Raw genomic sequence first — 55,095 nt, 5'->3', positions numbered from 1 at the left:
TCTGCTCGCCCGGCACCATGCCGTTTCGGATGTAATTGCGAATTGCCTGCGAGCAAGGCGGGGTGCCGTTTTCACCCCAGCGCCGACGTTGGAATTCGCTGATTTTTATGAGCTCTTTTCGCATGCCTACCTCCCTTCGTTTTGCGATCTCATGCTTACCCACGACCGGCACTCCGCATGAAGTGATCAGCCAGTACCCGGCGAGCGTCGATGCCGCACGATGCCGATATGGCGTATATCTGGCCGAAGGTGGTATCCCTGTGCTGCAGGGCGTTGAACAGTTCGATCAGGCGCTGGCCCACCGGCCCGTTGCTGCGGCTCATAGCTGGAACCCCTTTTTCTGCGGGGGCGGAGTGGTGGGCAATTGCCCTTTTCCCCCCTCGATGTTCGCTAGAGAAGCCCGTCCCGCCAGGCTTTCGTCGTTGGTGGTGCTGGTGGGCGTCTGTAGGAGCGAACTGTCTGGCAAGCAGCTGATGCCGGTATTGTTCAGTATCCAGCAAGTGACGCCGCGCACGCTGTCGTGCTGGACGTCGATCAGTTGCTCGCCGGCGCTGGCCAGGCCGGAGATCAGCATGAGGACCGTGGTGATTATTGGCTTCATGCGCGAGCCTCCGCTGCGATCATCGCCAGTTTTGCCAGCAGGTCGTCGGTGCGACCGTAGAAGCGGCCAGTGTCCTCATTGATGAACTGGCCCAGCACCTCGGCCACAGCTGGGCTGGCGGTCAGGCCGTGCAGATCTGCCTGGGCAGCAACTGGTGCGTCACTGGCCGGCGAATGCACAAAAGCTTCAGCCTTGATCTGCAGCACCTTCACCGGGCGGATGCCCTTGCACTGACTAACCCAGTTGCTGTCGGGATAGCTCCACGGGAGCATATGCATGCACCAGGCTGTGGCCGATCCTTCCTTCTGCGTGCTGGACCAGTAGGTGTGGGTGCACGCGAATGCGTTGGGAGCATCCTTGTCGTTGCCGAACCCGCCTTGACGGCCCCAGTCTTCAAGCTGGAGCAGGTTCGACCGGAGCAGGTTCAGCTCTTCAATGGCGGGAAGGTGCCAGCCCCAGGAGCCGCGCACGTTCATACCCAATACCTTGCGGGCAATGGCGCTGCCTTCCTCTGCCATAGCCTTGGTGTTGGCCATGCCGTCGTAACGGCTTTGGGTGCCGCGGATTCGAGGCTTAGGCCCTTCCTGATCCCACCAGTGAGCGGTGGTCTCAAACTTGCGACCGGAGTCGATTAGCGCGAACTCAGCGCCATCGAAGTAGATCCGGCCCGCGTAGAAGCCGCCAGCGAATGGTTGGCCGATGGCGGGCAAAGCGGCGGGGGATATTAGACGGCGCTTCATGCCTGCATATCCGCGCCGACGAAGAGCGATCTCATAACACGGTCAAGCTCGGTGTCGAGGTCGTCCTTAACGAGCAAATTGCCGTAGATATCTCGCACCGTGATCGGTAGCGCCAGATTGAATGCGACGTCGCGCAAGAACTCATAGCGACGGGCATTCGCTGCGAGCTCTACGCGCTCGTCGATGTGCATCGACTCGGCGACCGCAACAAAACCCTCGGCTGCTGAACTCTCCTTCGCGCTATCTGCAAGACCAAGCATCGCGAAGATGCCGTACATTCCTGCAGAAAGCGCAATCATCAAAAACGCAAACATAGCGTTTTCACCACATGAAGGGCTGACGATGTCAGGCGCAGTCTCAGTGAGCGCTGCGCTTATAACGGTGGCCACAGTTGCTCCAACGATGATGTTTCGGAGCAACCTCCAGATGTTGAGTTTTTTACGTTCCATGTCCAGCTCCTACTGTTGATTGAGGATTTAGGTTTGAGTTGAGAACCGGCAAGGCTGGCCTTTTTCAGGCCGAACGAATCCCTGCCGCGCTTTTGGCTTTCGCAAAATATGTTTGATTAACGTCTAGGTTGTTGCTGAATCAGGCCAGGAACACGCCATCGTGCTCGGTGCCGGATTGCTTCGGATCTGGAGGGCAGGATCGAATCAGGCCGCGCCGATAGGCCTCCATCACCAGTCCACGAATGCTGCGCACGCCCAGCTTGAACTTCGCGTCGTCCAAACGCTTTGAGACGGTCCCTGGAGTGATGCCCATCAGCCGTGCGATCTCTTTAGCGGTCAAGTCTGCTGCCGCGTAGAGAGTGGCTTCCAGCTCTCGGGGGGCAAGGCCTTGGCCCAGTGTTCCTTCCCATTTGCCGGCGGTGATGGTGATCATGATGGTTGCTCCATACGGGGTCTCGATGGGATTAACATTACTTGCGGTTTTATTTAGTGTCAACACCAGCGGTTTTATTTATTTTGCGGTGTTGCCCATCGCACGCACCTGCGGTTTTTTTTTGGCGAAAAAAAAGCCGCTCAGGGCGGCTTTGGTTTTGCGAAGACAACTACCTGGCGAACATTCCCCACCAGAATACGTGTCCTATGAGCGATATTTGCTGGTGCTGAATGTCCTGATAGGTGTAGTCCTCGTCGGGATACTCGTCGCGGTTGAAGCTGCGGAATCGCAGGCCGGTGGGTAGCCTATAAAGCTGCTTCACGCGCAGCTGCCCGTTGTGGTTAATTGCGTACAGATCGCCATCGACCACGTCTCCGAGGGATGTTTTGCCTGTGTTTACACCAACTGTTGCTCCGTCGCGAAGCACCGGAAACATGCTGTTTCCGCGCACAGTTACACAGCGTGCGTTGGAAAACTGCACGTTGTTATTTCGCAAATCACGTTTGGCGAATCTCAGAAGTGAGGAGTCATTATCCTCAATGGAGTATCGACCAGACCCGGCGTCAAGCTCGACCTCCCTGAGAAATGGGACGTAAACCTCATCGTCACTGAGGGGGGTGGCATCGTCCCAAACCTTGATAGGGCTTAGCGATACTCCCTCATCAATATTCTCCGGCGTTGCATCGGTCGCTACGTTGATTTTCGCCAAACGCTCGATGGTGCCGGCGATTCTCGGGCTAAAAGAAGACACCGGCTCTTTCAGCAGGCTGGAGAATCTGGCAGCGCTCATTACATTCAAGGCGTTCAAGCCATTTAAGTACATGCTGATCGCCGTTTGGGACATACCAAACGCCTCTGCGACTTTCTCCTGGCTCAGGCCAAGCTCTTTCTTCTTCGCGTTATAGATCCGCTTGAGTGCGTTGCACTCCGCGAGTTCGGTGTCTGTGAGCAGTCTTTTCTTCATCCCGCAAGCCTATAACCTTCGGTGTTGAAAAACAAAAAACCTGCGGTGTTTACAATAAAAACACCGCAGGTTATCTTTCGCGGCATGTGCCAATTCTAGGTGAGCCCATGATGCCCATCCTCCTCAGTGACTTTGTGTCTGATCGCGGTCAGGACGAAGCAGCAAGAATCTTAGGTTCCAGTCAGACCACGATCAGCAAGGCTCTCAAGTCCGGTCGTTTAATTTTGGTTTCTGAGCGCGCTCCGGGTGTTTTTTCTGCCCTGGAGTTCAAAGGGTTCCCATCCGGTGGGAGCCGGGAAAAAGCTCGCCTCGACCTTGAAGACATTGTGGGTCAAGTCAGTGCTGTTGGGCAGACTGCTATCGCTGCTGTGAATTCATCCAGTACTCAACCTGGTGTTTCTCAGTGACGGCTGCTCCCTCCGACATCCCTCCGGAGGCGTTTCCGAAGATGGCAGGTTTTCGCATGCGAAAACTTCATTTCCGCGCATGCGCGGGTGCCATATTCGCCAAAGTAAATGGCGTATCGGGCAAGTTTTATATTTTCAATCAATCGCTTAGCCGTTGCGGGGCAGTCGCCCAGCACTACTTAGATATGAGTTCCACTTTAGGAGGACGCGATATGCGCGCCCAGGCATCTATTTCCGCCGCCCAACCAGGGTAGGCAGCGAACCTCTCAGGGGAGGGGTCGCATATTTTTGTGTCGTGTAACGATGGGTTGGACCTGAAAGACACGCACAAAAAAGCCCGCTGTTGGAGGCGGGCTTCTTTACCAGCGCTTGGTTGGACAAGCGTTTAAGTACTTCTTCGTCTGTTGGAGGACGAGTTCATGCACCCGAAAAATAGCACTGCCCAACAAACTGCGCAAGAGAGCCTGACAACTGAAGTCGGTTTTTGCGAAACCCCTATTGATAACAAGGGGGAGTACATGCTCCAAGTCGTTCCCGGTATCTGCTCCCGTGACGCAATTCAGCAGGCGCGCACCCTCGCTTCTGGCCTCGGCCAGATCTGCCAGCACATGCACGAGAGCCTGAACTATGGCGAGATGGTTTATTGCGACGGTATGGCCACTTTGAAATTTGTGGCCGATAGCGTCAGCGCACTCCTATGGTCTGTTCAGCGCGGTCTCCCCTCGGAAATTGAGAGTTCAGGGGGTGGCCAATGAAGCCTCCAATGTGGAATCAGTTATTGGTCGACGTTGAGCGCGAGTTTCCAGCTTGCTCAGCAAGGGGCGCGAAACTCACGCCTGATCAGGTTGAGCGGCTTCAAGCCGTGGAAAACGCCAACGACAACTTCCAGATCAGCACGCTGCACGGTGTTGCGGCTATCGGCGAACTCATCGCGAACGCCGCGAACCGCAACGAATTGAGCGAAGAAGTCGCAATGAGTGCTGGCTGGCTCATCAACTCGCTTGCGCTGCTTTCGATGTCTATGGCCGAAGCCGGCGCTGCCGCTGCATACAAGCTGCAGAACCTCCCCCACCAGGGAGCTGCCAAATGACCGAGCAAATACCAACCCTGCAACAGGCGGCTCAAGAGGCCGAGTTCCAGCTGTGCGCGGCCAAAGATGTGCTCGAATGGCAGCACGCATTGATCAAGGCTATCCACCTAGACCACCTGCACGACGGCGGAAAAGGAATTGGCGTCTTGTTTGAGGTGGCGAAGTACTTCAACGATACCGGCTTTGGCGGAGTTTATAGCGCTATCGACCAATTCAAGGAGCTTGGCGAATCCGCGCCACAAAACACGCAACCCGAAAACGTGGCGCGGGAAAGTGGAGGTGATCAATGAGCACAATCACCATCCACCAGACCCAGCTGCCCATCGTTGAGTATCGCGGCCAGCGTGTCGTCACGCTCGCCATGATTGACCAGGTGCATGAGCGTCCAGAGGGAACCGCCAAGCGGAACTTCAACGAGCACCGCACCCGCTTAATTGATGGCCAGGACTTTCAGCTCATTACCGCAGGGCAAAAGGACGAATTTCGTTCCTTTGGTTTGGATGTGCCAAACCGCGGTTTGATCGTCCTGACCGAGCAAGGCTACCTGATGCTGGTCAAGTCGCTGACTGATGATCTGGCGTGGACCGTCCAGCGGCAGTTGGTGAACAGCTACTTCCGGCCTCAACCTTTCGCTGTGCCGCAAACCCGGGCAGAAGCGATGCGCCTAGCAGCTGACCTTGAGGAGCAGAACGAAGTTCTTTCGCTTGAGAACAAGCAGCAGGCCGACACGATCGCCAGCCTGGAAAGCCTGTTCATGACCGGTGAGACCCCGACGCAGTTCTGCAAACGGCTGAACGGCGTCAATTGCTCCCAGGTGAACAGCTCACTGTTGCGCCTGGGCTGGATCTATAACGCTGCGACAGATGAGAACAGCAAGCCCCGCTACAGGGTGGCCAGCCGCGTTCGTGACCGGTACCTGACGGAAAGGCCTCGGAAGATCAGCGCCGAAGGCGTTGACTCGTTCATCAAATACGACCTGATTCTGCTGCTCGACGGCGCTTGCCGCTTGCATCAGCTCTACATGAAAGGCGATCTCACCATGAAATCGAAATGGGATGGCCGGCACACCCTGGCCAAGTACGACGGGGGCGATGCTCAATGACCAAAACTACCGAATCTCCATCGACCCAGACCGTGGAAATTATCAACGAGGCCCACTTCGAAAAGTTCGAAGACGCGGCACTGTTGTTGATGTCTTTCGAAAAACTGGCTGATGCAGTCGAGGTTGTTTCTGAGGGGGGCGAAATCCACGAGCGAGACGACACCCATGTGGGAATGATGGAGGCCTGCATGGCGCTAGCTGTGATGTTCAGGCGCAGAACCGGGCATGACGTACAGACTGTCTCGACAGATCATCTGGATCAAGAAAGGCAGTGCTTGCTGGGCGGGTCTGAGATTAAGTCGTTGCCAATCCCACTTAGGCCAACCCCGTGCGCTCCTCTACCGAAAACGGCGTTCATGGGCATACCGGACCTCAGTTTGGCCTGGGCTGGCTTCAATTACGTCAGCAGAGTGCATGAGCATATCAAGCGCAACTCACCTCATCTGGTGGAGCTTGACCTCGCCCGCGCGCATTCGCTTGATGCCATGAACGCACTCAGCTTGCTGATCGAGAATCTGACTGGTGCAGCTCCGGGCAGCGCTGGAGACGACTTGACCAAGGCCAATGCCCCGGGTTCGGAGACTCTTCAATGAACACACTGAAACCAACTGACCTGCTGGAACTGGTCGACGTGAAACCAGAACCAGAGCTGCCGCCGAATTGGCTCAACGTGGTCGCTCGCGAGAAGCTTGGACAGCCGCCGGAATGGCGGTGGTGCAAGTTCGAGATGATCGGCGACACCCACGACTGTGTGGTCGAGGGCGGTGTTCCGCGACGGCTCAAGAGTGGCGAGCGCAAGGGTCAACTGACCTGGCGCGACTGCTCGATCACAAAGTGCGTGGTTACCCAAGCTGAGCACGATCAGGCCAAAGCCGATTACGAGGTCGAGACCGGTAAGTGCCACGATTGCGCGGGTTCCGGCATGTGGCTTTCGGGTTGGGTCTGCGACACCGGCAACCGGTTTAAGCCGTGTCCGCGCTGCAATGCCACCGGAAAGGCCAAGGAGGTACAGCTATGACCACTCCACTGGAATCAACCACTGCAATCGCATCAGTACAGCCAGGCACCAGCGAAGTAGTAGCCGGTCCCTGGCCCAACTATTCCAATTGCCGTCACCTGCCTGAGCGCGACCGCTGGGAGGTCTACGCCATGGCCAAGGCCTCACGAGGCGTGCTGGAGGATCGCGGCGTGGTCATGACCGAGAGCTATGACGCGTTCATTGCCCGGGTAACACGGGAGCTCGACATATGAGTATGGAATTGATGGTCAAGGCCATGAAAACCAAGGTGGGCAACCCGCTGCGCAAGCTGGTGCTGGTCAAGCTGGCCGACAACGCCAGTGATCAGGGCGAGTGCTGGCCGTCCTACCAGCACATTGCAGACCAGTGCGAGATTGGCCGCTCGACGGTGAAGCTGCATGTTCGCGAGCTGGAAAAGGCCGGGTTTCTCCGTCGTGAGTTTCGCCGTAAAGGTGAGCTGAATCAGTCAAATCTCTTTCACCTGACTCTCGACGGTGGGGCAGCATCTGCCCTAGTGGGTGGGGCAACAGATAACCCACCTGGGGCAGCACATAACCCAGGGGGTGGGGCAGCAGCTGCCCCCAGAACCAGTCACTCTTCTGAACCAGTCAAGGAACCTAAAACCTTGTGCACATCGGAAGTGGAATTGGCCGAAGCCTTCGAAGTGTTCTGGAAGCTGTACCCCAACAAGAAGTCGAAGAAGGATGCCCGCAAGGCCTGGGAAAAGCTCAAGCCGAGCGCCGAACTTCGCCAGGCGCTGATGACCGCGCTGGGCAACCATCGCGTTTCTCGCGACTGGACCAAGGATGACGGGCAATACGTCCCGATGGCGTCGACCTGGCTGAACGGAGAGCGCTGGACCGACGTACTCAAGCCGGCCGGTAACAGTCAGACCGCCTTCACCAACCTGCCAGCCCACACCGACGACATGTATTTGCAGGAGTCTCCCAATGGCCCAGCGTTCTAATTTCCGCCGCCAGCCTGAACTGCGCACGTTCTCTGGCAACTGCCCGCACCATCCTGAAGTTGAGTCTCGTACCGAGGTGGAACAGTTCGACGGATCGATGCAGGTCCGCCCATGCAAGAAATGCCAGTTCCACGGCCTGCGTGTTGCGGAGCCTGGCAGCGAAGCGCACACCCAGGCCGTGGCTCAGGTTGCGGCCGAACGCCTCAACAGCGCGCTCGTCGGCTCGGGTATCTCGCCTCGATTCTCGTATAGCACCTTCGCTACCTACCGCGCCACCGGCCCGGAGATGGTCGGAGCGCTTGAAAAGTGCAAGGGCTATGCCGATAACTTCGGCGAGCACTTCGCCGCCGGCCGCAATCTGCTCCTGACAGGGAATGTTGGTACAGGCAAGACGCATCTGGCCTGCAGTATTGTTCGTCAAGTGATCGGGCTGAACGCGATCGCGGTGATCACTACCGCCGCCGAGATTATCAGAGTGTTCAAGCGCTCCATGGCCCGCGACTCAGGCTACACCGAGGGCGATGTGATTGATGAGCTGGCGAGCTTCGACCTGCTGGTCATTGATGAGGTCGGCGCCCAGGCGGGCACCCAATACGAACTGGCGGTGCTACATGAGGTGATCGACAAACGCTACAACCTATTTCGCCCTACCGTGGTGGTCTCCAACCTGCATCCGACATCTAAGCCGGACGGGGAAGGGCGCTGCGCCCCCAGCCTAGAGCAATACATCGGTGCTCGGGCACTGGATCGGCTGCGCGAAAACGGCGCCTTGCTGGCCGGTTTCACCTGGGCTTCGGCACGGGGGCGCACATGAACGACTTTCGCGAGCTGTACAGCGACGAAGCGGAACACGCGCTGCTGGGCTCCCTGATGCTGAATGGTGACTTGTTTGATTCGATCACGGCCAGTGTGGGCACCGCCGACTTCCATGATCCGGAAAACGCAGCGCTGTTCCAGGTAATGCTCGACCTGCACGCAACTGGCGCACCGGTTGACCCGGTCACCCTTCACGACTTTAGGCCATATCTTCCCAGTGGCGGGGCGACTATTGCCTACGCCGGAGAACTGGCCAAAAACACGCCCAGCACGGCCAACTGGAAGGCTTACGCGCGGACAGTCACGGAGCGAGCAGTACTTCGTCGTCTGGTGCAGGCGGCCGATGCCGTGCGCGAATCGGCCAACGAGAACAGGCCAGTGGCTGAGATCATCGCAGGCGCCCAGCAGGCGATGGCAGATCTTCGCGACCTGGACACCGGCGAGCCGGATTACAAACGCATGGACGAAGTGGTGAAGCGAAACATTGACATCATCGACGCCAAGTTCAACGGCGCCGTTCAGTCGGGGCTCTCCACTGGCCTGGTAGATCTGGACAAGTTAATCCGCGGCCTGCGCAAAAAAACCGTGACCATCGTCGCCGGCCTACCCGGGAGCGGTAAGACCACGCTCGGCCTGCAGATCGCCCAGCACATCGCCTGCTCGGGTCTTGGCGTGGGCATGGTGTTCTCGCTGGAAATGCCCGAGGAGGAGCTGGCCAACCGCGCACTGGCTTCCCTCGGCAGCGTAGATCTGCAGGTTCTCGATAACGGCCAACTGCAGGATGAGGACTGGCCGCGCCTGACCTCGGCAGTCAACAAGATCATCGATAGGCCTCTGTACGTCAGCGATAAGTCGGGCCTTACCGTCGCGCGGATCAGGAGTATCTGCCGCCAGGTCAAGCGCAAACACGGCCTCGACGTGGTGGTGATCGACTACATCGGCCTGATCGGATCAGATGGCAAGGCGTTCAACCGCACCGCCGAGCTCGGCAAGATATCTACCGGGATCGTCAACATCGCCAAGGAGCTGGAGGTGCCGGTGATTTTGCTGGCCCAGCTAAACCGCGATTCGACCAAGCGCCCAGGGAAAAAGCCCATCGCTTCCGACCTGCGCGACTCTGGCCAGATCGAGGCTGACGCCCACTGCATCATTCTGGTCCACCGCGACATGGATGACGAGCAGGGCCAGAACGGCGTCACCGAGCTGATCATGCCCAAGTGCAGGCACGCGCCGGTCGGTTCGTGCGTTGTGCAGCAGCAGGGCAAGTTCGCCCGCTTCGTCAACTTTGCGGGCCGTGCGCCCACCCAGGAAGAGGTGGAGATCAACCGCCCCTTCGCCGATCAGTACAAGGGGAGAAAAAATCATGGGTAACGTGACGGCGGCGTTGCCGCGCAAAAGCATGAGCGACCTAGAACGCCGCTTTCTGAAGATTGCCGGCGAGGAGTTGGCTAAGGTCAAAGTCGGGGGGCCGAGTGCATTGGCCTACCTTCTGGATATGGTTGCGAGCTGGCATGGCAATCGTGCGCAGATTGGTTTCCATGATTTCGGGCAGCGCTGGCTGATTGATGGTAACGCAAAAAACAAACCTGCTGAGCGGTTGCTGCGTGACCTGTTTGGCCTGAGTGATCCAGATCCGAGGAAAGCCGCATGAAGAAGCGCACCTACACCAACAAGGCCCTGGGCGACACTGAATACCTGCTGGAGCAATGGGGCTGGTGGCGGATGGATGGGATGGGCGTGCCTCGGTACGTGTCACCGCTCTATGCGCTGATTCGCGACAACAACGCCACCGAGGGTGGCATCAAGAATTACTTTGTAACGGACGACGTGGCACTGGTGGTGGATCGGGCGGTGGCCAAGCTTTCCACGCGGGATGCGCAGATGGGCAACTTCATCTGGTTATACTTTGGCGCTAAGTGGCCGGCGTTGCGAATTGCCCGAGACAACGACATGAGCGAAGCTAAGGCCCGCGAACTAATCAAGGCTGGTGTAGCTTGGATTGACTGCGCAATCGAGGCTATTCGGGAAGCTGCATAAGCTTGAGTTGGTATCATCTGGGGTGGCACTGATTAAGTGCAACCCCTGCAATATGTGCGGACTAAAAATTTATGGCAAAGGATAGAGACCGAATTACTCATTCGATACCTGTTCTGTGTCTAGCGTATAGGTGGGAGAACTTTAAAGTTTGCAAGTAAGAAATCATCTACTCCCATTTGCATGCGGTGCCAGCTTCGATCTGTTGCCACTCGACACTGAATGTCTAACGACTGACCAACGTGACGGTCCAAAATTGTCACGATGAGCTTAGGGGAAAAGACGTCGCCATCTAGCCTTTTGGTTGACGACCACTGAATCGAATAATTTTCCGGCTCGTATGCCGGATCGACCTCTACCTCCAAGCTCAGTGTGTCTCCGGGGCGAAGATGATAATCAGGATTGTTCACGTACTCTAGTCCTATTCCGCCGTCGTGAACCTGGTTAAGCTGGCCGCGCGTAAAGGTCTGACCGAAAGAGTCAGTGACTCGTAATATTAAAGGAACATCATATTCTTGTTGCATATTTTGACTCTTATAATGTTCTCGAAGTGACTCAATTACATCATTGCTATAGCAAATTATTTGCTCTGCGCACCGTGCACTAATTGTGTTCGCATGAGCGAGATTATTTCGCGGGGCCTGTATCCTTCCAAGGAAGGTTTTAGCCTCCTCTCTACCATCTGGAAAAGCATGTGCGAGAGAAATTTTAAAATGATTCTTGAAAAGTTCAGGCTTGCAGATTATTTCTATCGCGTCGTCAAGTAAAACGGCATCAATCTTTCTGGGATATCTGGAGGGCTCCCGAAGTTGCCGATCTGCCACTTTGCTCACAAGCGAGCTTTTTATCAACCGGTCGCCATTCGAGTCTTCATGAGCAAAATAGTCCCCATAGTTGGGGGTGAGCGTGTCATCGATTAGACGTCGAAGCCAATGTTCGAGAGATTCGATTTTCTGCTTACAGATGGAACGTATCTCTGAGTCAGGGAGTGACGAAAGCAGTATTGTCATCGGTTATGTACCGGCTGTTGTTAGAGGCAAGACCAACGCATGGTTGGGGGGACGCTTCAAAATAAAGCTTTCCACGCGGATAAACACCTGTTTTCATGACACCGTGTTCAGCTTTTCAAGCGCGACACCACATCGAAAGCCCAGCGTAACCCGCTGGGCTTTTTCGTTGGTGCTATCCCTGAGATCATATTCCCACCCTCATTGGAGGGCGGGCACCAGCCGATCAAGAGGGATGTGAGATGGCCAGAGCAATCTATGTGGATAGTTGCGCGTTTGATGAGCTTTTTAAGCATGGCATTGAGCCGAGAGACATTGATCCCGCTGAATTCCAGCTATTGGTGACAGGAGCAGTGCTAAGGGAGCTCGCAGACATTCCTGAACGACCAGATGAGCCTGGAAAAAAAGCATATATCGAGCGAATCGCTACGAGTGGCGAGATACTTGAGCAAGGCTATTTTGGGTTTGGACCGGGGAACTATGGTTTTGGAGCCGGGGTTTTGGCAGACCTCTCGCAAACGGAGTATCTCGAATCGACCGTGGACCAGCTCGGCAAGAAAAGACCTTCTGGGAGCCCGAAGAACGCTACCGATCGGCAGCTCCTTTCTCACGCGATTGTGTTTGCGGTTCTGACAAATGAACCGACGCTTGGCAATAGAGTTCTGATGGATAAAGCAATTGAGCGTGGCGCAACAGTTATCCGGATGTTTGATTTTGATCCGACCATCGAAACATTCGCTGAGTTTCTGCGGAGGCATTTTCCCGCCAGCGGGGTGGTTTGAGCTTCGGAGCCCAGCCATCGTGCTGGGCTTTTTCGTTTCTGGAGGCTGCATGGAAAAGTTTGAGATGTAGGTGAGCGTAGAAGGTGTTGGATGCCTGGTGCGCCCACTCATTGAGGTTATGCAGTCACTTGAACATTTTCCCGAGCTGCCGCTTCAGGTCTTCCGTGACCTTGTTACCAACAGCCTTCATGACGTTACCGTAAGTTTCGACGGCGCCGCACTTGCCGCAGGTGATCTTCGAGGAGTTTGTCGGCCTGGCCGGCATCTCGAACTGGTCACTGCCGCACTTCTTGCACTTTACGCTTACCTTCATCGCTGATGCTCCATGGTTCGTTCGGTGTGGAAATTGAACGATAGCATGTGGCCGTTCATCGATCTGACAGGGTCGCCATCTGTATCAACCCACATTGAGCCAGTGTGCGCAGTTCTGCGCAGTCAGTGCGCACCTGCGCAGTTTGCGCAAAAGCAGACGCTGCGCGGGTTGTGTGAATGTTGCAGGGGGTTGGAATTGCGCATATTGCGCAGCTAATGCCCCATTGTTTTATGCAGGTTATCGCCCAGGCTTCCGAGCTAAGTCGGTAGAGGCGTCGTCTAATCCCGTGCGGACAATGGGCGGCTACGCGATGAGAGGGCGTGGTACGTGAGCCGGCGATCTGCCCCACCAGAGCTGGAGTTTTGCGCCAGCCACCTGCACCCATTCAAGAGCCCCGCCATTGTGCGGGGTTTTGCGTTTCTGGAAGGTGGCGCCAAGTGGTAGGCAAACCGGTTTGAACCCGGTGCAACTGGAAACGGTAGGGGTTCGACTCCTCCGCCTTCCGCCAATCAACGAGTTTATGTGGGTGAATGCTCAAGGATGAGCAAAGGCCGGATCAGCAGCATGGATCGCGTCCGTTTGCCCGCGCCTATTCGCTTTATTCGGGATAGTCCCCGTCAGCAAACTCAGTAGGTGAAACCATGCCATATGTAGTGATCCCTCAGCCTTTTCCCAATTCGCCGCTGCAGACCCAGTTCGCGACCGAGGATGAGGCGAACGCCCGTGCTGAACAGATGGTCCAGCAGGCGCCCAAGCAGCCCGTGTATGTCGCGGAGCTGAAAACGATGTACCAAGGCTCAGTGACCGTCACCACCGCGGCGGCAGTTGCTCAGCCACTGAATCCCGAACAGGGGTGATTGCACCGCCACGCCGTGAGGCGTTGCAGCGACGTGCCGTATCGTCGAGATGACGACACACAAGCACAAACCGCCAGGGTTCGCCCTGGCACCTATTCAGGCTGCCTCGACAGACACCGACAGGCGTTTACCGAGCGCGGCCAAGGCCTTTTCCACCTGTTCCATCTTCGATGTGTGCAGGAAGTCGACCAGGCGGTCCCCCTGGGCCTGGTGAACGCCCAGCAACCGGCACAAGTCGGCCTTGCGCATATCCCGATCCATCATCGAGTTCCACAGGGCGATCTTTGCCACGGTCACCGCTGGTAAGTGGATGACGTGTTCGCCCGCCTGGGGTGCTGATGCCGCTGGAATCGCTCGGCGCTCGTCGACGTAGATGGATAGCGCACTCTCAATCGCGTCCTGCGCTTCACGGATCGCGTGTTCTTTGTCGTCGCCATAGCTGTTCAGCTCTGGCAGGTCACGGCAGAACACGGCCAGGCCGGGAGCGCTGTCGTCCTGCTCAAAGCGGATTGCGTAGTTGTACATGGTCACTCCTTTGGAGGTGATCGCTCAGCGTGCAGATGTGGTGAAGGGGCTCATCAGAGCCCCAGTTGTTTAATGATCGCCTTGCGGGTCGGTTCGGGCATTTCCTTGCTTCCGTGATCCGCGAAGGTGGTCCTATTGCCGTTTGGGGCGATTACTTTGAAGTGGCTTCCCTTGCCAGCTTCGAAGGTCACCCCTTGGGCCTTCAACCATCGTCTGAACTCGCTGAACTTCATCACCTCGCCTCGTTGTTGGGGTGAGGCCATTATACAACACATTTGTAGTAGCACAACACTTTTGTTGTGAATTTATCCATTAAGGGCTTCCTCCCCCCCCACGAGGCCTTTCCGTTTTCGGTTCCACCACGCCCATTGCTCCGAGCTGGGAGTGCTGCTGGAGCCGGATCTATCACGCTCCCTTGTAGGGAGGACTACTGGATGTCCATGAACATGCCTGAGAAAAACCCCGACTTCTGGGCCCAGGTTTGGCTGGTCCTCTCCAATCCACTGTGGCAGGGCGCAATCATGGCCTTCACGATCACGCTGTTGCGCGTGCTGTACGACGCCAAAGAGCCGAATTACTGGCGCACCTTGTTCGAAGCGCTGCTGTGTGGGGCTTTGAGCCTGTCAGCAAGCAGCATCATCGAGTGGATGGCCTGGCCGCCCAGCTTGTCAGTCGCCGCCGGCGGTGCGATTGGCTTCATAGGAGTCACGGCGATCCGCGACCTGATCATCAGGTTTCTAGGAAAAAAGGCGGATTCACTATGAAGGCAGTTGCAGTGGCAATCATCGTCGCCTTGGTGGGCCTTTTGCTGGTCGGCATCCAGCAGCAGCGAGTCGTCGCCCTGCGCGGTGAGGTCGCTTTCGAGGCCAGCGAGAAGAAAAAGGCCGTCGACGCAAATACTGAAAGCCAGGCCACCATCACAACGCTACGTGCTGAGGCTCTCCGTAATGCCGCATATACAGCGGATCTGGCTAAGCGAATCAAGTCCAGCGAGAAGAAAGCCGAGAAGGCGAGGAAAGACTTTGAAGACCTCAAACGCAACAGTAAGCCTGTTCGTGACTGGGCTGCTCAGCCTCTGCCTGACGGCCTGCGCGGCAAAACCGGTAGTAGTCACAAAGACCCAGGCCGTAAGGCTGGAAGCCCCTGAGCTGATCCCGTGCGAACGAGTGGACCAGGACGAAGCCGACCTTCGCCTCAATGGCGACGTTTGGGAACTGAAGGATAAAGCCATCAAGTTGCTGGACACCTGCGCCGACCAGGTGGACGCACAGATCGTCCGCAGCCAGAGCAAGTAATCCGCGCCACGTTTTCGAAAGCGCCAAATCGTGGCGCAGGATTGGAGATGGCCAGAACAAGACAGCCGTATACGCCGTGCAAGCTCTATATCGACGGCGCCCAGGGGCTGGAGGCAGGCGATTACATCACTACATCAGGCGGATCTGCCTATCTCGTGCAATCCACCCGCACCAGTCCTACACGGCCAGAGCGGCTTTACATGCACTGCCTGCGATGGCCTATCGACCTCATCCCCGATGACGCCAAGTGCTACCGGTTGAACTGGTACCGGCGGTGATCGGCTTCCTGCTCACAGACTCACTTCACGGTAATTCAATGACGACAATTGCCTATAAAGACGGCGTCATCGCCTATGACGGCCGTCAGGTCCGTAATGACCGCATCGTCTCCGACAGCGCGTCGAAGTGCCTGGTTGTAGATGGTGTCAGCTTCTTTTTGGCAGGCGCCGTATGCGACGAAAAAGCTTTGATCGCTGCCTACTTCGGCACACCTTCGAAAGTACCTGTGGAGTGTTCCGGTTATGTCGTCGACGGCGGCAAGTTGATGATGATCGGTTATGACGACACGACCGGGATATGGAAACAGGATCTCGATCCAGCGAACCCGGACGCTATGGGGAGTGGCGCGCCATTCGCCTTGGCTGCAATGGACATGGGTGCAAGCGCGGAGGAGGCGGTGCGCGCAGCGATGAAGCGGGATATCTACACGGGCGGCACGGTCCGCACCTTCACCATAGCTCCAGTGGAGCCGAGGGTTACACCATGACCACCATCACTACGCCTCGCGGCGTGCGCAATAACAACCCCGGAAACATCGACTACAACCCGCGCAACGCCTGGCAAGGGCAGCTTGGCCTGGAAGTCGGCGTGCCATCCCCACGTTTTGCACGCTTTGACACACCCGAGAACGGTATCCGCGCCCTGGGCAAGCTGCTGATCAACTACCGCGGCAAAGACGGCATGCCTGGCGTGGGTGGCCCTGGCATCGACACGGTCCGCGAAACCATCACCAGGTGGGCGCCGGGCAACGAGAACAACACCGAGGCCTACATAGCGGCCGTGGCCCGCCGCTTGGGTGTGAATGCCAATGACGTGATCGACGTCCGGAAGCTTGCAACGCTGCGCGTGATGGTCTCCAGCATCATTTCTCACGAATGTGCAGGCTTCGCCTATCCAGAGGCGGTTTTAGCCGAAGGGCTCCGCCGGGCGCTGGCATAACACACACCATTTCAACAACCCGATCTGCAAGCAAAGGAAGCTCCCCCCATGGCTGCTAAATGTGATTGGGCAGCCGTCGAAAGGGATTATCGGACGGGCTGCTATACGAACCGCGAGCTCGGCCGCCGGCATAACGTGTCGGAAGGCAGTATCCGTAACCGCGCTACGAAGGAAGAGTGGCAGAAAGACTTATCGGAGATGATCCGGCAGCGCGTGCGTGAGAAAACCGGGCGCGCCGCCGCCGCTGAAGTTACTGAGGCAACGAACGACGCCGAGATTGTAGAGCAGGCAGCCGAGGCTGGTGCGCAGCTCGTGCGCGGCCACCAGGTGCTGATCGCTCGTGCGCGCGGCATTGCCCAGCAGTTCATTGAGCGTATATCCGAGCAGCTCGCGAACGAAAAAATCAAGGTGATGATCCAGGGCAACAAGGCTATCGAGATCGATATCCCACTGGACTACGTTGGTAAGAGCCTCGGCCACGCCACGCAGTCGATTGAGCGCCTGATCAAGCTGGAGCGTCAGGCCCACGGCCTGGATACCGACAAAGACCGAGAAAGCGCAGGCAAATCCCTTGAGGATCTGCTGGCTGAGGCTGCTGGTGATGGCGAATGAAACGGACCGTCAGCGCCTGGTGCGCGAGGGCGATGAGCTCATTGGGCTGCACCTCGCCAAGCAGCTGAAAGGCAAAGCCCTTCTGCTGAAAGCCCTGGGCAACAAGTGGTACAGGCTCAACGCCCTGTACAAAATCAAGGACAAAAACGGCAAGGTCCGGCGCTTCAAGCCGAATCAGCAGCAGCGCGAGCGGTTCCTCGATGAGCATAACCGCGACATCATCCTCAAGGCCCGGCAGTTGGGCTTCACCACCTTCGAGATGATCGACGCACTCGACGATTGCCTGTTCACCAGGAACTACAGCGCTGGCTGTATCTGCCACACGCTGCCGGACGCTAAGGAGATCTACCGAAACAAAATCAGGTTTGCCTACGAAAAGCTGTCAGGCGACCCGGCCTGGTCGGCAATCTTCAAGCTGATCGGTATGCGCCTGCCGGTACCGCGCAGCGACAAGGATCAGGGCTACATTTTCGACAATGGCTCAAGCATCCAGGTGTCGACGTCGTTTCGGGGTGGCACGCTCCAGCGCCTCCATGTTTCTGAGTTCGGCAAGATCTGCAAATTGAGCCCGGACAAGGCTCAGGAGATCGTCACCGGTGCGTTTGAGGCGGTGGGCCTGGGGAACCGGGTCACAATCGAAAGCACCGCCGAGGGTCGTGAAGGCTACTTCTTCACCTATTGTGAGTTGGCCAGGGCCATCAAAGACGCCGGCCGCACGCCGACGGTGATGGATTGGCAGTTCCACTTCTTCCCCTGGTTCAAAGACCCCACGTATCGCCTCGAGGCATACGACCAGGTGGTGGTGCCGCAGTGGCTGCAAGAGTACTTCGCCGAGCTGGCAACGAAATACGGCATCCGTTTGGATCGCGCGCAGCAAGCCTGGTACGCCAAAAAGGCCGAAGCGCTGCACGACGACATGAAACGTGAGTACCCGGCCACGCCTGACGAAGCGTTTGACCAGGGTATCAAGGGTGCCTACTACCTGACGCAGATGCGTTATCTGAGACAGCAGGGCCGGATCACCAAGGCGGTGACTCGCAACCCTACCTTGCCGGTGTTCACTGCCTGGGACTTGGGCATGGGTGACGCTATGTCCATCGTGCTGTTCCAGGTGGTGGGCCGCCAGGTGCACATCATCGATTACATCGAGCATTCCGGCGAGGGCATGGAGTACTACGGCGACCTGCTCAAAAAGCTGGGGTATTCCTACGGCGCGCACTACGCCCCGCACGACATCGTGGTGCGCGAGATCGGCACGGGAAAATCTCGAATCGACGTGGCAAAGCAGTACGGGATCACGTTCCAGATCGTCCCGCGCGTCTCCCGCAACAGCGAAGGCGTGCAGGCGGTGCGTAACTTCCTGCCGCTGTGCTGGTTCGCCGAGGATGAGCAGGACACCCGGGAATCAACCGGCGATGCGGACACCGGCAAGCCCAGAACCGCGGGCGTGTCACGGCTGATTGACTGCATCGATAACTACCGCAAGGAGTGGGATTTGAGGTTGGGCGTGTACAAAGATCAGCCGCGCCACGACTGGGCAAGCCACGGGGCCAAGGCATTTGAAACCCTAGCTCGCTGCGGAGTCTTCGAGGCTACGGCAGGGGCAATTCCCTCGACCCCAACAACATCAAACACAGATCGAGCCCGACGCAACTGGAGCGCGCACACATGACCACTATGTTTATTGAATGGAAGCAGGTCGCCGACGTCATAGCCCGCCTGGTTGCCCCGCTCACCGTCCAGAGCTTTCAGCTGCGTCGAGATATCGGTTTGGTCCAAGTCGACGCGGTAGAGATCAAGGAGCCGGATGGCGCGCACCCTGCAGTTCGGGTGCAGTTCGAGATGGCTCACGACCTGGGCGTGACACTCAACGTCAAGTTGGCCGAGTTTGCGGCCGACCCTGTCAACTACATGCAGGATCTGCTGGCCAACCTGCGGCAACTAGAGCACGGCGCGAAATTGCGCCGCTCCGGCCGGCAGGCTGAAATCAACAATGTTCATGAGGCAATGATCCATGGCTGAATTAGGTTTGCTGCAATTCAGGAGCGCCGCAGACCTGCATGCTGATGACGTCGCCGCTGAGGAGCAGGCGCTGCAAAGCCGGCGCGCTCTACAGGTGCAGTCGTCTTTGGCAGCGCACATCCGTCGGTGCTTCGAGTCTGCCAAAAACGCCAAGCGTGAAATCGATGATCGGCTGCTGGACTGCGCGCGGCGCCAGAAAGGAAAGCATGAGGAGACGAAGCTCCAGGCGATTCGGGAAGCTGGCGGCAGCGAGATTTATCCCAAGCTGACAACCACCAAGTGCCGAGCGGGTGCTTCATGGATTCGTGACATCCTGATCCCGGTCAATGGTCACCCGTGGGGACTTGATCCAACACCGGTGGCGGACATCCCGCCCGAGTTTCTTGCTGCATTTCAGCAGAAGCTCGCCCAGCAGATGATGCAGTCCCAGCAGTCCCAGCAGTCTCAGCAGGGTGAACAGGCCCAGCAGGGTGAGCCGGGAGGGCAGGGGCAAAAAACGCCGCCACAGACGATGCCTGACCCGACCGAACTGGAAGTGAAGCTGCGTGAACTCATCCAGGCCAAGGCCAAGGAGGCAAGCGAGGCCCATGAAACGCTTATCGCCGACCAGTTGGCCGAGGGCGGGTGGGAAACCGCGCTCGAGGAGTTCATCGACGACTTCACTATCTATCCGGCGGCATTCGTTAAAGGGCCATTGCTTCAACGTGTGCCGCAGATTGCCTGGGGCCAAAACTGGCAGATGATCGAAACAGAGGAGATTCAGCCCCTGTTTCACCGGGTCTCGCCCTTCGATATCTACCCGTCGCCAGACTCGACGAACACCGATGACGGCGCATTCATCATCGAGCGCGAACGCTATACACGGTCGCGCCTGAACGCACTCACGGGTGTTCCAGGCTACAGCGACAACGCGGTTCGTGCCGTGCTTACCGAACATGGCCAGGGTGGCCTGCGCGAATGGCTCGCAACGGATTCGCAGCGCGCACGGCTTGAGGATAAAGCCGGCGACTGGATGATCAACAACGGCGAAACCATCGAAGGCTTGCACTATTGGGGCGGCGCCCAAGGGCTGATGCTGCTGCAATGGGGAATTGATCCGTCCCAGGTGCCGGACGTGCTTGATGAGTACCAGGTAGATGCAATCCTGATCGGCAATCACGTTATCCGCTGTGTGTTCAACCGCAACCCTTTGGGCGGCCGGCCATATCACAAGGCGTCGTTTCAGATCGTGCCTGGCTCGTTCTGGGGCATGGCAATTCCTGAGCTGATGAGTGACGTGCAGGACTTCTGTGGCTCAACAGCTCGTGCCCAGGCCAATAACATGGCGTTTGCCAGTGGCCCGCAGGTGGAAGTGGATGAAGACCGCTTGCAGCCAGGTGAAAACCCGAACGAGATGTACCCGTTGAAACGCTGGCGGGTGAAAAGCGGCCAGACGCCAGGAATGCAGGGAGGGGCGACGTCACCGGTGATTCGTTTTTACCAGCCCGTCAGCATGGCTGGAGAGCTCCAGGCGGTCTATGACTCATGGGAGAAGCGCGCGGACGACGCGACGAACATCCCGCGTTACATCTACGGCGCGGAGAAGGTCGGCGGTGCAGGCAACACGGCCAGCGGCCTGTCGATGCTCATGGAGTCGGCCAACAAGGGGATCAAGGATGCGATCCGCCATATCGACCGTGGGGTGGTTCGCCGCGTCATCGAAGCGTTGTGGCTGTTCAACATGCGCTACTCCGATGACAACGCCATCAAGGGCGATTGCAAGGTCGTGGCCCGGGGCGCAAACGCGATGCTCCAGCGTGAGCAAACGCTGAACGCGCGCACGCAGTTCCTGAGCTTCACCAACAACCCGACCGACATGCAGATTCTCGGTCTTGAAGGCAGGGCAGCGATCCTGCGCAAAGTTGCTGAAAGCTTGGATATGCCCGGCCTGATTCCAACGAAAGCCGAGATGAAGGCACGGGAGGAGCAACAACAGGCGCAGCAGGCCCAACAGCAGCAACAGCAAGCCGCTGCCGTGGGACAGCAGGTCGAAGCGGAAACCGAGAAAACTGCCGCACAAACGGCTGAACTGACCGCGAAGGCCGAGAAAACCCGCGCTGAGGCCCAGCGCCTCGGCATGAGCAACGGCGCCGTGGTCGCCCAACTTCAACATGCAGGTGGCGGAGCCAATGAAACCCAGCAACCAACAGTGGCAAGCCCTGGTCAATCTGACCAACAGCCCGGAATGGAAGCACCTCAAGGAGATACTGAGCAGCCATTTGATGGAGGCCCAGCAGAGCCTGGAGGGGGTGAACAACCTGGAGAGTTTATTCAGGGCTCAGGGCCGGGCGAGCCTGGCCAGGGAGCTGATCAAGTCGTTTGAAGAATCCCGCGAGGCGCTTGAGCGAATCCAGGCAAGCACCTCGCGGTCATCCCAGTAGCTACAGAAAAGCCGCCCACTTGAGGCGTTTTTTTTGTGGCCACTCTCCGGACATTCGGCCAAGTGCCCGGAACCAGTAGCACATCCAGAAGCCCGGACCTGCCGGCTCTACCCAAGGAGAACACGATCAATGAGCACGCTACCCCGCAACGTACAGGCGCAAATCGATGAAGCAACGGCGATTCAGGAAGCACTGAACAAGCCGGCCGAGAACCCCGCACCAGATGCGGCTCCGGCAGCAAATCCCGACGCGCCGGTGATCTCAGATCCACAAGCTCCCACCAAAACGGACCTGGCCCCGGCCGCCCGCGACGATGGTGCTGATTACTGGCAGCAACGCTTCAAAGTCATGCAAGGGAAATACAACGCCGAAGTACCGGCGCTGCAACAGGAAGTGTCCCGGCTGACCGCAGAACTGGCAAAGGCGCAAAAGCCCGCAGGCAATGCCGTGCAGCGCGCAGTGTCGGATCTAACCCCTGAGGAGATCGAGAGCTACGGGCCGGACCTCGTTGCACTCATTCAGCGAGTGGCTGGTGGCCAGGCATCTGCCGCCAATCCCGCAGAGCTGGACACGATCAAAACCGAACTCGAGGGGTTGAAGCAAAAAACCCAGAAAAGCGAGCAGGAAAAGGCCGAGCAGGCGCAGGAAGAATTCTTCCGGCAACTGATTCAGCGTGTTCCTGACGCAGTTGAGATCAACGGATTGCCCGCGTTCCATGAGTGGCTCAGCCACATGGACACGTTCACCGGCAAAGAGCGGCAGCAGCTTTTGATCGAGGCCCAGACAGCCAACGACGCATACCGCGCCGCCGCGCTGTTCCAGGCCTTCAAAGACGCGCAGCCCGCACCGGCGGCACCGAGCCCAGATCGCACCATCCCACCGGAAAACGTTCAGCCACGCTCCACTCGCACCGATCCTACGCCGCCGGCGGAGGGCAAGTGGTGGAGCAATGCTGAAATCAACGAGTTCTATAAGGATGTGGCGTTGGGCAAGCGGTACACCAAAGCCGAAGCGGCTGCGATTGAACAGGACATTTCAGACGCGGTAGCAAATGGTCGCATTTCGCGATAGCACGCGCTCTGTAACGCCGCGAGGCGTCAGGAAATAGGAGCTACACCATGGCAGGTCCAGCACGCGCCGCAGGGCATCCAGACTACAGCTCTACCAGTGCCTCGGGTTTTATCCCGGCGCTCTGGTCGGGCAAGCTGGTGCAGAAGCTGTACGCCGCAACCGTTTTCGGTGAAATCGCCAACACCGACTACGAAGGCGAAATCAAGAACCAGGGCGATACCATCAACATCCGCACCGTGCCGTCGATTGTCATCAAGGACTACAAGATCGGCGGCGGTGTGGTCTACGAAAAGCCGGTCAGCGACAAAGTTACGCTGCAGATCGACCAGGGCAAGTACTTCGCGTTCGAGGTGAACGACGTCGATGCTTACCAGGCCGATATCAAGCTCATGGACGAGTTCAGCACCGATGGCGGTGAGCAGATGAAGGTGGCTATCGACACCCAACTGCTGAACCGCCACTACGCCGACGCTGCAGCGGCCAACCGCGGCGACAACGCCGGCGCCAAGTCCGGCGGCATCAATCTCGGCAAAGCTGGCGCGCCTGTGCAGATCACCAAGGACAACATCCTGGATGTGTTGGTGGACTGCGGCACCGTTCTCGACGAGCAAAACGTACCCGAGCAAGGCCGCTGGGTAGTGCTGCCGGCCTGGATGAACGGCATGCTGAAGAAGTCTGATCTGCGTGATGCGAGCATCATGGGTGATGCCACTTCGGTCTTCCGCAACGGCAAGGTCGGCATGCTCGATCGCTTCACGGTGTACATCAGCAACAACACCACCGCAGTGGACGATGCGGCCGCGGCAAAGCGGGCGAGCAACGTGATGTTCGGTCACAAGAAAGGCCTCACCTTTGCCAGCCAGATGACCAAGATGGAAACCCTGCCGAACCCGAACGACTTCGGCAAACTCGTTCGTGGTTTGAACGTGTTCGGTTCCGGCGTCATCGACCCGAAAGCGATCGGCAACCTGTACTGCAGCCGCTGATCACCATCATCTCCACCCCATAAGCGGCCACCAGGCCGCTTTTTGCTTTCCTCGGAGAAAATCATGATTCGCGAATTGATTGATAAGGCAAAAACAGCCGACAAAGACGGTTTGCTCGAAATGCTCAAAGATCTGGGCTTGAAGGCTGACCAACGCAAGAGCGAGGACACACTACGCTCCGAATTGCTCGCAGGGCTCGAAAAGGCCCTGGCTGACGAAGCCGACGACGAAAACGCGCCGAACCCTGATCTGGAACCTGGCAATGCCGGCACTGCTGGCATCGCTGATCCCAAGACTACCGGCGATCCTGTAGCCGGTACTGACTCCGCTGCGCACGCGGCATCGGGTGATGGTGCTGATCAAGCGGCGGAGGGCGACCAACCAGACGGCGACGCCGCAGCTGCAGAAACTGCTGCTGTTGAGACTGTGCAGGTCGCAGCCGACCCTGGCCCCGGGCGTCACGTCGGGCCTGTCACCGTGAACGGCGAGGACGGTCAGGTGTATCTGCCCGAGGCGCTTGTGCGCGATGCCAGCATCTCAGGCATCAACATGAAGTTGGTAGCAGGCGACCCGCCAACAGCCTCTGCTTTGGCCGAGGCCCAGGCGCCTGATCTCGAAGACGTTGACTATGATCAAGAACGCCAGGCGCCGGTCACCGGCAATCGTCTGCTGCGCAACACCAGGACCGGCTGCGAGTTCGTATGGACTACCGAGCTGGCGAAACTCTCCTACATGCAAGAGGTGTAAAACGTGGCCGTGACGACTGTAGGCAACATCCTGACCCGCGCCAAAAAGATCCTGCAGGAGGTCACTTCCAACGGCACCCGGTGGGCAAACACCGAGCTGCTGGATTGGCTGAATGAAGGGTATGCGGCAATTTGCAACATCAAGCCCAATGCCAGTTCCGTCACGGCCGAAATTACTTGCGCCCCGGGCACCAGGCAATCCATCCCCGAGGGCGGCCTGCGCCTGCTGGAGGTGGTGCGCAATATCACCCCCGCGGGCGGTGGGCTGAGCGTGATTCTCACGACCCGGGGCGCCATCGATTCAACCAGGCGCCGGTGGCACGCCGAGCAACAGGTTGAAGAGATCGAGCAATACATCTTCGACGAAGCGGCACCGCGTCAGTTTTATGTCTACCCGCCGGCGATGGCCACCAGCAAGCTGGAGATCATTTACTCGTCGGTGCCAGACCCGCACGCCCAGGCGATGGCCACCGACTCGGCCGCTGAAAAGATCCGCCTCGATGACTCGTTTGCGCCGGTGCTGGTGGATTACATCCTCTCCAGAGCCTACGCGAAAGACGCCGAACACGCGGCCAACCTCAACCGCGCAACGATGCACTTCCAGATGTTCCAGGCTGCCCTGGGCATGAAAGTGCAGACAGATCGCATGCTTGGCCCTCTGCCGGTCGCCGCCACATCCCAACAACAGGTACCGCAGCAATGAACGTGAGCCAGCTGGTCGACCAGATCCTGCCAAACGTGCCGGGGGTGGTAATCGCCTCTATCCGTGACGGTGTGGTCTGGGCGCTGCGCGAGCTGTGCACAGAGGTGCCGGCTTGGAAAGTCAGAATCCAGCTGTCCGATGGTGAGCAGCAGATCACCGCCGGTCCAGGCCTTGAGCCGATCCGCATCCAGGCGCTGTATCAGGATGGTCGGCCTGCACATTACCAAGTGTTCCAGCCTTCGCCGGACACTGTGATTGTCACCGGTGGCCCTTCGGGGCTGACCGCTGATGTGGTAGTGCGGCCCACGTTTGGCTCCACTGTGGCGGTGCCCCCGGACTGGCTGTTGGACCGTTACTGTGAGGCGTTGATGCTCGGCGCCCAGTACTGGCTGTGCAAGATGCCCGAGAAACCCTGGTCCGACATGCAGCGCGCCCTGATGGATCAGGCAGCGTTCTATGCCCTCTGCACCAATGCCCGATCTGAGGCGCTCGCCGGCCACCAGTCCGGCAGCATAAGGATGAAAACACCGAGGTTTCCATGACATCGATTGCGATCACGTCTTTCAAGGGCGAGCTGCCGGCACTGACCCCGCGTCTTTTGCAGCCGACCAACGCCCAGGCGGCCCGCAACGTAAACCTGCGCAAGGGGTCGCTGCGGGCTGAAAACGCGCCGCTGCCCGTGCTTGGGATTGGCGGCGTGATCAATCCGTCATCTATCTACCGGTACCCATTCGGCAACAACGGCGCCGGGTTCTGGTTTGCCTGGGGCGATGGTCAGCAGGTCAATGCAGCAAAAAGCCCGCTGGCGAAGGATGCTTGGTCGCGGGTGTACTGGACCGGCGACTCGTTTCCCAAGATGGCCCCCATCGGTGTCGCCACTCAGGGCGCCGGGCCATACCCATCCGGGTTTTATCGGCTGGGCATCCCTGCTCCGGTCAGCGCGCCATTGGTGACAGAGCCAGCCGGCGGTGAAGCACCGCCGACCACCACCGTGGGCGCGACGTATGTGGTGACCTATGTCTCAGCCTATGGCGAAGAGGGGCCGCCCAGCCCTGCGTCGAACATCATCAACCGCTGGGACGGCGCGGGCGACCAACTGCCTGGTAAGGTCAACGTTCAACTGCCGCCGTCGCCCAACGGTCCGTACAACATCGTCACCAAACGGCTCTACCGGTCGGAAAGTGGCGGTGAATTCCTGTATTTGGCTGACTTCCCTGTGGCCCAAGGCAGTTGGGTGGACGACGTAAATAGCGATGAGCTGGGTATTGCCTGCCCGTCGCTCACCTGGGATATGCCAGATCCGGCGATGGTCGGCCTGGTCGAGATGCCAAACGGCATATTTGCCGGGTTCTTCGACAACACGCTGTGCTTTTGCGAGCCGTATCACCCGCACGCCTGGCCGGTTGATTACCAAATTTCCTTTCCTGACAAAATAGTCGGGATTGGCGTCACCACTGCCGGGCTGGTGGTTGCCACCACCGGACGTCCACGACTGGTCACCGGCACAACGCCTGCGGCGATGAGCGCTGCTGACCCGGATGCAGACCGTGTGTGCGTGTCCAGGGGGTCGGTGGTCGATATGGGCGAGTACGTCGTCTATGCGTCGACCGAGGGGCTGGTGGCGGTGTCTGGCGGTGAGCCTCAACTGATCACCGACGGGGTGCTGACGCCGGAGCAGTGGCAAGCGCTGAATCCTGCATCGATTCATGCGTGTCGATACGAAGGTCGGTATCTCGCGTTTTACGACGGCGGGTGCTTTGCACTGGCCCCAGGCGAGGGGATCGAGTTCATTGACGCCCAGGCGGCCAACTCCTACTACGACATTGCGGCCTCCACGCTGTATCTGATCCAGGGCAACACGATTGCCAAGTGGCGAGGCGGGCCGCCAATGACCTACCGATGGCGCTCGAAGGTATTCGAGTTTCCACCAGGCTCAGCCAATTTCAGCTGCGGAAAGGTGGTGGCGGCGGCGTTTCCGGTCCGGTTCCGCGTGATCGCCGATGGCACCACTGCGCTCGACGCCGAAATTGGCAGTAACCAGATGTTCAGGCTGCCGCCGGGTTTCGCGGATGCGCGCGAATGGCAGGTGGAAGCGTCCGGCTCGACCGAAGTTTTCTCTATCCAAATTGCGAACACACCCTCTGAGTTGACCTAATGACGACAAAACGCTCAAGCCTTCCTGCACCCAGCAGCAAGGTTTCGGCGGAGTTGCGCCCGTTTTTCAGTGCTCTGACTGAGATCATTGAGACGGGCGAGGGGAATCGCGGGAATGGCCTCGACAAGAAGCTGACCTACCGGGATTTGCTGGAAAGCGGTGCGTTCACGCTCCGGCCAGGCTGGAAGCCAGGTGGTAACGGCGGATTGGTTCCAAGCCCTGGCGTGCCAGACCGGGCAATACCGCCTGCCCCTGTGGGGTTCCAGGGTGCTGGCGTGTTCGGCATGAACACCTTGACCTGGGATAACCCCTACAAGCTCTATCGAAACCACTCGCTGACCAACATTTACCGCAGTGAAACCGATAACTTCGGTCGGGCGACGCAGATCAGTCGCGCCACGGGCATGATGTACAGCGACACAATTCGAGGGGATGCAGTTGACCCCAACGACCCCAAGAAAGGGAAAGTGTATTTCTACTGGATCACCTGGGTTTCCACCTCGGGCATTGAGGGGCCGCCCAACAGCCCGGCCGGCACCGCCATCGAGGCGCAACTCGATATCGACTATCTGCTCAAGCTGATCACCAGCCAGACCAGTCAGAGCGAGCTTGCAAAAGCGCTGGCGAAAGCCATCGACCTGGAAGGGCTGAATCAGACGATAGCAATGCTGGATGCGGCCGCGCAGTCGGCGAGGCTTCTGACGTCCGCTGAGCGATTCCTGCGCGATGACGACAACGTCCAGATCCGCCGGCAAATCACTGATATTCGGGTGCAGACCGGCGAAGACGTGAAGGCGGCTATCACGCAGCTGCAGGAAGTCATTACCTCCGATCAGCAGGCAATCGCCCATCAAATCGACCTGATGCAGGTCAGCGTCGGTAAGGCCCAGGCCGATATCGTCGGCGAGCGATCGGCGCGTATTACTTTGCAGGACGCCGCCACCCAGGCACTGAACGGCATGTCGTCGCGCCTTGAGACCGCTGAGGCGGTGCTGACCGGTTACAGCGAGACCTTTGCAAGTGCTTTGGAAACCCAGGTTCGCAACATGATGAGTCTGGTCGCGCGGATGGATAACTCCGACGCGAAGTACGTCAGCGATCAGCAGACAATCGTCAACGAGTTTGAAGCGACCGCGCGAGCTATCACAACGCTGCAAAGCAACCTGAATGACCAGTCAGCAGCTATCGAGCAGACCCTTAGCACCCATTCCTCGGCGCTTGAGGGGCTGTCTGCTCAATACACGCTCCGGCTCGACGTAAACGGGCTTATCAGTGGCTTCGGCGCTTATAACAATGGCCAGGTGGCTGACTTTTCCATCTTGGCCAACCGCTTCTGGCTCGCCACACCAGGTGCTCACGGCCCGAACTACGTGAACCCATTTACCGTGGATAACGAGCGGGTCTACATCAACACACTGCTGGTGAAAGAAGCATCCATCCAGCAAGCGCAGATCGGCCCCATCAGCATTGGCAAGCTGACTGCCAATGACGGATTCACGCCGATTACCACGATTGGCGGCCAGCTGCGCGCCGAGGCCATTGACGTGGCGAGCATCACTATCGGTTTCGGCCAGATTTACGGGCAGTTGGTGAGCTCGCAGATAGGTGCCGGCGGGCTACCACGGTTCGTGATCGACCCGCAGGCTGGGATATTCATGAACGGGCTCGTGGGTGGGACGCGCATGGTCATGACGGACCAATATCAGCACTGGTACGACGCCGCCGGCGGCCTGCGCATTGAAATCGGGGAGATGATGGTATGACGTCGATCATTCGGTGCCGTGATGCGAATCAGCAGGTCACGTTCGATAGCACGGTTCGAACAATCCGAAAAATGGAGTCGATCCGAACGCAGAGCAACGCCGGTGGCAGCTTGGATCTGACGCAGTATGCGGGTTTCAAACTGGATATCAGCCTGATGCCTGCTGAAAACGTGGGGTTCTCTCCTGTGCCACTTGTGGTGATCAGTGCGGACGGCAATACGCTGACATGGTCCGCAGCGCCCGTGTCCTGCTTTCTGATCCTCGGGATTTCTTCATGAGCATCGGATTCAGGATCAAAAACGACTGGGGTAACCTCGCCGTCGATGAGAACAATCCGATCTTCATCGCGGTCGGCGAGAGCGCTGGGCACGTCGATAACGCCGGCTGGACTGACATCCGCCTCTACAAGGAAAGGGATGGCATCCCGCCGGTGGCGATCTTCCTGGAATACACGTTTTACGGCGTATCAACCAGTCCGACGCCGCCGCTGGTGTTCGCCAGGCCACGCAACGTCGCCTCGCAGGTTAACACCGTCATCGGCTACGTTGCCGCTAAGGGCGCGCCAGGCGCATGGACCGGTATGGTGGTGGTGTTCACCATCACGAACCTCCCAGGCAACCCGCAGAACACCGCGCAGCTGTATCCGCTTATGCGGGCCTATATGTGCGAGTTCCTGGTGGTGTTTTCCGGCGGTTATATCAGCGGCGAGACCCACGGCGTGCGAGTTTGGGCGCCAGGGTCGTCAACGGTGGTGTTCGACTCCGGAAACAATGCAGTCAGCTACAAGCGATCCAATGGCGTCTGGAACTACAGTCACCGCGACCAGGTGCTCAACGACCAATACCTCGAGGCTTGGAACGGTTCGGATACTTTCGGCGCGCGGAACGAGTGGATGCTGATCAGTTCTATCGGAACGGGCTATTACATGCGCTACAACGGTGAGGTAGCTGGTAGCAGGATGATTATTCCAGGCCTGATTGGCGAGCCCGTGCAGCGGCTAATCCTTACTGGCCGTTCTGGCACGCTGATTCATATGCCATTCCTCTTCATCGAAACCAGAAGGCCGGTCGAGCAGGGCGTTGTCCTGCCGACCGGCCCCGGCCCTGCGTAAACTCTTCAGGAAAAATCATGGCTACGACTCATATCTACCGCACTGGCACGGTCAGTATCGCTGCGGGCGCAGTAATTGCGACCGGCGCCGGTACAGCGTGGCTATCCAACGCCGCCAGGGGCGACGTGCTCCTGATCCCGAGCGGCCAATGCTTCGAACTGGTGACGGTCGAGTCTGACAACCGTCTGACACTCGACGCGGGCCCGGCGGTGGCCGTCAATGGTGCGCCGTATGTCCTGCTCCGATTTGCTACCGCTCAGAACGTGCGCGACCTCCTCGAGAAGGTCGAGGAGTTCCTGAAGGATCGGCAGGTGAGCCTCGCGGAGTTCGCAGACTGGGCCACGGGTTCAGCCAACGGCGGGCCGAACAAAGACGGCAAATATCCGCTTACTGACCGGTATGGCACGGTCACCATGGCCGCATGCCCGGCCAGGCTCGCAGTTATCGCCGGTTCCGGCGGCGGCGTTGGTGGCGGGGCCGGAACGGTCAAGAGGCTCAATGACGTTGTACCGGATGAGAACGGTAAACTTACAGTTACCCCCGGCGATATCGGGGCGGCGACAGCGGACCAGGGCAATTTGGCTGATGGTGCCGTGCAGAAGGCGCTGGCTCGCCTCTACAAGCCCTTGCTCACTGATGTGCTGGTGCTCGGTGACAGCCGCGCGTTTCAGTGCACCAAGGGCAACGTAGGCTTTGCCGACTGGGCTGTCTCTGAAACGGGCGGCCTTGCCGCGTTTCCGCTGTCCCTGAACAAAGGGATCGACGGCAACACCACTTCGCAAATGCTGGCACGGCTGCAAACCGATGTAATCGCAAACAGCAATGCCTTTGACGTGATGGTGCATTTTGGTACCGGAAACGACCGGATCAAAGGCATGACGCTGGAACAGACGATTCGAAATCTGGAGTACATGTACTCGGCGTTGATCAAGCGGGGCAAGATAGTCATTGCCATTGCTGAAACGCCAGTAATGGGCGCCAACGTTGGGCTCCCTGCGCAGCAGACCGCGAACCATTTTGCAGTCCACAACTGGTATTTGAACGTTGCACCTAGCCTGGGCGTGGTGGTGGTGAACCCCTGGGACGAAATGGTTGACCCAGCATCCGGTTCGAATTTTTGGCCTTTGGGCGGACTTACAGGTGATGGTCTCCATCCCACTGCGGCAGGCGCGCGAATCATTGGCCGCAAGGTCGCTGAGGCATTGAAACGCCTATTCACCTTTCCGGCAGTGCTCCCAACCGCGAACGTTGCTTACGACGCGGCGCTGGTTCCCGGCGGCAGCTTGATTCCCAACTCGCTTCTAACCGGTACCAATGGTGTGCTGGGTGGCGGCAGCAATGCCACCGGACAGTTGGCTTCATCCTGCACGTTGCTGGGGTCGGACCTCAACGGCCTGGCCGTGACCGCTTCAAAGGAGGCGGCAGATTTTGGATTCAAACAGGTTCTGCGGATTACCGGTATGCCGAGCGGCACCACACCGACGCTGACTTTAGAACAGTCGGTGGACGTCTCGAAACTCGCAGTGGGTCAACGCCTGCGTGCGGTGGCTGGTTGGGAGTTCATCAGCGTGAATACCAGCGTGCTGCAGGTGGCCCTCCAAATCGTGGCTGTGGGAGCGAGCGGCACCACCGTTGCCCAGATCGGGCAGAACCAGGAGCTAAATCACGCAATGCCAATCGGGACCATTGCCGGCACGCTTGTCACGCAGACGCTTGCCCTGTCGGAAGTGCCCACCAGCCTCAAGCTTCGGCTGTCCATCATTTTCAAATCCGGCACCGGCCAGGACGCAACGATAAAATTGCGTCAGGCGGATCTGACACGACTTTTCGCGTGAGGGCTTATCAATGATCGAAACACAAGAGCAATTGCTCGCCCGGGTACTCAAGGGCAACCCTGATGCAATCTCATTTTGCGAGACGCTGTTCTCTATCTCGCAGACCCTGGATGACATCGTGGACGGTGATAAACCTCTGACCCCAAACGACGTCTACCAGGCGTTCTGGCTCGCGCTGATTGAGCTGCCCATCAATCCGTTCTACCGCCACTTCGAACACTTCGTTCGCCCGCTGATGGCAGGGGCACTGCAAGACTGGCGCGACAGCGTCACCCTGGAGAGAGAAGGGGACCACCACGGTCGTAGCTTGGCCTTTGTCTTGCGGGATCAGCTCACCGGTCTGGTGGTGCAATGCGCCTACCTCATCGGCGGGAGCGCCTGGATGGCCGAGGTTTCCGCCGGCATACGTCGGTTTTTCCACGACGAGACCTTTTCCGCCTACAACCAGGAATTGATCAAGGAAGTTGCACAATGAGTGGCGGTGGTGGAAAAACCGATAATTCGATACAGGACACGCCCGAACAGAAGTATGCCGCTCAAGTAGCTGCGGAAAAGTGGAACTACGCCCAGGAAAGGTTGGCGCCGGTTGAAAACGCGTACATGAAGCGCGTGGATGACATGGATTCGGCCGGCAGCATGGCCTACGTCCGCGGCAAGGCGAACGCGGGAACTCAACAAGCACTGTCGTCGGGCCTGAAGCAGGTCGACCAAGGCATGGCCCAGCAGTACGGCCTGAATCCAAACAGCGGCCGCTCCGTCGGTGCCCAGGCCGATCTGGCCGCAAGCGTGGGGGCGGCGGGCGGCGATACCATGGCTCGTGCACAGTTCGAACAGAAAGGGCAGAAAATCGCCGGGCTCAGCAGTGTGGCAGCCATCGGCCAAGGGCAATCGTCCCAAGCACAGGCGGGCCTCAACACCGTCGCCAACCAAGCTGCTCAAGACGCCCAGTCCGCAGCGTTTACGAATTTCAATCGCAAGTCTGCAAACCTGCAACTTGCAGGTGCCGCTATGGGAGCTGTTGCTGGCGGAGCAGCCTACGGGCTTAACAACATGGCCCCAGCCAAAACAAATGTTGCCAACTCAACCGTCCTCAATCCTAAAGGGCTGAGCGGGAATATTTACGACAGCGCCAACGGCGCCGCCAATTTTGGGGGGTATGCCTAATGCCTTACTACGTCGATCCGAATGCAGCGTTCGCTGGAAAACAAGGTGCTTCCACGGTGCTGGGCCAACTGAGTCGCTCCCAGTGGGACGATTGGAAAGCTCGTTTTCAGCCCTACGTCGACAAGCTGGCCAGCATCGCCACCAGCGAATCTTTCGCAGGCGAGCAGGCTGCAACCGCCACCGATTCGGTAAATAAAAGCTTTGATAGCGCGGCCCAGGGTTTGCAAATGCAGCAGCAGGGAATGGGATTGATGCTGTCACCCGCACAGCAGGCCGCCCAGGACCGGAAGATGCAACTTGGCCGAGCATCTGCAACTGTGGATGCGAGCAACAACGCCCGCGTTTCGGCGCGCGACCTGCAAGAGCAAATCATGGCCGGCGGGATGGGCCTCAGCGGATTGAAGCCGGGGAGTTAAATTATGGGATATGGACTGATTGGTCTTAAGCAGGAAATGCAGGGAGAAGCTATGCAAGGCCTCTCGCAGGTGTCTCAACAGCAACAGCAAGCCAAGATTGCCGAGGACCAAATGAATCAGCAGGCCAAGGCCAATACTCAATCCAGCCAGGTAGGCATGGCTACAACAGGCGCCATGGTGGGCTCAGCTTTTGGCCCTGTTGGTACGGCAATCGGAGCGGGGATTGGCTACATCGCTGGGTCGTTTATGTAGATGGCTGCGCTACACTCAAATTTTTATTTCTTTGAGAATCGCTCATGGAACTTGCGCTTTGGGTTATCGCCATCTTGCTTCTGCTCATTTACTTGCTGCTCCGTCAGGCGGTGCAGCTGCTGAGGAAAGATCTACCTAAGCTGATCAGGGTTGCCTCAGACTTGAATGTAGAGCGATTAGATCAGGTTACGGAGCGGGTAGAGGATGTGCGCGGAAGCATCGATTCACTCGCTTTAAACCGCTCGCATGAACTGGAGCGGTGAAAATAAACAACCTTTTTCATTGGACTACAGCAGTCATCCTGCCGAGTGATGTCCGGGAAATACTATTGTCGGGAGACAACAATGGCAGGCGGATTAGATACCCGTGGCGGAATGGATGGCTTCACCCAGGGCTTTGGCCTGGTAAGCAATCTCCTCGCGCAGAAGGACCAGCGAGCACTCCAGCAGGCTCAACTCGCTCAACAGGCAGAGGACCGGCAATACGGTCGCGAGATCCAGCAGCAGGAGATGGGCCTGCGCAAAGACGACTTGGCGTATCGCCGGGAAACTGATCAGCGAAACTACACTGACACTCAGGCCCAACGTCAATACCTCCACCAGCGCGATGCCGATAACGCTGCGCGCCAGGATCGCCAATTCCAGGCAACCTACGGCCTTCAGGTGACCGGTCAACGGCAGGCGGCGGCGAGGATGCAGCGCGAGGATCAGCGCTTTGACCTTCAGCAACAGCAGCTGACCCGCCAGATCGGCCGGCAGGACAAAGCTGAGATGCAACAGCAGGATGCGTTCACAGCGAAATCGGCTTATGCCAAAATCGCCGCCGGCGGTGACCTGGATGACAACGACCTCGAAGTCTTCAAGCGCAACCCATGGATGGACCCCCGGCACGTCCTTTCTCCCGCGATGCAAGGCGACGTGGCCACCGCCGGCAAAGTATTCACCGGAGAGCTCAACTCCAATGCACCGGAAGCCTTGGATGCCGTAAATCGGGTGTTCGGTCCTGACATCCAGAAGGGGGGTGGGGGCAAAAAACGCATTGTTCAGGTGATGCCCGGCCAGACCGAGGGCACGGTGGTGTTTGAGCTGGAAGTCACCGGTGATGACGGGAAGAAATACACCGCGCCCATGACCAAGAATCGTGGCACAGCGAACGATGCTGACGACGAAGTGCTCGAGGTGCCCATTGAGAAGTTGGTTGACCGTGTGTCCGGCTACAAACTGCTGAGCGGAGTTTTCAACACCCCTGAAAACAGGCAGGCCGCGCTGCGGTATGGTCAGCAAATGGGGCTGGCCCCGAAAGATCAACTGAGCAAGCCGCTTGCGGCGCCGGTTCAAAAGGCCGAGGACAAGGATCTGGAGGCGATCGCCGCGGCATCAACCATGAACGATCAGTTGTCGAAAATCGGTGAGCAGATCACATCCGGGAAGCTCAACCTCGGCCCGGTCAATAACAAACTCGCAGCGGCGCGCAACGCGATGGGCATGAGTACCGAGGAGTCGAGGAACTACGGCTCGCTCAACTCGACACTCGAGCAATTACGTAACGCCAGTCTGCGCCTCAATGCCGGTGTGCAGACGGACGGTGACGCCCAGCGAGCCTGGAATGAGCTCATCACCAACATCAACGATCCGGCGCTGGTGCAGCAGCGCCTGACTGAAATCCGTGCCCTGAACGAAAAGGCAATGGAGCTCAAGACCAACATGATCCAGCAGCGCCGGCATAACGCACGTGCTGAGCCGCTGGATATCGGCACCGTCATTCCGCAAGTCGACCAGCAGCGCGGCCTCAGTATGCCTTCGGCTGGATCACAGCCTCGTCAGCCAGCAACAACCTCGAAGGCACCACCTGCTGAACTCCCGCACGGTGCCAAATTCCTCGGCTTCGAATAAGGAGCAAGCCATGCCAATCGCAAAGTTTGAGATGCCGGACGGCCGTATTGCTCGTTTCGAGATGCCCGATGGAGCCACCCCGGAGCAGGCTCAAGAAGTGTTCTCCCAGATGGCCAAGATGAGCTCGCCCGCCGCGGACGCACCGAAAAAGCCTGCAGCACCAGAGGTCGGCGCTTTTCGGGCGGGCTTGCGAGGCCTGAATGACGGCCTAACCTTCGGGTTTGCTGACGAAATTTCCGGCGGCCTGGCAGCCACGCTTGAGCCGCTGGTCGGTACCGGCAACCCAGGCAAGACTTGGCGGGAGCGGTATGACCAGAATGTCGCAGGTGAGCGCAACCTCGATGCGGCCTCTCGTGACCAGCATCCGGTTGCAAATATCGGCGGCGGATTAGTCGGTGGTGTTGTTCCAATGCTTGCCAGCGGCGGTACCACTGCCTTGCCTGGCCTGGCGGCTCGCGCTTCGGCAGCGGCAGCTCCCACGACCGCGCAAGTTATTGGTCGGTCGGCAGCCACCGGTTCGGCTTACGGCGGGTTGTATGGCCTGGGATCAGGCCAGGGGGATCTCGCTGACCGCATTCCTAGCGCAGTGGAAGGGGCGGCACTCGGGGGTGTTGTAGGCGGTGCTTTACCTGTGGCAGCAGTAGCCGTCGGCGCCGTCAAGCGTGCGCTTACTTCATCAGAGAACTCGGCAAACCGTCAACTTCAGCGCGCGCTTGAGCGAGACGGCATTAGCCTTGAGGAGTGGCAGCGTCGGGTTCAGGCCATGCGTGAAGAAAACTCGGCCGCTCTGCCCGTCGACGCTGGGGGCGAGAACGTAGCAGGCCTTCTGGAGCGTGTAGCGAACACGCCAGGTGCTGGGCGCACCAAGATCATTCCAGCGCTGAACGAACGCCAGGCAGCTCAACCTGATCGCGTAGCTGAGCAACTGTACAGGCTGACCGGCGCAGGTCGTGGCCGTGACAAACCGGTGGCTATGTCCGATTCCAAAGAGATGACTATTTGGCAGCCGCCTGCACCGGGCTCGCGTGAGGGCGATGCGATGTCGAAGGTCGCCGACGATATGGCCGCCGGCGGCACACCAGAACAGCGCCGGAGTGCCTACCGTGCCCTTGAAGACACGATGAAAGAGCGCGCCAAAGCGGCCGCGCCCTTATACGAGCAGGCTTACAAAGAGCCGGTGCCCTGGACCAAGGAGCTTGAGGAGTTAATGGCCCGCCCGGCTATGCAGACGGCATTCCGTGATGCTAAGACGCGCGCTGGAAACCAAGGCCGCCCGTTCTACGGAAAGTTTGTGGAATTGGCCGACGATGGAACGTTCACCGTCAAGGATGTGCCCAGCACCGGCGACCTGGACATCATGAAGAAAAACCTCGATGACCAGATTGGCGCGTTCATGCGGTCGGGGGAGAAGGGCCGGGCAGGCGACATCATCAACATCAAAAACAAGCTGCTCGGCATCATGGATGAGCACAGCCCCACCTATTCCAAAGCGCGAAAAGTCTGGTCTGACGACTCCAGCTATATGGGCGCAACTGAGAAAGGGCGCGATCTGATTTTCAATCAAAAAATGAGCCCAGAGGAGTTCGCTGACACTTTCCGTAGAATGTCGCCTGCCGACCGAGAAGGCTTCGCGACTGGTGCGGTTTCGTCTGTGATCGGCAAAATGGGCAGCAAAACCAGCACTTATTCGGACGTCGTCCGAGATCTCAATTCACGGAACATGCGCGAGAAGATCGGTGCAATGTTACCGAATAAGGCTGCGCGGGACGGCTGGAACACTTTGCTCGATCAGGAAGTGGCGTCGACCGCTCTCCGTCAACGAGCAACGGGTAATAGCGCTACCGCCCGGCGAATGGCCGAAGTTGATGATGAGAGCGGGGCGGTGGAAAGGGCGGGCGGAGCGCTTGCTGATCTTATGGGTGGGCGCTTCTTGGCATTGACCGGTAAGACTATCGCGGCTGGCTACAAAGGCACCCGTGATCGACTGCACGCTCGTTCGGATGACGCTGTGGCGGACCGGTTGCTCAAGCCCGAAGTTGCGGCGAAGGCTCAAGACGTTCAGCCGATGCCCGCGATCGAGGCCCCCTCGCAGGTAGCTGCACCAGGTGCTGTAGTTTCGGCCCTGGGCGGCGATGAGTCGAAACAACAACCAACCCCGCCCGAGGCCGCGCGCGCGTCAGTCGCTGCTGGTATTCAAGGGGCTGATCGCACATCCCCAGCACCTGTGGCAGGGCAAATCACTGCGGGCAACATTGATTTGAACGCCAGGCCCACGGTCAGGAACGCAGACGGCTCGATCAGCACCGTTCGATCAATGTCGATCGGCATCGATGGCAAGGAAGTGCTCATTCCCACAGTCAGCGATGACGGCAGGATCATGTCGGATGACGAGGCGATCCAGACTTATCAGCGCACCGGCAAGCACCTCGGTATGTTCAAGAACCCCGAGAGCGCTAATGCGTACGCTGAAAGGCTGCACGAGGACCAGGCGGAGCAATATGGCGACAAGGATGGCGCTAAGCCCGGTGACGTTCTGCCGGTGGCTGGTGACGATCAAGCCGCCTTGCCCCCTGCCAAAGCGCTGGACCTCGCTGCCCGAAGTGCCGCTACCTCTCCGGATAACGATCTGCCTGAACCGAGTACTGCCCAGAAGGAAGCGGGCAACTATCGCAAGGGGCATATCAAGCTGCAGGGGCTGAACATCGCCATCGAGAACCCACGCGGTTCTGAGCGGAAAGGCGTCGATGCGAACGGCAAGGAGTGGTCGCATTCCATGTCCGACCACTACGGCTACATCAAGCGCACCACCGGTGCTGATGGCGACCAGGTTGACGTGTACGTCGGTCCTGAGCCTTTCAGCCAGCGCGTGTTCGTCGTGAACCAGAAAGACCAAGGCTCAGGCAAGTTTGATGAGCACAAGGTCATGCTGGGCTACACCAGCCAGGCGGCGGCGATCAAAGCCTACAAGTCAAACTTCGATAAGGACTGGAGCGTGGGCGACGTCACCGAGATGAAAATGCCAGAGTTCAAGGCCTGGCTCAAGGCTGGCAACACCGCCAAACCGCTGGCAGCCGCGGCTTCGAAGCCAACCGTGAAGTCCATCAATGCCAAAATGGCAGCGGTGCGCCTCGGCGGCATGAGTGCTGAGCGCAAACAGCAGGAGCTGGCCAAGCTGACCCAGGAACGGGAACAGGTCGCCAGTTGATTGAAAGCGGCCTGCTTGTATAGGGGCCGCACCCCACATAATCCGGCCGTGAGGCCCCACCCAATAGGTACTCCAGATGCCTGGACAATCTCCAGACTCGTCACTTTTCACCGATCCGGACCGTTTGAAACCTGGGGAGCGAGAGCCTATCCGCGCACTGAATCCGCTGCCGTTGAGCGGGCAGGCGCTTTGTTCATGCAATTGCGGCTGGTTCGGCCCCGCTGGACAGCGACAGGACGGCGCGTGCCCAGCGTGCGGCTCAATCACGGCTAAAGCGCCCAGCAAGGCGGTTACCCATGTCTACGAGACCATGGCCAAGCTGCTGAACGACAACAGTGAAAGGCTAAAGGGGGCTCAAATCGACTGCATTTCGTTGCGCGCAATGGTGGACCAGTCGGTTCAGAATTGCCGAACGCTTCAGGATGTCCAAACCCCGCTTACCGCAAAGGCGGCTGCATTTGACGCCTCAATGAAGCTGATCGGCCTGCCGGCGGATACGGCGCCTGATGTGTACCCAGGGGTCATTCAGTCCATTCTGCACGACCAGCTTCGCTACACCATGCACCGCGATGTGCTTCGCCTCGATCAGGCTACGTGGGATTCCGTGCAGGATTTCCCGCAACACAAAATGTCAGCCTTGGACTACGACCAGGCGGTCGACCGGCAGATCTCGCGCTGGCGACGTGTTCAACAACATGCTCAAGCTCGACTTGAGGATGAAGATCGCCTGGTATAGGTGGAAGCTACTGAATCGCAGGGAACTGGTTAGCGCCTGACCCCTCACCAGCAGTTTCCCAGCAAGTATTAACGACACATTAAGAAATTATCTTGCGCCAAGTGCAACAGTGCTTTGCTGGGCCATAGTCATTGCCGATGATGATGTGCGGCCGTCGTTCGTTCTCAACGCAGGGGGGGGGGCGCTAATGACTTGAAAGTGCCTTCCACATTCATCAGCGTGGTTTATTCAACCCATAGACCCCAGCTTGACTCTCCGCTTGCTCGAAGAACTATCATCATCGCTGAAGACTGGTGCCAAGGGATGATCGCCCTGCGTGCCTGTTAGAGATATGTTGCTGGTTTTCTCTATTAACCTAAAATTTAAGAGCCATAAAGCTGGTGTGGTTTATATTTTGAAACGACCAACCATTTGATTAAGAGATATTGCAAGCCTCGAAAGCTCATTACTGGCTAGCAGAGTCTGATGAGTGCCCTCGCTACTTTGAATGCTAAGTTCTCGAATACTTATTAGGGCCCTATCTACCTCTCTCGCAACATGGGCTTGCTCTTCGGATGCAGTCGCTATCTGTTGATTTCTATCGTCAATCAGCTGAACGGCCGAAGTAATAGCTTTAAGCGACTGGCCAGCTTCCTCAGCTGTCTGCCGAGTGCTATGGGCTTCATGGGTGCTACTTATCATAGACTCCACAGCTTGAGCGCTACCTGACTGAATGCTGGAGATCATTTGTTCGATTTCTTGAGTTGCAGTTTGAGTGCGATGGGCAAGCGCTCTAACTTCATCTGCTACAACTGCAAACCCTCTTCCTTGTTCACCAGCTCTAGCAGCTTCAATGGCAGCGTTTAGTGCTAAAAGATTAGTTTGCTCCGCGATCGCTCGAATCACACTTAAAACCTTACTTATGTCTTGCGTTTGTCCGGCTAATAATTGGACCTGTTCAGACGTGAGCTCAATCCTGTCGGTTAAACTCCGCATTGCCTTGAGTGTCTCATCAACTTTATCATTACCGGCCGTTGCCGCTTTATTTGAGTCACGAGCTGATTCTGATGTGGAAATAGCGTTACGAGCTACCTCATCCACCGCAGCGCTCATTTGGGTGACTGCAGTAGCAGCCTGCTCGATTTCACTATTTTGTTGCTGAAGGGTCACACTTGCACCCTCTGTTATTGAACTCATTTCAACTGCGGCAGTGCTAAGCTGGGTGGCAGCTTCCGATATTTCGCCGATAGTGTCGCGCAAAGTGGCTTGCATGGTATTAAGCGCTCGCATTAACCTCGCCGACTCATCATTTCCTGTAACCTGAAGAGACAGCCTCAGATCACCTGCGGCTATTTCTTCTGCCATCTTCAAAGAAGAGTTCATTGGTCGAACTATGCTTCGAGTGAGTGCGGTTGCGAGTAGGATTGTTAGAATCAATGAGATGCCAATTACTGAGTCGACAATGGTAAGGCTCCGTGAGTAGACCGCCGTAGCAGTAGTACCTGCCGTCGCCGCACCTTTGACGTTGTGATCTCTTAGTGCAGTAAGCTTAACCTGGTAATTGTTGGCGCGATCTCGCTGTTCTGTATTTGCAAATTCCACAGCTTTCTCATGCTGCGTTCTGTCTAATTCGATTATAGTTTTGAGCCCCTCAATATATTTCTCCATGGTTGCAGCTGCTTCATTAAATGTAGAAAGTTCTTCTTTGTCTGATATTAAATTTTTTCGGTAGTATTCTGTTTGCTTGTTTAGTAAGTTTTGCGCATCGATTAATTGTTGTGCGGCTGTAATTTTTTCTTCTTGATTAGAGGTGGCCAGCAAGCGAATACTTTCTAGTCGGGCGCCTAGCAGTGCAATCTGTATATCGTCAGCAGTCTGTATGCTTGCAAGCCAATTGGTTTCAATATCCTGTTCAGTTCCTCTTAACTTGCCGAGTTGCACATATGAAAAGGACCCTAAGGCAATAACAAGCATGGTGATCATACCAAAACACAGGGCCGATCTCGGAGCGATATTGATGGAACGAAAATTCATAATGCCTCCATTGGCAGAAGCAGACGTGCTGCTAATATTGTTTCCTTATCGGCAATAAACTCTAAAGCATTAATAAAAAAATTCTATCGAAAGGTAGCTTTTATTAGAAAACAAGCTTTCCTGGGGTTTATGGTCACGTAGGTTTGCCAGTTCTAGGCCTCATCAATCGCGATTATTGAGTTGAGGGGAGTTCGGAAGATGCCTCAAGAGGTGAGCCGATGAAACCGCTATAGTAGTCAATAAGTTTTATCTCCCTGATCGCTGATCACCTATGACGAAATAGCTCAGTAAGTGCTAGTCCAAAATGAGCACTGATATGAGCGTAGCAGTAATTTATGCTATTCGCTCATAAGAAAATAGGTTTACTTATCAGATAGTTACAGGCTCGGTGGCGAGTGTCCCAGACTCGCTGTTCATGGTGTGCGCCTCCAGCAGGGGCTGCCTGCTACAAGGTTAGTGAATCCTTGCATTGCTGGGCAGCACGTTCAGTTCCTAGATTCCGACAAACTGTCGACTTACCCATAGAGGAGGAGGCTTCCTCGTTCCCTGGTACCTTCTGTCGGATGCTCTGTCGTTCAGGTATGCGGTGATGGCAATTTAGTATCGCGGCGGCTAAGAATGTACCCTAGCGAGTTGCCGCTATCACCTGAATGAGGCGTGTATGAAGTGGATTCTGCGACTAATTAACCTAGAAGGCGAGAGCGTCTATAGCGAAGCCATGGACATCCATGGCAATAGGCGCGTATGTCGTAAACAACAATTCGCCGAGCAGTTCGAAAGCTTGCCCTCCGCTGAGCACGGATCGAACTATTTCCAGCTGTTGTGGGAGTTTCGCGCTTACGTTATTGAAATTGTTGAAATACACGATGCAGAAAGCCTTGGCGTATCGGGTAGGTCCGCACTTTGATCCGCCGAAAATGCAGATACCTGCGAATCTCGTGACTTCCGAAGCAGGCACAGGCGGCCCTCGGCTCTGACCAAAGCCTAATCAACCTTCGCGAAATTTCGATCCGGGATTCTGCAGGCCTATCAGGGCCAATCCGCGGAAGGATGTAGCCGAAAAACAGGCGAGCTGGCGATCATGAACTGGTAGCGATCGCTATCAGAGCAGTGGCATATCTGGCCGCAGATGCCTGCGGCCAGGGTGCTGTCTGAAAATGAACAGTCAGACGAGAGGGAGCATCATCGCTATCGGTGATAGCTGGGGACTGCGAAGGAACCCAGCTTTTTCGTAGAGACCTACAAGCTGCTCATTGAGCGGGTGCACTACGAGCGCGGTTGACGCGACCGCTTCAGATGCGGCGAGAGATCGCAACACGGCATCTTGAATGAGGTCCAGCGACAAGCCTTGGCCTTGTAGCGTCTTACAAACTCCCATGCGGCCCAAAATGGTAATGGGGTGCTGATCTGGGGAGTTGCGCTGCGCCTTTTTTGGAACAACGTCTGCCCGCATTATGGTCCCGCTCGAGAGCGTGTAATAACCCACGACCACGCTGGAGCCTTTCAGGCAGGTGACAAGAACGGTGGCAGTCTTGGCGAGCTGGGCCTTGATTGCCTTTTTCTTCAAAAACTCGTTAATCGAGTCCTCACCACAGTCGAACTGATCAACATCGTGGTGCTCATTAAGCTTCTCCGGCTGGCTTAGCTCCAGCGGGTCGGCCTGTTCAACAATTTCTGTAGCCATTGGTTGCTCCTTACGGGATTGTTCTGTAAGGCTTGCTCAAAAGCGTCGAAATCATTATCGGCAAGGACGAACAGACGCTGGTCCAAGATTACTTCCTCTGCTTTTTTACAGGCAGCATCCAGGATAAAGCTGGTCCGATCACTTCCCGACAAGGCTGCGGCCACATCGATCAAGTCTCGTTTTTTAAAGTCGACCCTCATGTTGATAGGGACGGGTTTGGTTTTGTCTATTGCAGAGCTGCAAGCGGTTGTTGCCACGGTTTCGGTAGTCATATTCAGGGTCCTTGCAAGTATCGAGATGTAGTTACATTCGCCTCCTAATTTATTTGATGGTGAATCGGCTGGTCTGGAGATTCATGACTGTTTCCTCTAAGTAGTGGGAGTGCCACTGGATCGGTTGGTGGGAATACCACCGGAACGCCGTTTTTCCACGGCACGGGCAAAAGTGGGCCCGTGAAAAAATCATAGCCTTATGTGTAGCTGTTGTCTACACGTAAAGCAGATGCATACACAATTTTGTCAGCGGCGTAGGCGGCGAGCATCCTGCGATGGATGACTGGGTGTCGAAAAGCCAGGTCAAACGAATACACGGGGCATCTGCTATTTGATAGCGTCCAGGGACCAACCTGAAAAAACGGAAGATGGAATGGCGATCAAGATTACGGCACCACTTGTGAATGGCGACTTATGGGACCCGCTCGACGAAAACGCGTCAGGGGAGGACGCAGTGGAGCTGATATGCGGAGATGATCTGCGACCGCCGCCCACCAGCGTGGTCATTACCGTCACCACCGACTCAGGCAAACGGGTAGAGGTCTGGATACCTAACTCCGGCAGCTGCACGGCCAGTGTGAGGATTGACGGAAAATCGGTGTGATGGGAGAGAAATTTGCTGTCTAAAAATACCTCAACCTATTGCGTATTCATTGCCCTAAACGGCAGCTAAATCATGATTGAGTTTTAGACAGCAAAGGTCTGAAAGCCACGGATTACGTGGCATAAGCACGTCTCCGGCCCATACAGCTGCATTATGGGCGCTTGAGTCATAACGAGCTCCGCAAATCCACAGCCTGTATCAAGGGCTCGACTTCGGCCTAGGTGAACCTGCTGCCGTCATAGACGAAGTACATGCCACCGAGCAGCAGCTCGCCACCTAGGACCAACAACACACCAAGGAACTGTCTGATGCTAAACGTGCCCAGGCTGCTTTGCGTGATCGCCTTGCCACTGCTGATGTCCGGCTGTCAGTCCTCCTTGCAGAGTATCCAGCCGGTGGCTGTAACGTGCCTACCACTCCCGGCGCCATCGGCTTGGTTCATGCAACCCGTCGAGCCAAACTTGACCCAGCGCATGCGCAACGAATTGTCGCCATCACCGACGACGGGGATAACGCCAGAATTGTGTTTCGGGCCTGCTAGGCGTAAGCCCGGAGAGTTTCTGGGCATGATTGAAGGTGCGAAAAATTTCAAAATTGAGCGCTACGCTGTCCAGTTGCGCTTGTGATAGCAAGGAATCTGATCTTGACGGCATGAGCTATTGTGGGAGCCGATGAGTGACCTTCAGACCGGCTTTTGATAATGTGCGGTGCTGTCACGCCGAGGACAGGATGATGGTAGACAATCTATCGCCTTGGCCAGTTGCCGAAAGGTGCCGCAGCAAGGAAGTTTTGACCAATTCGGAATAAAGATGAAGCGAATCAGCGCAGAACATAGGGAGATGAAGCAGGCTGCCGGGGAGGCCCGATGGCTCACACGACTGCGTCGAAAGAATAAAATTTATATCCCTGGAAAAGTTGCGCCCATACGAGCTTTGATTGATAGGGATATCTTTATTGCTCCAAGGTACATATCTATTTATGAGTTTGAAAGCAGGGTTAGCCCATATAACGAAACAATGGAGTTTCTTCACCAGATCAGGAAGAAATACCGGTGTCGCGATTGCGTAGTTGACTTTTCTCAAACAGAGAAGATATCTGCAGCGGCATTGGTTGTTGTATATGCCGCAATTGAACTCGCTGGGATGGGTCGATTAGGTAAAGCCAGTGTTTCTCTGTCTCTCAAGTCTCCTGCGGTTAATAGCGCAATAAAATCTAGTAATTTGCATAAGCTTATCAACGGTTTTGAGATTAAATATGCTCTTACGAGCTCCAGAAGTATGCCGATTGTATCTAGTGTTGGCAGAGAGCAAATGGATGAGGTCGTCGATTTTATTCAGCGTAGAATCTACGATGGCAAGATGAGTCCGACGCAAGAGCATGTTTATGGCGATGCGGTATCAGAAACTATTAATAATGTGAGGTTGCACGCGTATCCCGGGGAGCCAAACGAAAATAAACGTTGGTGGCTTATGTGCAGTACTTTTGGCAAGCAACTATACTTGGCGATTTATGATTGCGGGGTAGGGATACCTAAAACTGTAGTGGAGCAACCCTGGTTCTTTCCGCTACTGAAATTTACTGATCCTAAGCTTTACGAAGACATGACTAAAGATATACCAGATTTCGAAAGCTCGGGTGTTAAGATTTTCGGTGCAATTCCCACCAAAGTTTCTGATGAAAGATTGATTTATTTTTCGATGCAGAATGATGTTACTGGAACCCGTCAAGAAAAACATGGCCAAGGCAGTAAAAGTATCAAAGCACTAGTGAATGATACCGATGGTGGCGTATTGTGGGTTTTTAGTAACAATGGTCTGTATACATTCAATGAGGACGGACAGCAACCAGGTGCGTCTAGGCTGAGGAATAAGTTTCCTGGTACGTTGGTCCAATGGAATATAGAGTTATGAGCCAATATACAATTAGTGTCGTGAAAGATTTTAGTAAGCGTCCATACGGTAGATATCCTGATGACGGGGACGGCTGTGGTCAGTACTTTCGAGAAAAGCTCCTGGCGCCGAAGTTGCGAGAGTACGACAAGGTTCACGTAGAGCTTGATGGTTACAATCGATATGGTCGTTCTTTTTTGGATGAAGCTTTTGGTGGATTGATCCGCGAAGAAGGGTTTACTTGGGATGAGCTGCAAGACAAGCTGACTTATTCTCACGAACTAGTTAAAAGTATTGAGGCTCTGATTAAAGATCGAATTGATGCGGCAGGTGGTAAGGGGAAATGAATTTTCAAAACCTTCCCGGCCAGCTTATAGTTTTATTGATCGGTTGGATGTTTACTATTTATCTTCAGTATAACGCGAATCGAAGATCGGAGGCTCTTAAGCGGAAGGATAAAATTATCGATAGGCTGGATAGCTTGTTATCTTGGGTCGAGGATGAAGTTGGGAAAGAAAGTTTTGATGCAAGTCGAGCGGAAGAAGCATATACCGGTCTTATGCTTGAGCTAGAGTTGCGCGTGAATCAGTTTAATGGTCATGTTCACACACCGATAGTAGATGTTGCTATGGTCGGGGCGTTAAGGGGGTTAGATTTCTTCGAGGTATCAGGCAGAGAAGAGCTCAGCTATAAAGCTAGAGCCCTAGCATCCCAGATAGTTGAAAGGATCGAGGTGGGCTGTGATGAGCTGTATTTTAGCCGCTCATTGCTGAGTCGCGTTAATAGGTTCGTGTATGAACTAAGTGGAGTAGCTTTTGGGTTGTTATCAATTCTGATTTTCACTTTATTGATTTGGACTTTCAGTAATTTGTCTTTTGGGTGATTTTCTGTCTCAGCATTCAAATTAGTGAGTTTCTGATGGCAGAATGTCTCTCTATCTATCAAGGGCTTACGTTTGTTCCAGGGTGACCTTGACATGGTGGGAGTACGCGGGTGGCTACGCCTGTGTTGAGAGAGCCGCAAACGCGGAGCTGGTGATATGATGGCGTATAGTCATCATTGTAGGTTTTAAAAATTGCATATGCGAATGTACGTCTTGTTGTTCACTGCTCTCTCCCTGTCTGCCTGTTCTGGCCTGTCGCCCTATCGTTCTGTCGGGCCAGTGGATGAGGCTCTTAAAGCATGCGGCCTCGGGTACTCGACAGAAGTCAGTGCAGCATTCAAAGGTGCCTTCCAATATGCAGACGCGAATAAGTCAAAAGGTATAGATTTCAGTGCATCTATGCAGGACTCCTTGAAAACCCAGCTTACGACCATGCTGGAATCCAAGGAAGTAGGCTCAAAGGAGCGTGCAGAGATTATCTCTAATACTCAGGCTTGCGTCATACGGCTGAGCGATGCTTACAGGCCCAAGGCAAGAAATGAACTCGTGAATGCCTGTATAAAAGATGTGCAGGGAAGATTGTCCGGCGCGGGCTCCACCCAGTCGACGGATACGGTCAGAGGTTGGGTTGTGGACAGCGAGGATCGGGTTGGCGGCATCGACCGGTTAAGGATAAAAGCAGCGCTTCATAGCTATAGCCGGGAAACTCAACCCGTAAGCTTCTATTGCCTGATCAAGGACGGCTCCTATGAAGATGTTGAAGCTGTAAAGGTCAACTGAGAACGGGGCGCAAAACCTTCCCTGTAGGCCGCGTGTTTTCGTTTGCGTAAGCACAAAAAATCGGATGATTTGTCATGTAAAAAAATGACTTTTATCCATATAAAACAGTAGGTTGGGTGTCCACAGTCCCCAGCATGGGGTGCTAGGGGTCGAGTGTTCGAATCACTCCGTCCCGACCATATAATTTAAAAAGGCCGCGAGATTTATCTCGCGGCCTTTTTATTTGCCTGCATTTTTACCCCCTCCCCATAAAACAGCCGGCTATGAATAGCTTTCGGATGTGGATTTACCATCGAATCTGTTCTGCGAACATCAGCCTCGGCCTGATATCAGAGATCAATAGATGGGGATCCGATGACGGCATGAGAAGTTAGTGACGACCAAAGGCACATTACGGCTCTCCCTAGAAGAGATATCATCCCGCCATCAGCTCAAGAGGGGCCTCCTGGCCGGACAAATCCGGCACTCCCTCGAGCATCACGACAAGGATTGTTGCGCATGGACGACATTGTTCAGCCCCTCACGCTCCCAGAAGAAATCCAGCCTAAAGACGTAAAAATCCTTGCCACTCTGGTGGCAAAGCTGAACCTTGCGGATTTTCAGAACGCCATTCCTGTGATACGCGAGCTTCGCATATCGAACGAAACGAGTGATCGTTTCGTCAATGCGACTCTTACGCTTAGCTCGGCCCCCGAGGTGTTTAAGTCTAAGATCTGGCGGATCGACGAGATCGCTGCAGATAGCTTCCGGGTCATACCTGGGCTTGATCTTGTCTTGGACGGCCCGTTGTTGAGTCGCCTGACAGAGTCAGAAATGTCGACCTTTACGTTTGTCCTCGAAGCCGATGACAAGGAGGCGAAGAGCGGTCGCAAGGAAGTTGCTCGGCTTGAACAGGTCGTAGACCTTTTGCCCAGAAACCAGTGGGGCGGATTGCGGCATTTACCAGATATGACTGCGGCTTTTGTTCAGCCGAATGATGCAGCGGTTGAGCGGTTGCTCAAACAGGCAGCCGAGTTGCTTCGTCTTAGCGATAAGCCGTCCGCACTTGACGGATATGAGGGTGGCCCCAAAAGAGCTTGGCAGTTGGCGTCGGCAGTGTGGGGCGCGGTGGCGCGCATGAAGCTCGACTATGCGTTGCCGCCGGCCAGCTTTGAACAATCAGGACAGAAGATTCGTAGCCCCAGTCAGCTTGCTGACTCCGGGTTGGCTACTTGTCTCGACCTGACTCTGCTTTTCTGCGCAGCATTGGAGCAGATTGGTCTTAACCCCGTGATCGTATTCACCCATGGTCATGCTTTTGCTGGTTTGTGGCTTAAGCCAGAAGAGTTTACAACTGCCGTGGTGGATGATGTCACTGCAGTACGTAAGCGGGTGAAGCTTCAGGAGCTCGTGCTGTTTGAGACCACTCTTATTACCCACGCCTCGATACCGCCATTCTCTTATGCGGTAGAGATGGGCACGAAACAGGTAGCCGAAGACGCTGAAAGTGTTTTCGAGATGCTGCTAGATATCCGTCGCGCCCGTTTGCAACGTATCAAACCGCTCGCCAGCTCAGAGGCTCAGATTGCACGTGTCGCCGTTGCTGAGTCTGATGAAGCCCCATCGCTTCTTGTGGAGGAAGGGATTGGCATCGCCGATGACAATATTAAGGTGCAGGTTGAGGATCTGTCTAAGCTCGACCCAGCAGATCGCCTCGGCCGGTGGCAGCGAAAGCTTCTGGATCTGTCGCTTCGAAATAACTTGCTCAATTTCAAAATGGGTAAGCGAGCGCTGAAGCTTGAATCTCCTGATCCCGGTGCTCTTGAGGACATTCTTGCAAGTGGACAGTCTCTGAAGCTGCTTACCAGGCCTGACCTGATGGATGGCGCAGATCCGCGTGAGCGCACACTCTATGAACAGCGTGAGCGAGAAGATGTTCGCCGTCGTCATGCTGAAGATGCTCTCAAGCGTAGGGAAGTATTCGTTGCGCTGACGTCCGCCGAAATGGATGTCCGGTTAACTGAGTTATATCGAAGCGCTCGTACTGCTTTGCAGGAGGGTGGCTCCAACACGCTTTTCCTGGCCATCGGTTTCCTTAGTTGGACGCGTGAGGATAGAGCTGGGCAGAAGTACAAAGCGCCACTGGTCTTGGTTCCTGTCACTTTGGAGCGTAAGAGCGCACGCTCCGGATTCACCATGGTGCTGCACGATGATGAGCCTCGTTTTAACCCGACTCTGATCGAGATGCTGCGTCAAGACTTTGAGCTGGGCTTAGGTTCGCTGGAGCAGGAGCTGCCTCGGGACGACTCCGGTCTGGATATCGTAGGCATTTGGAACAAAGTTGGTCATGCGATTAAGGACATCGCTGGCTGGGAGCTGAACGAGGACGTTGTGCTCTCGATGTTCTCATTTGCCAAGTATCTCATGTGGAAGGATCTTGCCGAGAATGCAGAGCACCTTCGACAGAGTCCAGTAGTCCAGCATCTTCTGGATACGCCACGGGATTCGTTCATCTCCGATACCCCGTTTCCGGAGGCTGAGTCTCTGGACCGTGATTACGGCCCGACTGATGTGTTCTGCCCACTGCCATCTGATTCATCTCAGCTTGCGGCTGTGATGGCCGCAGCCAAGGGTAAAGACTTCGTTCTCATCGGCCCACCTGGCACGGGTAAAAGCCAAACGATTTCCAACATGATCGCCCAGTCGATCGCTCAAGGGCGCCGGGTGCTGTTCGTGTCTGAGAAAATTGCTGCCCTGGATGTCGTGTACCGGCGCTTGCGTGAAATCGGTCTGGGTGAGTTCTGCCTTGAACTTCACTCCAGCAAAGCTCGGAAAACGGATGTCCTTGCTCAGTTACAGTCGGCTTGGGAAGCGAAAGGGCAGGTAGATGCTGCCGCATGGGAGGTGGAAGCGCAGCGGCTCGCGTCCCTGCGTGACAGCCTCAATATTTATGTCGAGCGTCTGCATCGCCGGCACCGCAACGGCTACACCATCTACGATGCCATCGGGACGGTGACATCGGGTGTTGATGAGGCAGTAGCTCCACTTGGTTGGCCATCTCCGGAAACGCATGATCAGAAGGCCATGCTTGAACTTCGAGAGTTGGGCGACCGCCTTGAAGTGAACGCACAGGCTGTGGGTTACAGTCAGCTGGCAGGCAACGCTTTGTCCGGGGTAGGCCAAGCAGAGTGGTCGCCTCATTGGCAGCAACAATTCGTGCAGGCGGCTCGTGACGTGCTTCCCGCTGTGCTTGAAGTCCAGAGAGCTGCCGATCGCTTTGTTGAGCTGTCTGGGCTTCCTGTTACGGAGTACACCCCAACAGCGCTTGAGGGGCTATCGATCCTTTCTCGAGCACTTCCTGCTGCCGCTGGGCATGATTGGCGTTTCGCACTGCGCCCCGATGCTCGCTCGATTTCTAAACGCCTGAGTGACGGCTGCACTTGGGTCGACGAACACCGGAACATTAACTCCAGACTCTCATCCTTCTGGTCCTCTCGTATTACTGCTGAAGCTAAACAAGGCATTGATCTGCTGCAGCAACGCCGCGCTACATTCGTTGATCTAGGCCCGGCCTGGCCAGAAAATGTCACTGACGTTCTCGGGCAAGCTGTCACATTGCTGCGTCAGATAGACGACCTCAAGCACCAGCTAACGGCGTCCTACGGGGATGCGATTGAAGTACTTGATACCGAACTCCTACTGCGCGAATGGAAAGAAGCGGAGGAGTCTTTCTGGCCTAAGTCCTGGTTCGGAAAACGCCGCATCGCTGGGCTATTGGCGCCGACGCAGACGTCAACAGGTGAAGTCGACAATGGCAAGGATCTCGCTACTTGGTCAGAGATTCGGTCGGTGCGCAGAGCAATCGATGAGCTGGAGCCAGGTCATGAGTGTGTTGCTGTTTGGCAAGGTGCCAAATCCGAAGCAACGCATCTCGCGACAGCGATCAAGCTGCAAGAGGCTATTCGGCTTCAGAAAAGTAACGCTGCTTGGATCGATGACGGCTTGCAGATGGTTGAGCAGGGCCAGCTAGGTGATGAGCTGAGAGAGGAACTTCACCGGCTGCGTGCGCTGACTCGTCTCGATGCGGGGTTAGATGAGCTGGTTGATCTCAGCTCAGCAACTAGCTCTCTTTGGAACGGGTTGACCACGGATATTGACGTGCTGACTGCAGCTCTGCGCTTCCAGGCTGAACGACGTGACATAGAAGAATGTGGCCGACTTGTCGACGACCATCCTTATGTAGAGGAGGGGCGTTGTGGCTCGTCGTTAAAAGCAGATTTTGAGTTGCTTAAGAACAGAGCAGCAGTTGAGCGAGAGTTGGTAGATCTGGCCGATTTGCGAGAAATCGTTCCTGCCTGGAATGACCTGAAGACGAAAGTTGACGTCGTGCGCAGTGCGTCAGCGTTTCAGGGGGAGATAGCTACCGCGGTGGCGAAGCTGGCACTCAATCCTGAGCAGGTCGCGGCCTACAAAATACCGCTTCAAACTCTGTTGGGGGATGGTAACGCACTACTTGAACCGGAGGCTGCTATAGCCAATGCCGGTGTTGCTCTTCGAGAAAAGCTTGAGTTGCTACAGGCACGAGCGGCGCACCTGACGGCTGTCGGTCATTTCACCGAAATGGGCGTCATCGAAACCGCTCACCTGGCGCTACGTGATATCAAGACAAACTGCGAAACTGTTGTTTCGTCTGAATCGCGCCTTAAGGCATGGTGTGCTTGGCGGAAGGTTCGCGATGAAGCTTACGCTGCCGGCCTGGCGCCGATTGTTCAAGCTATGGAAACAGGAGGCATCGCCTTTGGAAAGGTCCGTCGTGTATTAGAAGTAAATTATGCTCGCTGGTGGCTGAACACGACGGTCGACAACGAAGAGGTGATCCGGACGTTCGTCAGCGTGGAGCATGAGCAGCGCATTCGTGATTTCCGGGCTTTGGATGACAAGTTCACCGAGTTGACCAAGGACTGGCTCCGGGCTCGGCTATGTTCCGACCTACCAAGCCAAGACAGTGTAAGTCGCTCTTCAGAGTGGGGAGTCCTGCGACATGAGATGGGCAAGAAGACTAAGCACATTCCATTGCGGGAGCTGATGAGTCGTGCGCCAGAAGCGCTAACCAAGCTGACTCCATGCTTGCTCATGAGTCCTCTATCCATTGCTCAGTATCTGCCTCCTGCCTCAACGCCATTCGATCTCGTTATCTTCGATGAGGCATCTCAAATACCTGTCTGGGATGCCATCGGCGCCATGGCCCGAGGGAAGCAAGTGGTGATGGTGGGCGACCCCAAACAGCTCCCTCCAACTTCGTTCTTTAACCGCGCTGAGTCGACCGCTGAAGATGAGGATGTAGAGGCTGATCTCGAGAGTATTCTGGACGAGTGCATCAGTGCCAATCTGCCAATGCGTAATCTTAACTGGCACTACCGTAGCCGCCACGAAAGTCTGATCGCTTTCTCGAACCAGCGATACTACCAGTCGAAGCTGGTGACCTTCCCATCACCGTTTACGGCCGACAAAGCAGTACGGTTATGCCCAGTCCCGGGTGTATATGACAAGGGCGGGTCGCGAACAAACTTAATTGAAGCAAGATATTTAGTTGCTGATTTGGTTGCTCGCCTACAGTCTCCGGCGTTCCGCGAAAGCAGGCGGACCGTGGGGGTCGTAACCTTTAACGGCGAGCAACAGAAGCTCATCATGGACATGCTGGATGAGGCTTGCCGGAAAGACCCATCACTCGATTCGTATTTCGCTGAGTCCGAGCTGGAGCCTGTGTTCGTCAAGAACCTTGAGAGCGTTCAAGGCGATGAGCGAGACATCATCTATTTCTCGACCACCTACGGAAAAGACGCTGCCGGTGTGCTGTCCATGAACTTCGGTCCGATGAACCGCCCTGGTGGTGAGCGTCGACTAAACGTGGCAATAACCCGTGCTCGCCAGGAGCTAGTGGTGTTTTCGACCTTGCGCCCAGAGCATATTGATCTAGCTCGTACGCAAGCGATCGGGGTTCGAGATCTTAAGCACTTCTTGGAGTTTGCAGAGCGTGGCCCACGGGCTCTCGCAGAGGCTGACTTTGGTAGCGTGGGTAGTTTCGACAGCCCATTCGAAGAGGCGGTTGCAGCGGCCTTGGCTAAAAAGGGATGGCAGATATTTACCCAGATTGGCGTTTCCTCCTTTCGAATAGACCTTGGGGTTGTTCACCCTGATGCACCTGGACGGTACCTTGCCGGGATTGAATGCGACGGTGCTACCTATCACCGCAGTGCGACCGCTCGTGATCGTGACAAGCTCCGTGAATTTGTACTGCGTGGACTTGGCTGGGAGATCGTTAGGATATGGTCGACGGACTGGTGGGTTGATGCAATTGGAACTGCCGAAAAGGTACATCAACGGCTGAACGAGATTCTAGCGGATTCCCGAGCCAAGCAGGCTGTCATCGACGCCGCTCAAGAGGCAGAGCGACTGAAAATCGACGCAGCTATGGCTGAGGTCATTGAGGTAGTAAGTCAGGTTACTGTGGTCGCCACAGTCGATAGTGTGGGCGAATCCAATGACCCCTCAGGTGCGTTTCCTGATTTGAAGTATGCCAAGTCGGCATCTGTCAAACCAGATGAGGATGTCCTGGCTTTTGCTCGTCCCCTTGAATATTTGATTTACAAAGAATCCGACCCTCGTCAGGCGGTAAGGTTGGTCGATCCAGATCAGTTCTTTGAGGCGAGCTACACGGAAACGCTGGAGCAGATGATTGCTCATGTCGTGGCGGAAGAGGGACCGGTTCTGGACACGGCGCTTGCAAGGCGCATTGCCCGCGCTCATGGCTGGGTACGAACCGGCTCACGGATACGTGATCGCGTTGACCAAATTGCCCGGGCGCGATTCCGCTCACATGAAGAGGAACAGACAGGAGTCTTTTTTTGGCCGACTCATATCGAGTCGGATGCCAGTGTCGTCTTTCGTAAGCCCGGCGATGAAGACACCACGAGAGGGCTATCTGAAATCTGCCTGCCAGAACTACGTGCTTTGGTTGACGAGATGGCGCAGCGGGGGCACGAAGGAGAGGCCCTAATATATGCGGTCGCGAAGGAAGCTGGTGTAAGCAAGCTTGCTCATGCTGGACGTCAACGGATTGAGAGGGCCGTACGTCTAATGGCGGAGTAAACGAGAGACAAGGGGGCCGTGAAGGTCCTCTTACTTCTGGGAAACTGAACGTGCCCTTGCTCTGAGAAGCGTAGAGTACAAATGCGTTTTTTATGGGCTAACTGATGTTTCGGTGTAAGGGGCCGGTGAACACAC

General features: G+C 56.4%; 62 protein-coding genes and 2 pseudogenes (1 of these 64 only partly in view). 50 read left to right on the top strand and 14 right to left on the bottom strand.

From position 1 onward, the window contains the following. The 7 genes and pseudogenes from HYE77_RS20115 to HYE77_RS20085 all read right to left on the bottom strand — a co-directional run. Positions 1-124, bottom strand: partial view of a hypothetical protein gene (locus HYE77_RS20115; RefSeq protein ID WP_177069218.1) — the 5' portion only. The gene continues 89 nt to the left of window position 1, outside the view; only the first 124 of its 213 coding nucleotides appear in the window; it begins with the start codon at positions 122-124; its stop codon lies off the left edge, out of view. Positions 125-155: 31 nt separating this feature from the next. Further along, positions 156-323, bottom strand: coding sequence for a hypothetical protein (locus HYE77_RS20110; protein WP_177069217.1), 168 nt, complete (start codon positions 321-323; stop codon positions 156-158). Further along, entirely contained in the window at positions 320-601 is a 282-nt protein-coding gene (locus tag HYE77_RS20105; RefSeq protein ID WP_177069216.1) for a hypothetical protein, read from the bottom strand. Before HYE77_RS20105 ends, HYE77_RS20110 begins: the two co-directional genes overlap by 4 nt. Further along, a complete protein-coding gene (locus HYE77_RS20100; RefSeq protein WP_177069215.1) occupies positions 598-1,341 on the bottom strand; it encodes a hypothetical protein in 744 nt (247 codons plus the stop codon). Before HYE77_RS20100 ends, HYE77_RS20105 begins: the two co-directional genes overlap by 4 nt. Next, positions 1,338-1,790: a hypothetical protein gene (locus HYE77_RS20095; RefSeq protein ID WP_177069214.1), complete on the bottom strand. Its 453-nt coding sequence runs from the start codon at positions 1,788-1,790 to the stop codon at positions 1,338-1,340. The genes HYE77_RS20100 and HYE77_RS20095 overlap by 4 nt, the downstream gene beginning before the upstream one ends. 202 nt (positions 1,791-1,992) lie before the next feature. Beyond that, positions 1,993-2,223, bottom strand: a pseudogene (locus HYE77_RS20090) (response regulator transcription factor); the annotation flags it as partial. 169 nt (positions 2,224-2,392) lie between these two features. Then, positions 2,393-3,187, bottom strand: a complete 795-nt coding sequence (locus tag HYE77_RS20085) for a S24 family peptidase (RefSeq protein ID WP_177069212.1) — start codon at positions 3,185-3,187, stop codon at positions 2,393-2,395. Positions 3,188-3,294: 107 nt separating this feature from the next. Here HYE77_RS20085 and HYE77_RS20080 point away from each other — a divergent pair, with 107 nt between their 5' ends. The 14 genes from HYE77_RS20080 (at position 3,295) to HYE77_RS20015 (ending at position 12,410) form a co-directional block, all read left to right on the top strand. Then, the gene (locus HYE77_RS20080) at positions 3,295-3,594 is read left to right on the top strand and encodes a Cro/CI family transcriptional regulator (RefSeq protein ID WP_177069211.1); all 300 of its coding nucleotides are present in this window, start codon (positions 3,295-3,297) and stop codon (positions 3,592-3,594) included. 419 nt (positions 3,595-4,013) lie between these two features. Beyond that, a complete protein-coding gene (locus HYE77_RS20075) occupies positions 4,014-4,349 on the top strand; it encodes a hypothetical protein (protein ID WP_177069210.1) in 336 nt (111 codons plus the stop codon). Then, entirely contained in the window at positions 4,346-4,684 is a 339-nt protein-coding gene (locus HYE77_RS20070) for a hypothetical protein (protein ID WP_218174573.1), read from the top strand. The genes HYE77_RS20075 and HYE77_RS20070 overlap by 4 nt, the downstream gene beginning before the upstream one ends. Then, a complete protein-coding gene (locus HYE77_RS20065; protein WP_177069208.1) occupies positions 4,681-4,974 on the top strand; it encodes a hypothetical protein in 294 nt (97 codons plus the stop codon). Before HYE77_RS20070 ends, HYE77_RS20065 begins: the two co-directional genes overlap by 4 nt. Then, positions 4,971-5,786 carry an ORF6N domain-containing protein gene (locus HYE77_RS20060; RefSeq protein WP_177069207.1) on the top strand — a complete coding sequence of 272 codons (816 nt, stop codon included), beginning with the start codon at positions 4,971-4,973 and terminating at the stop codon, positions 5,784-5,786. Before HYE77_RS20065 ends, HYE77_RS20060 begins: the two co-directional genes overlap by 4 nt. Further along, on the top strand, positions 5,783-6,379 hold the full coding sequence (locus tag HYE77_RS20055) for a hypothetical protein (RefSeq protein WP_177069206.1): 597 nt from the start codon (positions 5,783-5,785) through the stop codon (positions 6,377-6,379). Before HYE77_RS20060 ends, HYE77_RS20055 begins: the two co-directional genes overlap by 4 nt. Then, the gene (locus HYE77_RS20050; protein WP_177069205.1) at positions 6,376-6,804 is read left to right on the top strand and encodes a hypothetical protein; all 429 of its coding nucleotides are present in this window, start codon (positions 6,376-6,378) and stop codon (positions 6,802-6,804) included. Before HYE77_RS20055 ends, HYE77_RS20050 begins: the two co-directional genes overlap by 4 nt. Next, positions 6,801-7,037, top strand: coding sequence for a hypothetical protein (locus HYE77_RS20045; RefSeq protein ID WP_177069204.1), 237 nt, complete (start codon positions 6,801-6,803; stop codon positions 7,035-7,037). The genes HYE77_RS20050 and HYE77_RS20045 overlap by 4 nt, the downstream gene beginning before the upstream one ends. Then, positions 7,034-7,771, top strand: coding sequence for a helix-turn-helix domain-containing protein (locus tag HYE77_RS20040; RefSeq protein WP_177069203.1), 738 nt, complete (start codon positions 7,034-7,036; stop codon positions 7,769-7,771). The genes HYE77_RS20045 and HYE77_RS20040 overlap by 4 nt, the downstream gene beginning before the upstream one ends. After that, the gene (locus tag HYE77_RS20035) at positions 7,755-8,585 is read left to right on the top strand and encodes an ATP-binding protein (RefSeq protein ID WP_177069202.1); all 831 of its coding nucleotides are present in this window, start codon (positions 7,755-7,757) and stop codon (positions 8,583-8,585) included. Before HYE77_RS20040 ends, HYE77_RS20035 begins: the two co-directional genes overlap by 17 nt. Beyond that, positions 8,582-9,958, top strand: coding sequence for a replicative DNA helicase (locus HYE77_RS20030; protein ID WP_177069201.1), 1,377 nt, complete (start codon positions 8,582-8,584; stop codon positions 9,956-9,958). Before HYE77_RS20035 ends, HYE77_RS20030 begins: the two co-directional genes overlap by 4 nt. Beyond that, positions 9,951-10,238: a hypothetical protein gene (locus HYE77_RS20025; protein ID WP_177069200.1), complete on the top strand. Its 288-nt coding sequence runs from the start codon at positions 9,951-9,953 to the stop codon at positions 10,236-10,238. The genes HYE77_RS20030 and HYE77_RS20025 overlap by 8 nt, the downstream gene beginning before the upstream one ends. Continuing rightward, positions 10,235-10,624, top strand: coding sequence for an antiterminator Q family protein (locus tag HYE77_RS20020; RefSeq protein WP_177069199.1), 390 nt, complete (start codon positions 10,235-10,237; stop codon positions 10,622-10,624). The genes HYE77_RS20025 and HYE77_RS20020 overlap by 4 nt, the downstream gene beginning before the upstream one ends. A gap of 1,246 nt (positions 10,625-11,870) precedes the next feature. Then, positions 11,871-12,410 carry a hypothetical protein gene (locus tag HYE77_RS20015; RefSeq protein ID WP_177069198.1) on the top strand — a complete coding sequence of 180 codons (540 nt, stop codon included), beginning with the start codon at positions 11,871-11,873 and terminating at the stop codon, positions 12,408-12,410. A 124-nt stretch (positions 12,411-12,534) separates the two neighbouring features. Here the strand turns inward: HYE77_RS20015 and HYE77_RS20010 are convergent, their stop codons facing one another. Further along, on the bottom strand, positions 12,535-12,723 hold the full coding sequence (locus HYE77_RS20010; protein ID WP_177069197.1) for a hypothetical protein: 189 nt from the start codon (positions 12,721-12,723) through the stop codon (positions 12,535-12,537). Between the two features lie 641 nt (positions 12,724-13,364). On the opposite strand from HYE77_RS20010, the gene HYE77_RS20005 reads away from it, so the two are divergent. Then, the gene (locus tag HYE77_RS20005) at positions 13,365-13,580 is read left to right on the top strand and encodes a hypothetical protein (protein ID WP_054919610.1); all 216 of its coding nucleotides are present in this window, start codon (positions 13,365-13,367) and stop codon (positions 13,578-13,580) included. A gap of 96 nt (positions 13,581-13,676) precedes the next feature. On the opposite strand, the gene HYE77_RS20000 is transcribed toward HYE77_RS20005, so the two are convergent. Both HYE77_RS20000 and HYE77_RS19995 read right to left on the bottom strand, forming a co-directional pair. Further along, positions 13,677-14,105: a type II toxin-antitoxin system HicB family antitoxin gene (locus tag HYE77_RS20000; RefSeq protein ID WP_177069196.1), complete on the bottom strand. Its 429-nt coding sequence runs from the start codon at positions 14,103-14,105 to the stop codon at positions 13,677-13,679. A 53-nt stretch (positions 14,106-14,158) separates the two neighbouring features. Further along, positions 14,159-14,338 carry a type II toxin-antitoxin system HicA family toxin gene (locus tag HYE77_RS19995; RefSeq protein WP_054919606.1) on the bottom strand — a complete coding sequence of 60 codons (180 nt, stop codon included), beginning with the start codon at positions 14,336-14,338 and terminating at the stop codon, positions 14,159-14,161. 213 nt (positions 14,339-14,551) lie between these two features. Between HYE77_RS19995 and HYE77_RS19990 the strand changes: the two genes are divergently transcribed. The 24 genes from HYE77_RS19990 to HYE77_RS19880 all read left to right on the top strand — a co-directional run bounded on the left by HYE77_RS19990 (position 14,552) and on the right by HYE77_RS19880 (position 34,137). Then, positions 14,552-14,869 carry a phage holin, lambda family gene (locus HYE77_RS19990; RefSeq protein WP_078827106.1) on the top strand — a complete coding sequence of 106 codons (318 nt, stop codon included), beginning with the start codon at positions 14,552-14,554 and terminating at the stop codon, positions 14,867-14,869. Further along, a complete protein-coding gene (locus tag HYE77_RS19985) occupies positions 14,866-15,252 on the top strand; it encodes a hypothetical protein (protein WP_177069195.1) in 387 nt (128 codons plus the stop codon). The genes HYE77_RS19990 and HYE77_RS19985 overlap by 4 nt, the downstream gene beginning before the upstream one ends. Before the next feature lie 19 nt (positions 15,253-15,271). Further along, on the top strand, positions 15,272-15,400 hold the full coding sequence (locus HYE77_RS32625; protein WP_256347409.1) for a hypothetical protein: 129 nt from the start codon (positions 15,272-15,274) through the stop codon (positions 15,398-15,400). Between the two features lie 316 nt (positions 15,401-15,716). Continuing rightward, positions 15,717-16,166 (top strand): proteasome subunit beta, encoded by a 450-nt coding sequence (locus tag HYE77_RS19980; RefSeq protein ID WP_177069194.1) that lies wholly within the window; start codon positions 15,717-15,719, stop codon positions 16,164-16,166. Positions 16,167-16,171: 5 nt separating this feature from the next. Further along, positions 16,172-16,618: a structural protein P5 gene (locus HYE77_RS19975; RefSeq protein ID WP_177069257.1), complete on the top strand. Its 447-nt coding sequence runs from the start codon at positions 16,172-16,174 to the stop codon at positions 16,616-16,618. A 48-nt stretch (positions 16,619-16,666) separates the two neighbouring features. Continuing rightward, the gene (locus tag HYE77_RS19970) at positions 16,667-17,230 is read left to right on the top strand and encodes a hypothetical protein (protein WP_177069193.1); all 564 of its coding nucleotides are present in this window, start codon (positions 16,667-16,669) and stop codon (positions 17,228-17,230) included. Beyond that, positions 17,220-18,902, top strand: a complete 1,683-nt coding sequence (locus HYE77_RS19965; RefSeq protein WP_177069192.1) for a terminase — start codon at positions 17,220-17,222, stop codon at positions 18,900-18,902. The genes HYE77_RS19970 and HYE77_RS19965 overlap by 11 nt, the downstream gene beginning before the upstream one ends. Then, positions 18,899-19,252, top strand: a complete 354-nt coding sequence (locus HYE77_RS19960) for a hypothetical protein (RefSeq protein WP_167665334.1) — start codon at positions 18,899-18,901, stop codon at positions 19,250-19,252. Before HYE77_RS19965 ends, HYE77_RS19960 begins: the two co-directional genes overlap by 4 nt. Then, positions 19,245-21,614 (top strand): hypothetical protein, encoded by a 2,370-nt coding sequence (locus tag HYE77_RS19955; protein ID WP_177069191.1) that lies wholly within the window; start codon positions 19,245-19,247, stop codon positions 21,612-21,614. Before HYE77_RS19960 ends, HYE77_RS19955 begins: the two co-directional genes overlap by 8 nt. Positions 21,615-21,801: 187 nt before the next feature. Then, entirely contained in the window at positions 21,802-22,743 is a 942-nt protein-coding gene (locus HYE77_RS19950) for a hypothetical protein (protein WP_177069190.1), read from the top strand. A gap of 47 nt (positions 22,744-22,790) precedes the next feature. Beyond that, positions 22,791-23,729 carry a hypothetical protein gene (locus HYE77_RS19945; protein ID WP_177069189.1) on the top strand — a complete coding sequence of 313 codons (939 nt, stop codon included), beginning with the start codon at positions 22,791-22,793 and terminating at the stop codon, positions 23,727-23,729. Positions 23,730-23,792: 63 nt separating this feature from the next. Then, positions 23,793-24,476, top strand: coding sequence for a hypothetical protein (locus HYE77_RS19940; RefSeq protein WP_177069188.1), 684 nt, complete (start codon positions 23,793-23,795; stop codon positions 24,474-24,476). 3 nt (positions 24,477-24,479) lie between these two features. Then, on the top strand, positions 24,480-25,178 hold the full coding sequence (locus tag HYE77_RS19935) for a DUF6682 family protein (protein ID WP_078826842.1): 699 nt from the start codon (positions 24,480-24,482) through the stop codon (positions 25,176-25,178). After that, positions 25,175-25,720: a hypothetical protein gene (locus HYE77_RS19930; protein ID WP_177069187.1), complete on the top strand. Its 546-nt coding sequence runs from the start codon at positions 25,175-25,177 to the stop codon at positions 25,718-25,720. Before HYE77_RS19935 ends, HYE77_RS19930 begins: the two co-directional genes overlap by 4 nt. Continuing rightward, the gene (locus tag HYE77_RS19925; RefSeq protein WP_177069186.1) at positions 25,717-27,333 is read left to right on the top strand and encodes a hypothetical protein; all 1,617 of its coding nucleotides are present in this window, start codon (positions 25,717-25,719) and stop codon (positions 27,331-27,333) included. Before HYE77_RS19930 ends, HYE77_RS19925 begins: the two co-directional genes overlap by 4 nt. Continuing rightward, positions 27,333-29,096 (top strand): DUF1983 domain-containing protein, encoded by a 1,764-nt coding sequence (locus HYE77_RS19920; protein ID WP_177069185.1) that lies wholly within the window; start codon positions 27,333-27,335, stop codon positions 29,094-29,096. The genes HYE77_RS19925 and HYE77_RS19920 overlap by 1 nt, the downstream gene beginning before the upstream one ends. Continuing rightward, on the top strand, positions 29,093-29,374 hold the full coding sequence (locus HYE77_RS19915; RefSeq protein ID WP_177069184.1) for a hypothetical protein: 282 nt from the start codon (positions 29,093-29,095) through the stop codon (positions 29,372-29,374). Before HYE77_RS19920 ends, HYE77_RS19915 begins: the two co-directional genes overlap by 4 nt. After that, positions 29,371-30,207 carry a hypothetical protein gene (locus HYE77_RS19910; RefSeq protein ID WP_177069183.1) on the top strand — a complete coding sequence of 279 codons (837 nt, stop codon included), beginning with the start codon at positions 29,371-29,373 and terminating at the stop codon, positions 30,205-30,207. The genes HYE77_RS19915 and HYE77_RS19910 overlap by 4 nt, the downstream gene beginning before the upstream one ends. A gap of 17 nt (positions 30,208-30,224) precedes the next feature. Next, entirely contained in the window at positions 30,225-32,042 is a 1,818-nt protein-coding gene (locus HYE77_RS19905; RefSeq protein WP_177069182.1) for a GDSL-type esterase/lipase family protein, read from the top strand. A gap of 10 nt (positions 32,043-32,052) precedes the next feature. Next, positions 32,053-32,517 carry a hypothetical protein gene (locus HYE77_RS19900; protein WP_177069181.1) on the top strand — a complete coding sequence of 155 codons (465 nt, stop codon included), beginning with the start codon at positions 32,053-32,055 and terminating at the stop codon, positions 32,515-32,517. Continuing rightward, positions 32,514-33,206 carry a hypothetical protein gene (locus HYE77_RS19895; protein ID WP_177069180.1) on the top strand — a complete coding sequence of 231 codons (693 nt, stop codon included), beginning with the start codon at positions 32,514-32,516 and terminating at the stop codon, positions 33,204-33,206. Before HYE77_RS19900 ends, HYE77_RS19895 begins: the two co-directional genes overlap by 4 nt. Beyond that, positions 33,206-33,622, top strand: a complete 417-nt coding sequence (locus HYE77_RS19890) for a hypothetical protein (RefSeq protein WP_177069179.1) — start codon at positions 33,206-33,208, stop codon at positions 33,620-33,622. Before HYE77_RS19895 ends, HYE77_RS19890 begins: the two co-directional genes overlap by 1 nt. Positions 33,623-33,625: 3 nt before the next feature. Next, positions 33,626-33,874 (top strand): bacteriocin, encoded by a 249-nt coding sequence (locus HYE77_RS19885; protein ID WP_177069178.1) that lies wholly within the window; start codon positions 33,626-33,628, stop codon positions 33,872-33,874. Positions 33,875-33,918: 44 nt separating this feature from the next. Then, on the top strand, positions 33,919-34,137 hold the full coding sequence (locus HYE77_RS19880) for a hypothetical protein (protein ID WP_177069177.1): 219 nt from the start codon (positions 33,919-33,921) through the stop codon (positions 34,135-34,137). Positions 34,138-34,230: 93 nt separating this feature from the next. On the opposite strand, the gene HYE77_RS19875 is transcribed toward HYE77_RS19880, so the two are convergent. Next, positions 34,231-34,602, bottom strand: coding sequence for a hypothetical protein (locus tag HYE77_RS19875; protein ID WP_177069176.1), 372 nt, complete (start codon positions 34,600-34,602; stop codon positions 34,231-34,233). Between HYE77_RS19875 and HYE77_RS19870 the strand changes: the two genes are divergently transcribed. The 3 genes from HYE77_RS19870 (at position 34,567) to HYE77_RS19860 (ending at position 39,707) form a co-directional block, all read left to right on the top strand. Further along, positions 34,567-35,766, top strand: coding sequence for a hypothetical protein (locus HYE77_RS19870; RefSeq protein WP_177069175.1), 1,200 nt, complete (start codon positions 34,567-34,569; stop codon positions 35,764-35,766). The genes HYE77_RS19875 and HYE77_RS19870 overlap by 36 nt on opposite strands. Before the next feature lie 10 nt (positions 35,767-35,776). Further along, the gene (locus HYE77_RS32620) at positions 35,777-38,971 is read left to right on the top strand and encodes a hypothetical protein (RefSeq protein ID WP_256347382.1); all 3,195 of its coding nucleotides are present in this window, start codon (positions 35,777-35,779) and stop codon (positions 38,969-38,971) included. Positions 38,972-39,047: 76 nt separating this feature from the next. Then, positions 39,048-39,707, top strand: coding sequence for a hypothetical protein (locus tag HYE77_RS19860; RefSeq protein ID WP_177069174.1), 660 nt, complete (start codon positions 39,048-39,050; stop codon positions 39,705-39,707). A gap of 387 nt (positions 39,708-40,094) precedes the next feature. Here the strand turns inward: HYE77_RS19860 and HYE77_RS19855 are convergent, their stop codons facing one another. Continuing rightward, on the bottom strand, positions 40,095-41,720 hold the full coding sequence (locus tag HYE77_RS19855; protein WP_177069173.1) for a methyl-accepting chemotaxis protein: 1,626 nt from the start codon (positions 41,718-41,720) through the stop codon (positions 40,095-40,097). Positions 41,721-42,381: 661 nt separating this feature from the next. Between HYE77_RS19855 and HYE77_RS19850 the strand changes: the two genes are divergently transcribed. Beyond that, positions 42,382-42,627 carry a hypothetical protein gene (locus tag HYE77_RS19850; RefSeq protein WP_177069172.1) on the top strand — a complete coding sequence of 82 codons (246 nt, stop codon included), beginning with the start codon at positions 42,382-42,384 and terminating at the stop codon, positions 42,625-42,627. Between the two features lie 258 nt (positions 42,628-42,885). Here HYE77_RS19850 and HYE77_RS19845 read toward each other — a convergent pair whose 3' ends face one another. Further along, positions 42,886-43,404 carry a GNAT family N-acetyltransferase gene (locus HYE77_RS19845; protein ID WP_177069171.1) on the bottom strand — a complete coding sequence of 173 codons (519 nt, stop codon included), beginning with the start codon at positions 43,402-43,404 and terminating at the stop codon, positions 42,886-42,888. Beyond that, positions 43,362-43,676: a DUF1778 domain-containing protein gene (locus HYE77_RS19840; protein ID WP_177069170.1), complete on the bottom strand. Its 315-nt coding sequence runs from the start codon at positions 43,674-43,676 to the stop codon at positions 43,362-43,364. The genes HYE77_RS19845 and HYE77_RS19840 overlap by 43 nt, the downstream gene beginning before the upstream one ends. 373 nt (positions 43,677-44,049) lie before the next feature. On the opposite strand from HYE77_RS19840, the gene HYE77_RS19835 reads away from it, so the two are divergent. The 7 genes and pseudogenes from HYE77_RS19835 to HYE77_RS19805 all read left to right on the top strand — a co-directional run bounded on the left by HYE77_RS19835 (position 44,050) and on the right by HYE77_RS19805 (position 54,960). Further along, positions 44,050-44,280, top strand: a complete 231-nt coding sequence (locus tag HYE77_RS19835) for a hypothetical protein (protein ID WP_177069169.1) — start codon at positions 44,050-44,052, stop codon at positions 44,278-44,280. Between the two features lie 241 nt (positions 44,281-44,521). Continuing rightward, positions 44,522-44,821, top strand: a pseudogene (locus tag HYE77_RS19830) (lysis system i-spanin subunit Rz); the annotation flags it as partial. A 268-nt stretch (positions 44,822-45,089) separates the two neighbouring features. Next, positions 45,090-46,190 (top strand): hypothetical protein, encoded by a 1,101-nt coding sequence (locus HYE77_RS19825; RefSeq protein WP_177069168.1) that lies wholly within the window; start codon positions 45,090-45,092, stop codon positions 46,188-46,190. Then, positions 46,187-46,516: an STAS-like domain-containing protein gene (locus HYE77_RS19820; RefSeq protein WP_256347381.1), complete on the top strand. Its 330-nt coding sequence runs from the start codon at positions 46,187-46,189 to the stop codon at positions 46,514-46,516. Before HYE77_RS19825 ends, HYE77_RS19820 begins: the two co-directional genes overlap by 4 nt. Continuing rightward, a complete protein-coding gene (locus HYE77_RS19815) occupies positions 46,513-47,052 on the top strand; it encodes a hypothetical protein (RefSeq protein ID WP_177069166.1) in 540 nt (179 codons plus the stop codon). The genes HYE77_RS19820 and HYE77_RS19815 overlap by 4 nt, the downstream gene beginning before the upstream one ends. A 204-nt stretch (positions 47,053-47,256) precedes the next feature. Further along, positions 47,257-47,832, top strand: a complete 576-nt coding sequence (locus tag HYE77_RS19810; protein ID WP_177069165.1) for a hypothetical protein — start codon at positions 47,257-47,259, stop codon at positions 47,830-47,832. Positions 47,833-48,330: 498 nt separating this feature from the next. Then, positions 48,331-54,960 (top strand): DUF3320 domain-containing protein, encoded by a 6,630-nt coding sequence (locus HYE77_RS19805; protein WP_177069164.1) that lies wholly within the window; start codon positions 48,331-48,333, stop codon positions 54,958-54,960. The last annotated feature ends 135 nt before the right edge of the window (positions 54,961-55,095 follow it).

Source organism: Pseudomonas sp. IPO3774 (assembly GCF_013386835.1).
Classification (GTDB): domain Bacteria; phylum Pseudomonadota; class Gammaproteobacteria; order Pseudomonadales; family Pseudomonadaceae; genus Aquipseudomonas.
This window is presented reverse-complemented; position numbering and strand designations above follow the sequence as displayed.

Coding starts and splice junctions, on each gene's coding strand:
- HYE77_RS20110 (WP_177069217.1), bottom strand. CDS start 323: ATGAGCCGCAGCAACGGGCCGGTGGGCCAGCGCCTGATCGAACTGTTC.
- HYE77_RS20105 (WP_177069216.1), bottom strand. CDS start 601: ATGAAGCCAATAATCACCACGGTCCTCATGCTGATCTCCGGCCTGGCC.
- HYE77_RS20100 (WP_177069215.1), bottom strand. CDS start 1,341: ATGAAGCGCCGTCTAATATCCCCCGCCGCTTTGCCCGCCATCGGCCAA.
- HYE77_RS20095 (WP_177069214.1), bottom strand. CDS start 1,790: ATGGAACGTAAAAAACTCAACATCTGGAGGTTGCTCCGAAACATCATC.
- HYE77_RS20085 (WP_177069212.1), bottom strand. CDS start 3,187: ATGAAGAAAAGACTGCTCACAGACACCGAACTCGCGGAGTGCAACGCA.
- HYE77_RS20080 (WP_177069211.1), top strand. CDS start 3,295: ATGATGCCCATCCTCCTCAGTGACTTTGTGTCTGATCGCGGTCAGGAC.
- HYE77_RS20075 (WP_177069210.1), top strand. CDS start 4,014: ATGCACCCGAAAAATAGCACTGCCCAACAAACTGCGCAAGAGAGCCTG.
- HYE77_RS20070 (WP_218174573.1), top strand. CDS start 4,346: ATGAAGCCTCCAATGTGGAATCAGTTATTGGTCGACGTTGAGCGCGAG.
- HYE77_RS20065 (WP_177069208.1), top strand. CDS start 4,681: ATGACCGAGCAAATACCAACCCTGCAACAGGCGGCTCAAGAGGCCGAG.
- HYE77_RS20060 (WP_177069207.1), top strand. CDS start 4,971: ATGAGCACAATCACCATCCACCAGACCCAGCTGCCCATCGTTGAGTAT.
- HYE77_RS20055 (WP_177069206.1), top strand. CDS start 5,783: ATGACCAAAACTACCGAATCTCCATCGACCCAGACCGTGGAAATTATC.
- HYE77_RS20050 (WP_177069205.1), top strand. CDS start 6,376: ATGAACACACTGAAACCAACTGACCTGCTGGAACTGGTCGACGTGAAA.
- HYE77_RS20045 (WP_177069204.1), top strand. CDS start 6,801: ATGACCACTCCACTGGAATCAACCACTGCAATCGCATCAGTACAGCCA.
- HYE77_RS20040 (WP_177069203.1), top strand. CDS start 7,034: ATGAGTATGGAATTGATGGTCAAGGCCATGAAAACCAAGGTGGGCAAC.
- HYE77_RS20035 (WP_177069202.1), top strand. CDS start 7,755: ATGGCCCAGCGTTCTAATTTCCGCCGCCAGCCTGAACTGCGCACGTTC.
- HYE77_RS20030 (WP_177069201.1), top strand. CDS start 8,582: ATGAACGACTTTCGCGAGCTGTACAGCGACGAAGCGGAACACGCGCTG.
- HYE77_RS20025 (WP_177069200.1), top strand. CDS start 9,951: ATGGGTAACGTGACGGCGGCGTTGCCGCGCAAAAGCATGAGCGACCTA.
- HYE77_RS20020 (WP_177069199.1), top strand. CDS start 10,235: ATGAAGAAGCGCACCTACACCAACAAGGCCCTGGGCGACACTGAATAC.
- HYE77_RS20015 (WP_177069198.1), top strand. CDS start 11,871: ATGGCCAGAGCAATCTATGTGGATAGTTGCGCGTTTGATGAGCTTTTT.
- HYE77_RS20010 (WP_177069197.1), bottom strand. CDS start 12,723: ATGAAGGTAAGCGTAAAGTGCAAGAAGTGCGGCAGTGACCAGTTCGAG.
- HYE77_RS20005 (WP_054919610.1), top strand. CDS start 13,365: ATGCCATATGTAGTGATCCCTCAGCCTTTTCCCAATTCGCCGCTGCAG.
- HYE77_RS20000 (WP_177069196.1), bottom strand. CDS start 14,105: ATGTACAACTACGCAATCCGCTTTGAGCAGGACGACAGCGCTCCCGGC.
- HYE77_RS19995 (WP_054919606.1), bottom strand. CDS start 14,338: ATGAAGTTCAGCGAGTTCAGACGATGGTTGAAGGCCCAAGGGGTGACC.
- HYE77_RS19990 (WP_078827106.1), top strand. CDS start 14,552: ATGCCTGAGAAAAACCCCGACTTCTGGGCCCAGGTTTGGCTGGTCCTC.
- HYE77_RS19985 (WP_177069195.1), top strand. CDS start 14,866: ATGAAGGCAGTTGCAGTGGCAATCATCGTCGCCTTGGTGGGCCTTTTG.
- HYE77_RS19980 (WP_177069194.1), top strand. CDS start 15,717: ATGACGACAATTGCCTATAAAGACGGCGTCATCGCCTATGACGGCCGT.
- HYE77_RS19970 (WP_177069193.1), top strand. CDS start 16,667: ATGGCTGCTAAATGTGATTGGGCAGCCGTCGAAAGGGATTATCGGACG.
- HYE77_RS19965 (WP_177069192.1), top strand. CDS start 17,220: ATGGCGAATGAAACGGACCGTCAGCGCCTGGTGCGCGAGGGCGATGAG.
- HYE77_RS19960 (WP_167665334.1), top strand. CDS start 18,899: ATGACCACTATGTTTATTGAATGGAAGCAGGTCGCCGACGTCATAGCC.
- HYE77_RS19955 (WP_177069191.1), top strand. CDS start 19,245: ATGGCTGAATTAGGTTTGCTGCAATTCAGGAGCGCCGCAGACCTGCAT.
- HYE77_RS19950 (WP_177069190.1), top strand. CDS start 21,802: ATGAGCACGCTACCCCGCAACGTACAGGCGCAAATCGATGAAGCAACG.
- HYE77_RS19945 (WP_177069189.1), top strand. CDS start 22,791: ATGGCAGGTCCAGCACGCGCCGCAGGGCATCCAGACTACAGCTCTACC.
- HYE77_RS19940 (WP_177069188.1), top strand. CDS start 23,793: ATGATTCGCGAATTGATTGATAAGGCAAAAACAGCCGACAAAGACGGT.
- HYE77_RS19930 (WP_177069187.1), top strand. CDS start 25,175: ATGAACGTGAGCCAGCTGGTCGACCAGATCCTGCCAAACGTGCCGGGG.
- HYE77_RS19925 (WP_177069186.1), top strand. CDS start 25,717: ATGACATCGATTGCGATCACGTCTTTCAAGGGCGAGCTGCCGGCACTG.
- HYE77_RS19920 (WP_177069185.1), top strand. CDS start 27,333: ATGACGACAAAACGCTCAAGCCTTCCTGCACCCAGCAGCAAGGTTTCG.
- HYE77_RS19915 (WP_177069184.1), top strand. CDS start 29,093: ATGACGTCGATCATTCGGTGCCGTGATGCGAATCAGCAGGTCACGTTC.
- HYE77_RS19910 (WP_177069183.1), top strand. CDS start 29,371: ATGAGCATCGGATTCAGGATCAAAAACGACTGGGGTAACCTCGCCGTC.
- HYE77_RS19905 (WP_177069182.1), top strand. CDS start 30,225: ATGGCTACGACTCATATCTACCGCACTGGCACGGTCAGTATCGCTGCG.
- HYE77_RS19900 (WP_177069181.1), top strand. CDS start 32,053: ATGATCGAAACACAAGAGCAATTGCTCGCCCGGGTACTCAAGGGCAAC.
- HYE77_RS19895 (WP_177069180.1), top strand. CDS start 32,514: ATGAGTGGCGGTGGTGGAAAAACCGATAATTCGATACAGGACACGCCC.
- HYE77_RS19890 (WP_177069179.1), top strand. CDS start 33,206: ATGCCTTACTACGTCGATCCGAATGCAGCGTTCGCTGGAAAACAAGGT.
- HYE77_RS19885 (WP_177069178.1), top strand. CDS start 33,626: ATGGGATATGGACTGATTGGTCTTAAGCAGGAAATGCAGGGAGAAGCT.
- HYE77_RS19880 (WP_177069177.1), top strand. CDS start 33,919: ATGGAACTTGCGCTTTGGGTTATCGCCATCTTGCTTCTGCTCATTTAC.
- HYE77_RS19870 (WP_177069175.1), top strand. CDS start 34,567: ATGCAGCGCGAGGATCAGCGCTTTGACCTTCAGCAACAGCAGCTGACC.
- HYE77_RS32620 (WP_256347382.1), top strand. CDS start 35,777: ATGCCAATCGCAAAGTTTGAGATGCCGGACGGCCGTATTGCTCGTTTC.
- HYE77_RS19860 (WP_177069174.1), top strand. CDS start 39,048: ATGCCTGGACAATCTCCAGACTCGTCACTTTTCACCGATCCGGACCGT.
- HYE77_RS19855 (WP_177069173.1), bottom strand. CDS start 41,720: ATGAATTTTCGTTCCATCAATATCGCTCCGAGATCGGCCCTGTGTTTT.
- HYE77_RS19850 (WP_177069172.1), top strand. CDS start 42,382: ATGAAGTGGATTCTGCGACTAATTAACCTAGAAGGCGAGAGCGTCTAT.
- HYE77_RS19845 (WP_177069171.1), bottom strand. CDS start 43,404: ATGGCTACAGAAATTGTTGAACAGGCCGACCCGCTGGAGCTAAGCCAG.
- HYE77_RS19840 (WP_177069170.1), bottom strand. CDS start 43,676: ATGACTACCGAAACCGTGGCAACAACCGCTTGCAGCTCTGCAATAGAC.
- HYE77_RS19835 (WP_177069169.1), top strand. CDS start 44,050: ATGGCGATCAAGATTACGGCACCACTTGTGAATGGCGACTTATGGGAC.
- HYE77_RS19825 (WP_177069168.1), top strand. CDS start 45,090: ATGAAGCGAATCAGCGCAGAACATAGGGAGATGAAGCAGGCTGCCGGG.
- HYE77_RS19820 (WP_256347381.1), top strand. CDS start 46,187: ATGAGCCAATATACAATTAGTGTCGTGAAAGATTTTAGTAAGCGTCCA.
- HYE77_RS19815 (WP_177069166.1), top strand. CDS start 46,513: ATGAATTTTCAAAACCTTCCCGGCCAGCTTATAGTTTTATTGATCGGT.
- HYE77_RS19810 (WP_177069165.1), top strand. CDS start 47,257: ATGTACGTCTTGTTGTTCACTGCTCTCTCCCTGTCTGCCTGTTCTGGC.
- HYE77_RS19805 (WP_177069164.1), top strand. CDS start 48,331: ATGGACGACATTGTTCAGCCCCTCACGCTCCCAGAAGAAATCCAGCCT.